The organism is Mycobacterium shunyiense (assembly GCF_058270075.1).
Window position 1 is genome coordinate 450,191 of record NZ_JBZDPU010000015.1, and the last position, 56,020, is coordinate 506,210.

Annotated in this window: 58 protein-coding genes, 1 pseudogene and 2 riboswitches (2 of these 61 cut by a window edge); of the genes and pseudogenes, 28 read left to right on the forward strand and 31 right to left on the reverse strand. The window is 67.3% G+C overall.

Translation table 11 applies throughout. The features are described from left to right. From rpsM to infA, 3 genes are all read right to left on the reverse strand, one after another. Positions 1–31 carry the start of a 30S ribosomal protein S13 gene (rpsM, locus tag AC4ELH_RS16505; RefSeq protein ID WP_044519236.1) on the reverse strand. Its footprint begins 344 nt before the window's first position, so 31 of the gene's 375 nt are visible here — the first part of the coding sequence; its start codon is at positions 29–31; the stop codon falls past the left edge of the window. A 209-nt stretch (positions 32–240) separates the two neighbouring features. After that, entirely contained in the window at positions 241–354 is a 114-nt protein-coding gene (rpmJ, locus tag AC4ELH_RS16510; protein ID WP_003879483.1) for a 50S ribosomal protein L36, read from the reverse strand. 85 nt (positions 355–439) lie between these two features. Continuing rightward, complete coding sequence (gene infA / locus AC4ELH_RS16515; protein ID WP_003418601.1) at positions 440–661, reverse strand: translation initiation factor IF-1; 222 nt, start codon at positions 659–661, stop codon at positions 440–442. A 330-nt stretch (positions 662–991) separates the two neighbouring features. Here infA and AC4ELH_RS16520 point away from each other — a divergent pair, with 330 nt between their 5' ends. The 3 genes from AC4ELH_RS16520 to AC4ELH_RS16530 all read left to right on the forward strand — a co-directional run bounded on the left by AC4ELH_RS16520 (position 992) and on the right by AC4ELH_RS16530 (position 5,369). Then, complete coding sequence (locus AC4ELH_RS16520; RefSeq protein ID WP_448445903.1) at positions 992–1,486, forward strand: NfeD family membrane protein; 495 nt, start codon at positions 992–994, stop codon at positions 1,484–1,486. Between the two features lie 73 nt (positions 1,487–1,559). Beyond that, on the forward strand, positions 1,560–3,080 hold the full coding sequence (locus tag AC4ELH_RS16525; RefSeq protein WP_448445905.1) for a flotillin family protein: 1,521 nt from the start codon (positions 1,560–1,562) through the stop codon (positions 3,078–3,080). A 298-nt stretch (positions 3,081–3,378) separates the two neighbouring features. Continuing rightward, positions 3,379–3,562, forward strand: a riboswitch (cobalamin riboswitch). A gap of 34 nt (positions 3,563–3,596) precedes the next feature. After that, positions 3,597–5,369 (forward strand): PPE family protein, encoded by a 1,773-nt coding sequence (locus AC4ELH_RS16530; protein WP_498885439.1) that lies wholly within the window; start codon positions 3,597–3,599, stop codon positions 5,367–5,369. A 7-nt stretch (positions 5,370–5,376) separates the two neighbouring features. Here the strand turns inward: AC4ELH_RS16530 and AC4ELH_RS16535 are convergent, their stop codons facing one another. The 4 genes from AC4ELH_RS16535 to AC4ELH_RS16550 are packed head-to-tail and all read right to left on the reverse strand — an operon-like array spanning position 5,377 to position 9,936. After that, entirely contained in the window at positions 5,377–5,955 is a 579-nt protein-coding gene (locus AC4ELH_RS16535; RefSeq protein WP_498885441.1) for a DUF7676 family protein, read from the reverse strand. Continuing rightward, the gene (locus AC4ELH_RS16540) at positions 5,952–7,700 is read right to left on the reverse strand and encodes an ATP-binding cassette domain-containing protein (protein ID WP_448445911.1); all 1,749 of its coding nucleotides are present in this window, start codon (positions 7,698–7,700) and stop codon (positions 5,952–5,954) included. Before AC4ELH_RS16540 ends, AC4ELH_RS16535 begins: the two co-directional genes overlap by 4 nt. After that, complete coding sequence (locus AC4ELH_RS16545; protein ID WP_498885443.1) at positions 7,697–8,737, reverse strand: FecCD family ABC transporter permease; 1,041 nt, start codon at positions 8,735–8,737, stop codon at positions 7,697–7,699. Before AC4ELH_RS16545 ends, AC4ELH_RS16540 begins: the two co-directional genes overlap by 4 nt. Beyond that, positions 8,734–9,936, reverse strand: coding sequence for an ABC transporter substrate-binding protein (locus AC4ELH_RS16550; protein WP_498885445.1), 1,203 nt, complete (start codon positions 9,934–9,936; stop codon positions 8,734–8,736). Before AC4ELH_RS16550 ends, AC4ELH_RS16545 begins: the two co-directional genes overlap by 4 nt. 37 nt (positions 9,937–9,973) lie before the next feature. Continuing rightward, positions 9,974–10,160: riboswitch (cobalamin riboswitch) on the reverse strand. Positions 10,161–10,332: 172 nt separating this feature from the next. Here AC4ELH_RS16550 and AC4ELH_RS16555 point away from each other — a divergent pair. The 7 genes from AC4ELH_RS16555 to AC4ELH_RS16585 all read left to right on the forward strand — a co-directional run bounded on the left by AC4ELH_RS16555 (position 10,333) and on the right by AC4ELH_RS16585 (position 17,579). Continuing rightward, positions 10,333–12,024 carry an NAD(P)/FAD-dependent oxidoreductase gene (locus AC4ELH_RS16555; RefSeq protein ID WP_064883185.1) on the forward strand — a complete coding sequence of 564 codons (1,692 nt, stop codon included), beginning with the start codon at positions 10,333–10,335 and terminating at the stop codon, positions 12,022–12,024. Between the two features lie 33 nt (positions 12,025–12,057). Beyond that, positions 12,058–13,545, forward strand: coding sequence for an ATP-binding protein (locus tag AC4ELH_RS16560; protein ID WP_498885447.1), 1,488 nt, complete (start codon positions 12,058–12,060; stop codon positions 13,543–13,545). Positions 13,546–13,745: 200 nt separating this feature from the next. Next, positions 13,746–14,609 carry an LLM class F420-dependent oxidoreductase gene (locus AC4ELH_RS16565; protein ID WP_498885449.1) on the forward strand — a complete coding sequence of 288 codons (864 nt, stop codon included), beginning with the start codon at positions 13,746–13,748 and terminating at the stop codon, positions 14,607–14,609. A gap of 24 nt (positions 14,610–14,633) precedes the next feature. Beyond that, positions 14,634–15,485 (forward strand): LLM class F420-dependent oxidoreductase, encoded by an 852-nt coding sequence (locus AC4ELH_RS16570; protein WP_498885451.1) that lies wholly within the window; start codon positions 14,634–14,636, stop codon positions 15,483–15,485. 60 nt (positions 15,486–15,545) lie between these two features. Continuing rightward, positions 15,546–16,541, forward strand: a complete 996-nt coding sequence (rfbB, locus tag AC4ELH_RS16575; RefSeq protein ID WP_448445922.1) for a dTDP-glucose 4,6-dehydratase — start codon at positions 15,546–15,548, stop codon at positions 16,539–16,541. Further along, on the forward strand, positions 16,538–17,140 hold the full coding sequence (locus AC4ELH_RS16580) for a dTDP-4-dehydrorhamnose 3,5-epimerase family protein (protein ID WP_064883195.1): 603 nt from the start codon (positions 16,538–16,540) through the stop codon (positions 17,138–17,140). Before rfbB ends, AC4ELH_RS16580 begins: the two co-directional genes overlap by 4 nt. Positions 17,141–17,231: 91 nt before the next feature. After that, complete coding sequence (locus AC4ELH_RS16585; protein WP_064959359.1) at positions 17,232–17,579, forward strand: hypothetical protein; 348 nt, start codon at positions 17,232–17,234, stop codon at positions 17,577–17,579. On the opposite strand, the gene AC4ELH_RS16590 is transcribed toward AC4ELH_RS16585, so the two are convergent. After that, entirely contained in the window at positions 17,573–18,571 is a 999-nt protein-coding gene (locus AC4ELH_RS16590) for a P1 family peptidase (RefSeq protein ID WP_498885454.1), read from the reverse strand. The genes AC4ELH_RS16585 and AC4ELH_RS16590 overlap by 7 nt on opposite strands. On the opposite strand from AC4ELH_RS16590, the gene AC4ELH_RS16595 reads away from it, so the two are divergent. Together AC4ELH_RS16595 and AC4ELH_RS16600 are read left to right on the forward strand one after the other, a co-directional pair. Beyond that, complete coding sequence (locus tag AC4ELH_RS16595) at positions 18,511–19,122, forward strand: TetR/AcrR family transcriptional regulator (RefSeq protein WP_064959357.1); 612 nt, start codon at positions 18,511–18,513, stop codon at positions 19,120–19,122. The genes AC4ELH_RS16590 and AC4ELH_RS16595 overlap by 61 nt on opposite strands. Positions 19,123–19,355: 233 nt before the next feature. After that, positions 19,356–19,835 (forward strand): annotated as a pseudogene (locus tag AC4ELH_RS16600) (EamA family transporter); the annotation flags it as partial. Between the two features lie 181 nt (positions 19,836–20,016). Here AC4ELH_RS16600 and AC4ELH_RS16605 read toward each other — a convergent pair. Genes AC4ELH_RS16605 through AC4ELH_RS16615 form a run of 3 tightly spaced genes read right to left on the reverse strand, consistent with a single transcriptional unit; the run spans position 20,017 to position 22,354 of the window. Further along, the gene (locus AC4ELH_RS16605) at positions 20,017–20,775 is read right to left on the reverse strand and encodes an Rv2686c family ABC transporter permease subunit (RefSeq protein WP_064883205.1); all 759 of its coding nucleotides are present in this window, start codon (positions 20,773–20,775) and stop codon (positions 20,017–20,019) included. Further along, positions 20,772–21,485: a fluoroquinolone export ABC transporter permease subunit gene (locus AC4ELH_RS16610; protein ID WP_448445931.1), complete on the reverse strand. Its 714-nt coding sequence runs from the start codon at positions 21,483–21,485 to the stop codon at positions 20,772–20,774. The genes AC4ELH_RS16605 and AC4ELH_RS16610 overlap by 4 nt, the downstream gene beginning before the upstream one ends. Continuing rightward, positions 21,482–22,354: an ABC transporter ATP-binding protein gene (locus AC4ELH_RS16615; protein WP_498885457.1), complete on the reverse strand. Its 873-nt coding sequence runs from the start codon at positions 22,352–22,354 to the stop codon at positions 21,482–21,484. Before AC4ELH_RS16615 ends, AC4ELH_RS16610 begins: the two co-directional genes overlap by 4 nt. A 136-nt stretch (positions 22,355–22,490) precedes the next feature. Between AC4ELH_RS16615 and AC4ELH_RS16620 the strand changes: the two genes are divergently transcribed. Then, a complete protein-coding gene (locus tag AC4ELH_RS16620) occupies positions 22,491–22,949 on the forward strand; it encodes a GbsR/MarR family transcriptional regulator (RefSeq protein WP_064883282.1) in 459 nt (152 codons plus the stop codon). Here the strand turns inward: AC4ELH_RS16620 and AC4ELH_RS16625 are convergent. Continuing rightward, positions 22,928–23,530: a TetR/AcrR family transcriptional regulator gene (locus tag AC4ELH_RS16625; protein WP_448445936.1), complete on the reverse strand. Its 603-nt coding sequence runs from the start codon at positions 23,528–23,530 to the stop codon at positions 22,928–22,930. The genes AC4ELH_RS16620 and AC4ELH_RS16625 overlap by 22 nt on opposite strands. After that, positions 23,527–25,038 (reverse strand): FAD-dependent monooxygenase, encoded by a 1,512-nt coding sequence (locus tag AC4ELH_RS16630; RefSeq protein WP_498885459.1) that lies wholly within the window; start codon positions 25,036–25,038, stop codon positions 23,527–23,529. Before AC4ELH_RS16630 ends, AC4ELH_RS16625 begins: the two co-directional genes overlap by 4 nt. A gap of 77 nt (positions 25,039–25,115) precedes the next feature. Between AC4ELH_RS16630 and AC4ELH_RS16635 the strand changes: the two genes are divergently transcribed. The 4 genes from AC4ELH_RS16635 to mmsB all read left to right on the forward strand — a co-directional run bounded on the left by AC4ELH_RS16635 (position 25,116) and on the right by mmsB (position 29,675). After that, positions 25,116–25,940: an MOSC domain-containing protein gene (locus AC4ELH_RS16635; RefSeq protein ID WP_498885460.1), complete on the forward strand. Its 825-nt coding sequence runs from the start codon at positions 25,116–25,118 to the stop codon at positions 25,938–25,940. A gap of 155 nt (positions 25,941–26,095) precedes the next feature. After that, the gene (locus tag AC4ELH_RS16640; protein ID WP_498885462.1) at positions 26,096–27,616 is read left to right on the forward strand and encodes a CoA-acylating methylmalonate-semialdehyde dehydrogenase; all 1,521 of its coding nucleotides are present in this window, start codon (positions 26,096–26,098) and stop codon (positions 27,614–27,616) included. A 31-nt stretch (positions 27,617–27,647) separates the two neighbouring features. Beyond that, entirely contained in the window at positions 27,648–28,793 is a 1,146-nt protein-coding gene (locus AC4ELH_RS16645) for an isobutyryl-CoA dehydrogenase (RefSeq protein WP_498886190.1), read from the forward strand. Between the two features lie 9 nt (positions 28,794–28,802). Next, positions 28,803–29,675, forward strand: a complete 873-nt coding sequence (gene mmsB / locus AC4ELH_RS16650; protein WP_498885463.1) for a 3-hydroxyisobutyrate dehydrogenase — start codon at positions 28,803–28,805, stop codon at positions 29,673–29,675. Between the two features lie 90 nt (positions 29,676–29,765). Here mmsB and AC4ELH_RS16655 read toward each other — a convergent pair whose 3' ends face one another. Next, complete coding sequence (locus tag AC4ELH_RS16655; RefSeq protein ID WP_064959390.1) at positions 29,766–30,563, reverse strand: HAD family hydrolase; 798 nt, start codon at positions 30,561–30,563, stop codon at positions 29,766–29,768. A gap of 104 nt (positions 30,564–30,667) precedes the next feature. Between AC4ELH_RS16655 and AC4ELH_RS16660 the strand changes: the two genes are divergently transcribed. After that, entirely contained in the window at positions 30,668–31,330 is a 663-nt protein-coding gene (locus AC4ELH_RS16660; RefSeq protein ID WP_064883226.1) for a response regulator, read from the forward strand. 29 nt (positions 31,331–31,359) lie between these two features. Continuing rightward, a complete protein-coding gene (locus AC4ELH_RS16665) occupies positions 31,360–32,559 on the forward strand; it encodes a GAF domain-containing sensor histidine kinase (protein WP_448445948.1) in 1,200 nt (399 codons plus the stop codon). A gap of 6 nt (positions 32,560–32,565) precedes the next feature. On the opposite strand, the gene AC4ELH_RS16670 is transcribed toward AC4ELH_RS16665, so the two are convergent. Then, positions 32,566–33,147, reverse strand: a complete 582-nt coding sequence (locus tag AC4ELH_RS16670; RefSeq protein WP_498885467.1) for a TetR/AcrR family transcriptional regulator — start codon at positions 33,145–33,147, stop codon at positions 32,566–32,568. Between the two features lie 85 nt (positions 33,148–33,232). Between AC4ELH_RS16670 and AC4ELH_RS16675 the strand changes: the two genes are divergently transcribed. After that, complete coding sequence (locus tag AC4ELH_RS16675) at positions 33,233–33,616, forward strand: nitroreductase family deazaflavin-dependent oxidoreductase (RefSeq protein WP_498885469.1); 384 nt, start codon at positions 33,233–33,235, stop codon at positions 33,614–33,616. Here the strand turns inward: AC4ELH_RS16675 and AC4ELH_RS16680 are convergent. From AC4ELH_RS16680 to AC4ELH_RS16705, 6 genes are all read right to left on the reverse strand, one after another. Further along, complete coding sequence (locus AC4ELH_RS16680) at positions 33,613–34,050, reverse strand: hypothetical protein (protein WP_498885471.1); 438 nt, start codon at positions 34,048–34,050, stop codon at positions 33,613–33,615. The two genes, AC4ELH_RS16675 and AC4ELH_RS16680, sit on opposite strands and share 4 nt — an antisense overlap. A 52-nt stretch (positions 34,051–34,102) precedes the next feature. Continuing rightward, positions 34,103–34,606: a MarR family winged helix-turn-helix transcriptional regulator gene (locus AC4ELH_RS16685; RefSeq protein WP_055109908.1), complete on the reverse strand. Its 504-nt coding sequence runs from the start codon at positions 34,604–34,606 to the stop codon at positions 34,103–34,105. A 70-nt stretch (positions 34,607–34,676) separates the two neighbouring features. Beyond that, positions 34,677–35,708, reverse strand: a complete 1,032-nt coding sequence (locus AC4ELH_RS16690) for a pyridoxal phosphate-dependent aminotransferase (protein WP_498885473.1) — start codon at positions 35,706–35,708, stop codon at positions 34,677–34,679. Beyond that, positions 35,708–36,745, reverse strand: coding sequence for a 3-oxoacyl-ACP synthase III family protein (locus tag AC4ELH_RS16695; RefSeq protein WP_498885475.1), 1,038 nt, complete (start codon positions 36,743–36,745; stop codon positions 35,708–35,710). The genes AC4ELH_RS16690 and AC4ELH_RS16695 overlap by 1 nt, the downstream gene beginning before the upstream one ends. Before the next feature lie 9 nt (positions 36,746–36,754). Further along, entirely contained in the window at positions 36,755–37,435 is a 681-nt protein-coding gene (locus AC4ELH_RS16700) for an SRPBCC family protein (protein ID WP_448445960.1), read from the reverse strand. Continuing rightward, positions 37,416–39,176 carry a thiamine pyrophosphate-binding protein gene (locus AC4ELH_RS16705; RefSeq protein WP_498885477.1) on the reverse strand — a complete coding sequence of 587 codons (1,761 nt, stop codon included), beginning with the start codon at positions 39,174–39,176 and terminating at the stop codon, positions 37,416–37,418. Before AC4ELH_RS16705 ends, AC4ELH_RS16700 begins: the two co-directional genes overlap by 20 nt. Before the next feature lie 202 nt (positions 39,177–39,378). Between AC4ELH_RS16705 and AC4ELH_RS16710 the strand changes: the two genes are divergently transcribed. Further along, positions 39,379–40,065, forward strand: a complete 687-nt coding sequence (locus AC4ELH_RS16710; RefSeq protein WP_448445964.1) for a class I SAM-dependent methyltransferase — start codon at positions 39,379–39,381, stop codon at positions 40,063–40,065. 24 nt (positions 40,066–40,089) lie between these two features. On the opposite strand, the gene AC4ELH_RS16715 is transcribed toward AC4ELH_RS16710, so the two are convergent. The 5 genes from AC4ELH_RS16715 to secY all read right to left on the reverse strand — a co-directional run bounded on the left by AC4ELH_RS16715 (position 40,090) and on the right by secY (position 44,158). Continuing rightward, positions 40,090–40,824 carry an anti-sigma factor family protein gene (locus tag AC4ELH_RS16715; RefSeq protein WP_064883244.1) on the reverse strand — a complete coding sequence of 245 codons (735 nt, stop codon included), beginning with the start codon at positions 40,822–40,824 and terminating at the stop codon, positions 40,090–40,092. Further along, positions 40,821–41,381 (reverse strand): sigma-70 family RNA polymerase sigma factor, encoded by a 561-nt coding sequence (locus tag AC4ELH_RS16720; protein WP_064883246.1) that lies wholly within the window; start codon positions 41,379–41,381, stop codon positions 40,821–40,823. The genes AC4ELH_RS16715 and AC4ELH_RS16720 overlap by 4 nt, the downstream gene beginning before the upstream one ends. A gap of 115 nt (positions 41,382–41,496) precedes the next feature. Continuing rightward, on the reverse strand, positions 41,497–42,294 hold the full coding sequence (gene map / locus AC4ELH_RS16725; RefSeq protein ID WP_064883248.1) for a type I methionyl aminopeptidase: 798 nt from the start codon (positions 42,292–42,294) through the stop codon (positions 41,497–41,499). After that, a complete protein-coding gene (locus AC4ELH_RS16730) occupies positions 42,291–42,836 on the reverse strand; it encodes an adenylate kinase (protein ID WP_055109924.1) in 546 nt (181 codons plus the stop codon). Before AC4ELH_RS16730 ends, map begins: the two co-directional genes overlap by 4 nt. Beyond that, positions 42,833–44,158 carry a preprotein translocase subunit SecY gene (secY, locus tag AC4ELH_RS16735; RefSeq protein ID WP_064883250.1) on the reverse strand — a complete coding sequence of 442 codons (1,326 nt, stop codon included), beginning with the start codon at positions 44,156–44,158 and terminating at the stop codon, positions 42,833–42,835. Before secY ends, AC4ELH_RS16730 begins: the two co-directional genes overlap by 4 nt. Before the next feature lie 313 nt (positions 44,159–44,471). Between secY and AC4ELH_RS16740 the strand changes: the two genes are divergently transcribed. From AC4ELH_RS16740 to AC4ELH_RS16755, 4 genes are read left to right on the forward strand one after another with little or no spacing between them, the layout of a single operon-like run. Further along, complete coding sequence (locus tag AC4ELH_RS16740) at positions 44,472–45,386, forward strand: class I SAM-dependent methyltransferase (RefSeq protein WP_064883252.1); 915 nt, start codon at positions 44,472–44,474, stop codon at positions 45,384–45,386. Between the two features lie 12 nt (positions 45,387–45,398). Then, positions 45,399–46,301, forward strand: coding sequence for a class I SAM-dependent methyltransferase (locus AC4ELH_RS16745; RefSeq protein ID WP_498885482.1), 903 nt, complete (start codon positions 45,399–45,401; stop codon positions 46,299–46,301). A gap of 12 nt (positions 46,302–46,313) precedes the next feature. After that, complete coding sequence (locus AC4ELH_RS16750; RefSeq protein ID WP_498885484.1) at positions 46,314–47,219, forward strand: class I SAM-dependent methyltransferase; 906 nt, start codon at positions 46,314–46,316, stop codon at positions 47,217–47,219. Positions 47,220–47,237: 18 nt separating this feature from the next. Next, a complete protein-coding gene (locus AC4ELH_RS16755) occupies positions 47,238–48,158 on the forward strand; it encodes a class I SAM-dependent methyltransferase (RefSeq protein ID WP_064883259.1) in 921 nt (306 codons plus the stop codon). Positions 48,159–48,164: 6 nt separating this feature from the next. On the opposite strand, the gene AC4ELH_RS16760 is transcribed toward AC4ELH_RS16755, so the two are convergent. Genes AC4ELH_RS16760 through AC4ELH_RS16770 form a run of 3 tightly spaced genes read right to left on the reverse strand, consistent with a single transcriptional unit; the run spans position 48,165 to position 51,048 of the window. Further along, a complete protein-coding gene (locus tag AC4ELH_RS16760; protein WP_498885487.1) occupies positions 48,165–48,662 on the reverse strand; it encodes a DUF3830 family protein in 498 nt (165 codons plus the stop codon). Then, complete coding sequence (locus tag AC4ELH_RS16765; RefSeq protein WP_498885489.1) at positions 48,659–50,068, reverse strand: amidase; 1,410 nt, start codon at positions 50,066–50,068, stop codon at positions 48,659–48,661. Before AC4ELH_RS16765 ends, AC4ELH_RS16760 begins: the two co-directional genes overlap by 4 nt. Next, the gene (locus tag AC4ELH_RS16770; protein WP_498885491.1) at positions 50,065–51,048 is read right to left on the reverse strand and encodes a D-2-hydroxyacid dehydrogenase; all 984 of its coding nucleotides are present in this window, start codon (positions 51,046–51,048) and stop codon (positions 50,065–50,067) included. Before AC4ELH_RS16770 ends, AC4ELH_RS16765 begins: the two co-directional genes overlap by 4 nt. Before the next feature lie 77 nt (positions 51,049–51,125). On the opposite strand from AC4ELH_RS16770, the gene AC4ELH_RS16775 reads away from it, so the two are divergent. From AC4ELH_RS16775 to AC4ELH_RS16785, 3 genes are read left to right on the forward strand one after another with little or no spacing between them, the layout of a single operon-like run. After that, positions 51,126–51,863: a maleate cis-trans isomerase family protein gene (locus tag AC4ELH_RS16775; RefSeq protein ID WP_498885493.1), complete on the forward strand. Its 738-nt coding sequence runs from the start codon at positions 51,126–51,128 to the stop codon at positions 51,861–51,863. 40 nt (positions 51,864–51,903) lie between these two features. Beyond that, the gene (locus tag AC4ELH_RS16780; protein ID WP_498885495.1) at positions 51,904–52,623 is read left to right on the forward strand and encodes a maleate cis-trans isomerase family protein; all 720 of its coding nucleotides are present in this window, start codon (positions 51,904–51,906) and stop codon (positions 52,621–52,623) included. Then, entirely contained in the window at positions 52,620–53,276 is a 657-nt protein-coding gene (locus AC4ELH_RS16785; RefSeq protein WP_498885497.1) for a GntR family transcriptional regulator, read from the forward strand. The genes AC4ELH_RS16780 and AC4ELH_RS16785 overlap by 4 nt, the downstream gene beginning before the upstream one ends. Here AC4ELH_RS16785 and AC4ELH_RS16790 read toward each other — a convergent pair. Both AC4ELH_RS16790 and sppA read right to left on the reverse strand, forming a co-directional pair. Further along, complete coding sequence (locus AC4ELH_RS16790) at positions 53,262–54,689, reverse strand: MFS transporter (RefSeq protein WP_498885499.1); 1,428 nt, start codon at positions 54,687–54,689, stop codon at positions 53,262–53,264. The genes AC4ELH_RS16785 and AC4ELH_RS16790 overlap by 15 nt on opposite strands. A gap of 207 nt (positions 54,690–54,896) precedes the next feature. Further along, a protein-coding gene (gene sppA, locus AC4ELH_RS16795) for a signal peptide peptidase SppA (RefSeq protein WP_498885501.1) crosses the window boundary here: on the reverse strand, positions 54,897–56,020 show its 3' portion. Its footprint extends 661 nt past the window's final position; the window shows 1,124 of its 1,785 coding nt (coding positions 662–1,785); the start codon falls outside the window, past its right edge; the stop codon is at positions 54,897–54,899.

Consider the following 56,020-nt stretch of genomic DNA (forward strand, 5'->3'; position numbering starts at 1 on the left):
GCGGAAGATCGACGCCCACGAGGCGTGCCATGTGGCGGTGTTCCTTCTTTTCTGCGGAGGTCTGGTCCCAGCCCGTTCCCTTCAGCCCCTAAGGGCTCTCCGGGGTCCGGCCTCCGTACCGGACGTGGATGAGTGCTCATCTCGTATGAGCGGCGTATCCGCTCAGTGGTGCTGGGAGTTCATCATTCAGTTGTGTTGTGATCCAACGTGGTCGATCAAGGCTCCCGAAGGGAGTCCTGACTAACCCTGCCGCTGCTTGTGGCGGGGATCGCTGCAGATCACCATGACCCGCCCATGCCGGCGGATCACCCTGCACTTATCGCAGATGGGCTTGACGCTCGGGTTCACCTTCACGGCTGTTTCGATCCTTCTGGCTTGTTGGTGTCATGCGCATGCGCACGTCACCGTTCTCGTCGTTACTGGTCGGGCTTCTATCGGGTCACTTGTACCGGTACACGATGCGGCCCCGGGACAGGTCGTAGGGCGAGAGCTCCACCACTACGCGGTCCTCGGGCAGGATGCGGATGTAGTGCTGCCGCATCTTGCCGCTGATGTGGGCCAAGACCTTGTGTCCGTTCTCCAGCTCAATGCGGAACATCGCATTGGGCAGAGGCTCGACCACGCGACCCTCGACCTCGATGGCACCGTCTTTCTTGGCCATACTTTTCGGCGATCCTTGCTTTCGTTTCGTAGCTTCATCAGTCTCAATGCAGCCCGTCGTGGTGCTGCAACCGACCAACTTCAAAACGTGAGCCGGATCGAGGCGAAGTTGCAGAAATTCAGCAGTTCCAAGACGGGGCACGCAAAAAGTCGGCGCGATAGTCGCACCGTTGGTCCACAATACCCGCTCGGCGGCCTGTACCAAAATCACGGCTGAGCAGGACCGGCCACCCACATCTGTGCCGAAGATTGGTGCGCCTCGGAGCCACGAATCAAGCGAGAATGGTACGGACTGATCCGCGCACCCGGCGAATGGAGACACGAGCACGTGATGGCTGTGTACCTGGCCGCGTTCGTCGTCGGCGGCATCGCTGTACTGGCCGCCCTGCTGCTCGCCGATGTCGGGCACGGCGACGGCATGCCCTTCCTGAGCCTGACCGGCCTGTCGGTCGCCCTACTCGGCGCCGGCACCGGCGGCCTGATCGGCACCTGGCTGGGCCTGGGCGCCATCTGGTCCGCAGCCCTGGCCGCGGCCTGCGCGGTCGTGCTGGTGTTCACCCTCAACGGCCTGCTGTTGCCCTACATGCGCCGCCAGCAGTCCAACTCCCACAAGGGCCGGTCCTCCTATGTCGGCCTGCTCGGCACCGTCACCCTCGAAGTCCCGGCGGGCGGCTGGGGCGAGATCTCGTTCGTCGACGCCGACGGCAACCGGGTGTTCTCCCGCGCCAAGAGCGACGAGGCCGATGCGCTGCCCAAGGCGACCCGCGTCTACATCGCCGACATCGATCCGGATTTCGTCCACATCGTCGCAGTTCCAGAAACCTGAGCTTCCAGCAACCTGAGCAGTTCCAGAAACCTGAGCTGCACCCGAGCGCTGCCCCACCGAGAAAGGCACCACAGTGTCCCTGCTGCTCATCGTCGTCCTCGCCGCCATCGCCGCGATCCTCATCCTGGTGGTGCTGCCGTTGATCTACGTCAAGAACTACATCAAGGTGCCGCCCAACGAGGTGGCCGTGTTCACCGGACGCGGCACCCCCAAGGTGGTCCGCGGTGGTGCCCGGTTCCGGATGCCCGGCATCGAGCGGGTGGACATCATGAGCCTGGAACCGTTCAACGTCAGCATCAACCTGCAGAACGCGCTGTCCAACAACGGTGTGCCGGTCAACGTCGAAGCCGTCGGGCTGGTGCGCATCGGCTCGGCCGACGAGGCCGTACAGACCGCGGTGCAACGCTTCCTGACCTCCGACCTCAACGAGTTGCAGCGTCAGATCAACGAGATCCTGGCCGGCAGCCTGCGCGGCATCACCGCGACCATGACCGTCGAGGACCTCAACTCCAACCGCGACAGCCTGGCCCGCAGCGTGGTCGAGGAGGCCGGCGGTGACCTGGCCCGGATCGGCATGGAGGTCGACGTCCTCAAGATCGCCGGCATCTCCGATGCCAACGACTACCTGAAGTCGCTCGGCCAGCGCCGCATCGCCGAGGTCAAGCGGGACGCCACGGTCGGCACCGCCGAGGCCGAGCGCGACGCCCAGATCCAGTCGGCCAAGGCCCGCCAGGAGGGGTCCATCGCGCAGGCCGAGGCCGACACCGCGATCGCCACCGCCAACCAGAAGCGCGACGTCGAGCTGGCCCGGCTGCGCGCGCAGACCGAGGCCGAGAACGCCCAGGCCGACCAGGCCGGACCGCTGGCCAACGCCCGCGCCCAGAAGGACGTCGGCATTGCCACGGAGCAGGCCGAGGCGGCCCGGGTGCAGGCCCGCATCGAGGTGGAGCAACGCCGCGCCGAACAGGCCCAGGCTGCCCTGCAGGCCGACGTGATCGCACCTGCCGAGGCAAAGCGACAGGCCGACATCGCGATCGCCGAAGGCCAGCGCCAGTCCACGATCCTGGCCGCCGAGGCCGCAGCCGAGACCGAGCGGCGCAAGGGTCAGGCCGAGGCCGACGCCCGCAAGGCGGCCGCCGACGCCCTTCGGGTGGAGAAGCAAGCCGAGGCCGACAGCCTGCAGGCCAAGCTCGTCGCCGAGGCCGCCGGTAAGAAGGAACTGGCCGACGCCCTGCGGGTCGAGCAACAGGCCGAGGCCGCCGGTATCGAGGCCAAACTGCTGGCCGAGGCCAACGGTAAGAAGGAGATCGCCGCGGCGCTCAACGGCTACACGGCCGAGGCCGCGCGCCTGCTGATGCTTCCCGACGTGCTCGCCTCGGTGGTCAAGGCGACCGAGGCGGCGGCCGCACCGCTGGCCGAGATCGACCGGCTGTCGATCATCGGCGGGTCTGGCGACACCCAGGGCGCGGTCGGGAGCCTGCTCGGCATCAGCCCGCTCGCGGTGGCCAACATCCTGGAGTCGCTCAAGGCCTCGGGCATCGACGTGGCGGCCATGCTCAACCGGAATGCTGACAAGGCCGACGCGCAGGACTGATCGCGCAGGACTGATTCAGCGTCGAGGAAGCGAACCGACTTCGGCTACCGGGACGCTGAGTCAGGCGGGTTCGGGCCCGATGCCCACCGGCCGGTCGGGCGCGCGCCCGCGTACAGGTGGTCGTGGCGCACCGTGACGTCCCCGCCACCGGGGTGTGCTGGTCGGCACGGTTGCCTCAGGTGTTCACCCAATGACCGACTCAAGTTGGCGGGCATGGCCGAAGGTCAACTCCCGCAACAACGTTCCAAAGGCAGATCGGTTGGGCGATCGGGCGACGCGCGCGTCAGCTATTGCGTCTTCCAGTGACATGCGACAATGCCCCGGTACGGCAACGATGGTGCAGGAAGCCGGTGTAAATCCGGCACGGTCCCGCCACTGTGATCGGGGAGCGACCCTCAACAGCCACGGCTCTCAACGGAGCTGGAAGGCGAGGCGAGCGTTGATCCGAGAGTCAGGACACTCACATCGTCGCATCCTTCGACGCGGGGCGGTGTACCCCGAAGAGAGCTGGTCCCCTTGCCTGCCCCGGTCTGGGCGGCGTCGCCGCCTGAGGTCCATTCGTCCTTGTTGTCCGCCGGCCCCGGCGCCGGCTCATTGCTGGCCTCCGCCGCAGCGTGGTCCACGTTGGCGGCGGACTACAACTCCATCGCCGACGAGCTGACCGCAGTACTGGGCGCAGTCCAGTCCGAGATCTGGATGGGCCCATCCGCGGAGGCGTACGTGGCCGCCAACGGCCCCTATCTGGCGTGGCTACGACGCGCCGGAGCCCAGGCCACGTCGACGGCCGCCGCGCTGCAGACCGCCGCCGGGGCCTATGCCAGCGCCCTGGCGGCCATGCCGACCATGGCTGAGCTGGCCGCCAACCACGCCGCACACGCGGTGCTGGTGGGCACGAATTTCTTTGGTGTCAACACCATTCCGATAGCGCTGAACGAGGCCAACTATGCGCGGATGTGGGCACAGGCCGCCGCGGTGATGACCACCTACGAGGCGACGGCGGACGCCTCGGTGACCTCGGTGCCACAGCTCGAGGCGGCGCCCCCGATGCTCAAGGTAGAGCCCGCGATGCTCAAGACGCTGGACAGTGCGGACTCGGCCCCGGAAACCGCGCCGGAGGCCCCGCAGTGGTTCACCGACTTCGCCAATTGGCTCGAAGGCTTTGTCCCCCAAGCGCCTTATCCCGACAGCAGCCAGTATCCGCTCTACGTCGAGCTGCAGGAGTTCTTCAACAAGATCGGCTACACCGGTATCCCGGATCCGCTGGCCGATTTCTTCGCCGGGCTGCAGAACGGATCGAATCTGCTGCCACCAATCGGGGTGCCGGGGTCGTGGCTGGGTTGGACCGGCAACCCGTTGAGCTATCTCAACCCCGCCACCCTGGCCTATATCTTCTCGGTGCCACTGGACCCGGTGTCCTACATCGTGTTCACCAGCAAGGTGATCATCGACGACCTGATCGCGGTCCTGTACACCGCGCTTTTCAATCCCCAGGCCCTGGGTGTGGTCATCCCACTGGTGATGGTGGAGATCATCGGGTCCACGATCGGCAACACCATCCAGTTGCTCAACTACACGATCACCCAGACGGCGTTGCTCCCCGCGTTGCTGCCGGCGCTGGCCGCCACGACCGCGCTGGCCCCGGTCGGAGTGGTCGGCGGCCTGGGAGTCGGGGCGCTGGCGCACCATGCCACGACGGAGGCCGTGGTGCCGCCGCCTTCGCCCGCGCCGCCGTCAGCCGGCCTGACAATGGCTCAGCCGTCGCCTTCTGCACCGGCCCCTGCCCCGGCCCCCACGCCGGCCCCGCCGCCGACGCCGACGCCTACCCCAGCTCCCGCACCGCCGCCTGCCCCGCCGCCGACGCCGGCTGGCCCACCTTCGGTGTCCATGCCCGCCTACGGGTACCTGGTCGGCGGCTTGGACATGGGTGCCCGTCGCGCGGCGGGGAGCAGAACCCGCAAGAAGGCGGCCTCCAAGCCGGCCGCCGACGAAGCTGATGTGGCCGAGCCTGAGGAAGATGCTGCGGCACCGCGTCATCGCCGACGCCGGGAGAAAGTCGGGATGCACGGGCGCGGGCACAAGTACATGTACCTGGATCAGGACCTGGCGCCCGATCCGGTGGCCATGCCCTCGGACCGCGGCGCCGGAAGCCTCGGCTTCGCCGGTTCCGCCCCGCGCGAGGGCACCGCGCCACCGGCCGGGCTTGCCAAGCTGGCCGGGGACGAGTTCGGCGGTGGCGCTGTCAGTCCAATGCTTCCGAACACCTGGCCGGCCGACGGGGACAACGGCTAAGCGGTGATCAGCCCCCGCAGCGGATCTGTTTTCCGCTGCGGTCCAACGGGTCTGGGCCCAGCCCGAGGTACTTGTCGCGCAGCTTGTCCCACAGTTCCAGCTGGCCCCACTCGGGCTCGTCGCGGATCTGCTGGTCGTTGGTGAGGAACGGGTTGGGCAGCATCAACGTCATCATCTGCTCGTCGCGCCCGTTGTAGAGCCGCACCCCCCACGACATCGGGTTACCCTGCTTGCCGATCGAGCGGTACAACTCGGCGCGGCTGCAGCGGCGGATCCGGCCCAGCTCGGAGCCGCTGGCGCGGTGCTTGCCGATGCACAGGTGAAAGTGCCAGCGACCGAAATCGATGGTGGCATAACCGTCGAGCATCGCGATCTTACGGGGCGCGTTGGGCGCGACTACCTCCCAGGCGGCACCCTGCATGATGATGCCGAACCAGATCTCGTCCCAGTACTCGTCGAAGCACAGGTGCAGCAGATCCAGCAGGCGCTCCTGGTCGGTGGGCAACGGCCACAACTGTTCGCGGCCACGGTCTTCGGTGTCGACGATCGGCGGATCGGCGACGATCTCGGTGCTGGTGTCGGTCATGGGGATCCCTTCTCGTTCAAACGGGTACCGGCCTCGGGCTTGTGGGTCAGCGCGCAGTCACCGCACAACCCGGCGTCGGGCGTGCGATAGAACAGACAGCAACTGGTGCGCCGATAATCGGTCTCTGATTCGTTGAAACATATTGTGCTGCTGAGCCGTTCGTCATCAAACAGGCTGCGTGCGAGACCCCAGCCCGGGTCGGCCGCGAGTTCACCGCCGCGATGCCGGCTCAGCGCACGGGCGGCGCCCAGGAGCGCGGAGGCGGCATTGCCGAGCAGCAGCCGCTGCGAGATCGGGCCGAGCCGTCGGACCGCGTCGACCAGCGGTGCCAGGTGGTCACGCAGGATCATGTCGGCCAGCAGGGGTTCAGAATCGGTTGCCCGCCAGGCGATGGGATGGCGCAGGTGCAAGCGCACCGAGCCGCCGGATTCGCTGAACCAGAGCTGATCACGATGCAGGTCCACCAGCAGGCCGTGTTCGGCGAGCCCGCCCAGACCGATCGACCACAGCCGGGCGGCGAAACCTAGGTAGAAGGTCGACACCGCGACGCGCAGATCCGGTGCCCCGATGCGCTCCCGGACCCGCTCGACCACGCCGGCCAGCAGCTGCTCGTCGGTGTACAGCTGGGCGACCGGGCGCCAGTCGCCGTCCGGGATCTGCCCGGTGGACACCGCGAAATAGGAACTGACCGTGGATAGTTGCGCCAGCGCCGACGCCACCTGGTCGGCCTGCACGCAGCAGTGCGAGCCGGCGGGCACGCTCCGCAGCAGCTGCGGCAGGTCACGCAGTGCCACTATCTCGGCACCGGCCACGGTGCGCACGGCAATGGTGTCGACATCGGTTGCGGTGAGGATGATCTCGGCGCTGTCTCCGTCCCGCCAGCCCTCCCGGGACAGCACGCGCGTCACTGCCGAACGCAAGGGTTCAGCGGCTTCGATGCGAGCGGTGCGATGGTCGCCGTCGTCGACGATGGTGAACATGCCGCTGGCCGGGTCGAAGTGCAGCGTGTCGTTGCCGAACATCGCCGAGATGCGCCCGGACACCATGAGCTCCTCTCCGATGGTGTCGGTGAGGGTGCCCGACCGATCCATCAGCCACACCCGGTCGGCGACCCGCAATGCCAGTTCCAGGTCGTGGGTGCTCAGCACCACCGCCAGCTGCTGGTCACGGGCCAGCTTGCGCAGCAGTCCGAACAGCGCGGCCCGCGCGGACACATCCAGGAATGCGGTCGGCTCGTCGAGGATCAGCAGGCCGGGTTGTTGGGCCAGCGCACGCGCGGTCAGCACCCGCTGGCACTCGCCGTCGGACAGTTCCGCGGCCGACCGCGACGCCAGGTGCCCGGCGCCGGTGGCTGCCAGTGCCCAGTCCACGATCTCCTCGTCGGCGCGACCCAGCCGGGCGGCCAGGCCCAGGTGCGGAATTCGGCCCAGCCCCACCAGTTCCCGCGCCGACAGCAAGCCCGGGTCGATCCGTTCGGTGAGGACCACGCCGACCTGTCGGGCCAGTTCGTCACGAGGCAGCTTGGTCAGGTCGGTCCCGTCGAGCAGCACCTGGCCCCCGAGCGCCGGCTGCAGCCCGGCCAGGGTCCGGATCAGGGTGGATTTGCCGGCGCCGTTGGGGCCGATCAGCACGGTGAGCTCGCCGCGGCGGGCCTGCGCATCAAGTCCGGTGGCCACGGTGCTGACCTGGCGGCGGTGGCGGTATCCGATGCTCAGGCCGGCCAATTCGACTGCAGGATTGGTCATGCCAGCATCCCCGAGCCTCGCCGGGCCCGCAGCAGCACGGTGATCACCACCGGCGCCCCGACCAGCGCCGTGACCGCGTTGACCGGAATCACCAGATCGCTGCCCGGCACCTGGCTGACGATCCCGCAGGCCAGGGCGGCCACGGCACCCAGCAACGTCACCGCGGGTACCACCACGCGGTGGTCGGAGGTCCCGAGGGCGATGCGCGCCAGGTGTGGGACCACCAGGCCGAGGAACGCTATCGGTCCGCAGAATGCCGTCGTCACGCCCGCCAGCACCGATGCCGACCCGACCGTGACCATCCGGGCTCGCCGGACGTTGATACCCATGGTCACCGCGTAGCTCTCACCGAGCAGCAGCGCGTTGAGCGGCCGGATCGTCAGAGCAGCGGTGGCCAGCCCGCCGCCGATCAGAGGGAGTAACAGTCGCAGGTCGCCCCAGCCGGTTCCGGCGAAACTGCCCAGTCCCCACAGCAGAAATTGCTGCACCCGTTGCGGGTCGGAATAGACCATCGCAAGGCTCACCAGTGCGGTGCTGGCTGCGCCCAGCATCACCCCGATCAGCAGCAGGGTGGCCGGCGAGCGCGTCCAGCGCGATAGCGCCAGCACCAGCGTCAGCATCGCGGCGGCACCCACCGCGGCCGCGACCACCGACCCGGCGCGGCCGACCCCGGCCATCCCGGCGCTGAACCCGGCGCCGGCGCTGCCGCCGACCAGCACGACCAGCGCCACGCCGAGGCTGGCACCGGAACTGACCCCCAGGATGTAGGGATCGGCGAGGGTGTTGCGGAACAGTGTCTGCAGTTGTAGCCCGGCGACTCCGAGCGCGGCCCCGGCGGCCAGCGCGGTGAGCACCCGGGGTAGTCGCATGTTCGCCACGATCACCTGCCAGCGCGGGTCGGAAGCCTCGGCGCCGAGCAGTACCCGCACGGTGTCGGCGAGCGGCACGCGGACCGGGCCGAGCGCCAGGCTCAGCAGGACCAGCACAACGACCGCGACGACCAGGCCCGTCAGAACCAGCGGAGTCCGGGCCCTCACCGAGGGACCTGGCGGTAGAACGCGAAGTCGTGGCCGGGTGCCAGCTCGGGATGCAGGATGGCCACCAGGTCGCCGAGCAGAAGATCCGGCCGCGCCGTTCCGCGCTCCCAGTAGGTGTTGCGGCCGTTCTGGTCGACGGCCTTCGTGGCCGACCACACCTGACCATCGCGGACGGCAGCGAGCTCGCCGTAGCGGCTGTCTTGGGATGCCGCGTCGCTCACGGTTTTCCAATTATCGGTGACCAGCCACAGTGGTGCGTTCCCGGCGCGGGCGTAGACCGATTCGAAGTTCAGCTGCCGGTTCTGCGCGCCGGTGTCGCTGAGCCAGGGGTAGGTCCCGCCGGCGTCGGCGACCAGCCGGCACGGGTAGCTGGCGCCGGTGGGCATCGACCAGTTGCCCGAATACATGGCGCCCACCAGGACATCGACCGATCTGGCCGCGGCGGCCCGGGCGCTCAGCGCGTGGTAGCCATCACGGATCTGGCGGTAGGTCTGCTCGGCCTGGCGTTCGGTACTGGTCAGTGCCGCAAACATTTTGATCCATTCGGCGCGGCCCAGCGGGGTGGGCTCGAGCCATTCGGCGTCGGCGACCACCGGGATTCCGGTCTCACGCAACTTCGGATAACCGGGGTCGTCCACGCCCTCGGTGACCAGCACATCGGGGCCGGCCTGCAGCACCGACTCGATGTTGAGCTGCCCGCCCGGGGCGTAGCCGACGATCGCGCCGGCATCGATGCGGCTACGGATCTGCGGATCGGCAACCTCGGGAGGACTGGATACCCCGGTCACCACATCGGCCTGACCGAGTTCGGTGATCATCGCCAGATGGGTGGTGGAACCCGAATACACAGTGCGTACCGGGACGGTGATTTGCTGGGCGTGTGCGAGTTCGCCGGTCAGCTCGGGGGCCGGGGCGCCGCAGCGCACCAGCACATACGACACCGGCTGTCGGCCGAGGTAGGGGCGCTGCACGGTCAGGATCTGGTAGCTGCGGTGGTATTCGAGGCGGAAGTTGGTGGCCTCGGACAGGGTCGATTTGTCCGGGAAGTAGTCGGCGGCCGGATCGAAGCCGGTGATGCAACCGGGACGCGCGCCGTCGGTGACGGTGGCGTGCTCGGCCGAGCAACCGGCCGCCGAGGCGACCGCAATGGTGACCAGCGCCGTCATCAGCGCACGTGCCACCCACAACGCACGGGGCATGGGCGTGCATCAGCTTCCTCGGGGTACACCGCCCCGGATCGCAGGACGCGATGACGTGAGTCTCCTGGCTTTCGGATCACCGTTCGCCTCGCCTTCCAGCCCCTTTGAGAGCCGTGGCCGATGAGGGTCACTCCCCGATGACAGTGGCGGGACCGCGCCGGATTCGCACCGGCTTCCTCACTGTCGTCATCGCCTTACCGGCGACATTCTTACATGCCGTGCCGGCGCAGGCCTTTGACTCGTTGGCCGACGCCCACAGTGTTGCCTCGCGTCGTTGGCTCGCGCCGTTGCCTCGCGTAGTTGGCTCGCGTCGTTGCCTCGCGTCGTTGCGTCGCGTAGCCACAGGCCACCGAGGCGGCCGACGCGCCGCTGCGGCGGGGCGCATAATTAGCAGCGATGACCGGCCCCGCCTCCCAGCCCCGTAAACCCGTAATCCTGACCGTCGACGACGATCCCGCGGTGTCCCGCGCAGTTGCTCGGGACCTACGCCGTCACTACGGCGAGCGGTACCGGATCGTGCGCGCCGAATCCGGCCCGGACGCCCTGGAGACCCTCAACGAACTGAAGCTGCGTGGCGACACCGTCGCGGTGTTCGTCGCCGACTACCGGATGCCGCAGATGAGCGGCATCGAATTCCTCGAATCCGCGATGGACCTCTACCCGATGGCCCGGCGTGTGCTGTTGACGGCATATGCCGACACCACCGCCGCGATCGACGCCATCAACGTCGTCGACCTCGACCACTACCTGCTCAAGCCGTGGGATCCGCCCGAGGAGAAGCTGTACCCGGTGATCGACGGCCTGCTGGAGCAGTGGCACACCGTCGGCGACCGGGCCATCCCGCACACCAAGGTGATCGGCCACCAGTGGAGTTCGCGGTCCTGGGAGGTGCGCCAGTTCCTGGCCCGCAACCAGCACACCTTCCGTGCGTTCACCACCGACGAGCCGATGGGCCGCCAGCTCCTGGAGGCCGCGGGGCTCGACGGCCTGCAACTTCCCGTGGTGATCACCGAGGGCGGCGAGACGCTGGTCGAACCGAGTGACGGTGAGCTCGCCGACATGCTGGGTCTGTCGACCACCCCATCACTGACCATGTACGACCTCGCGGTGATCGGCGGTGGCCCGGCAGGCCTTGCCGCCGCGGTGTACGGCGCCTCCGAGGGCCTGCGGACGGTGCTGATCGAGGGCACCACCACCGGTGGGCAGGCCGGCCGCAGTTCGCGGATCGAGAACTATCTGGGCTTCCCGACCGGGGTGTCGGGAGCCGAACTGGCCACCTCGGCCCGCCGACAGGCCGAGCGCTTCGGCGCCGAGGTGATCACCACCCGCGAAGCCGTCGCGCTCGACATCGCGGGCGCGGCCCGCACCATCACCTTCGCCGACGGGGAGACCATCGGCGCCCGCGCGGTCATCCTGGCCACCGGCGTCGAGTACCGCCAGCTCCCGGTGCCCGGCTGTTGGACCGATCCCGACAACCCGAACAACTACGTCGGCCGCGGGGTCTACTACGGGGCCTCGGTGTCCGACGCCTCCGAGTGCAAGGGAGAGGACGTCTACATCGTCGGCGGCGCCAACTCCGCCGGGCAGGCCGCGATGTTCATGTCGCGCGAGGCCAAGTCGGTCACGCTGCTGGTGCGCGGACCGTCGCTGGAAGCGTCGATGTCGTTCTACCTGATCCAGCAGATCGAGCAGACGCCGAACATCCACGTCCGCACCTGCACCGAGGTGGTCGGCGCCATCGGTGAGGACGATCATCTGGTGGGACTCGAGCTGGTGAACAGGCAGACCGGCGAGCACGAGGAGGTGCCTGCGACGCGCCTGTGCTGCTTCATCGGCGCGACCCCGCGCACCGACTGGCTCGACGGCGTGGTGGCCCGCGACGACCACGGGTTCATCCTGGCCGGCCCCGACCTGCGCGACGTGTGCGGCTGGGGGCTGGAACGTCCGCCACATCACCTGGAAACAAGTGTGCCCGGTGTGTTTGTTGCAGGAGATGTGCGTGCCGAGTCCGCCAAGCGGGTGGCCGCCGCCGTCGGCGAAGGGTCGATGGCGGTCATGTTGGTGCACCGCTACCTGGCAGAAGCGTGATGGCCGGCGAGGCCTGAGGAGTTGAGGACGGATATGGGCGAGACCTGCGTGCGGGACGAACTGAGAATACTGTTCCTGTTCGAGCATTTGTCCGACGGGCAGCTCGACACGTTGTGCCAGGCCGGCAGCATCGAGACGTTCCCGGCAGGCCCGATCGTCACCGAGGGTGATCCGGCGACGTGCTTCTACGTGATGCTCGACGGTGAGCTGGTGATGTCGAAGCGCTCCGGCGGCGTCGACATCCAGACCAACCGCACCTCGATGCGCGGCGTGTACTTCGGCGCTTGGTCGGCCTACATCCCCGGCGAGGAACACGTCTACGAGGCGTCGGTGCGCCTGACGAAGCCGTCGCGGGTGTTCGTCCTGGACGCCAATGCCTTCGCGGGGTTCATGCAATCCCAGTTCCCGATGGCGGTGCACCTGCTGGAGGGACACAAGGTCGGTGGTCGTCGGCAGAGCCAGATCATCGGTCAGCGCGAGAAGCTGCTGGCGCTCGGCAACATCACCGCGGGCCTGACCCATCAGCTGAACAACCCGGCGGCGGCCACCGCCCGTGCCGTGGCCGACCTGCGCGAGGGCGTCGGCAAGATGCGGCACAAGCTGGCGATGCTGGCCGACGGCAAGTTCACCCCGCAGGCGCTGCGGATGCTGGTGACCATCCAGGACGAGGTCGCCGAGCAGGTCGCCAAGCACAAGGGGCTGGAGCTCACGGCGCTGGAGACCTCCGATCGCGAGGACGAGATGGGCGACTGGCTCGAGGACCACGACATCGTGGGTGCCTGGGACTATGCCCCGACCTTCGTCGAAGCCGGTCTCGACATCGACTGGCTGGAACGTATCTCGGCGTCCGTCGACGATGCGCTCAAAGACGGGGAGGCGTCGGCGACGCTGCAGGCGGCCCTGGGTTGGCTGAAGTACACCATCGACACCGAACTGCGGATGAACGAGATCGCCGAGGCGAGCAAGCGGATCTCGGCGCTGTTGGCCGGCGCCAAGCAGTATTCGCAGATGGACCGCGGCGACTATCAGAGCGCCGACGTCCACGAACTGCTGCGCAGCACGCTGATGATGTTCGGCGACAAGATCGGCAAGGACAAGCCCGTCAGCCTGTGCAAGGATCTTGACAAGTCGCTGCCCGAATTGCATTGCTACCCAGGCGATCTCAATCAGGTGTGGACCAACATCATCGACAACGCCATCCAGGCGATGGACGGTCACGGAACGCTGACGCTGCGCACGAGCCGGGAGACCGACGAGATGATCCGGGTGGAGATCTGCGACGACGGGCCGGGCATTCCGGCCGAGGACATCAACCGGATCTTCACGCCGTTCTTCACCACCAAGCCGTTCGGCGAGGGCACCGGCCTGGGCTTGGACCTGGCCTGGCGCATCGTGGTGGAAAAGCACCACGGGGATCTGCGGGTGCAGTCCGAGCCGGGTGACACCCGGTTCATCGTGCTGTTGCCGCTGCAGGCGCCGGCGCCCGAGGGCCAGGCCGCGGAGACTCCAGCGTCGGAGTGATGCCGGGCAGATCTGCCGTGCCGGTTCGCCTGTGATTGTCACGCTGGAGTGGCGCTCAGCGTCGAGCGTCACGCTGGAGTGGCGCTCAGCGTCGAGCGTCACGCTGGAGTGACCAAGGCGGGCGGCGCCGGCCCGACCAGATCCAGAATCAGCGTGATTCGCCCGGAATAGCCCCCACCCACACACCGGTTGAGACGTTCATGACCCAGACCACGGTGGGCGCCAAGCCCGATCTCGGCACGTTCGGTGCGTTCGGCCACTACCTGCAGTTCCAACAACTGTCGCCCGAGCAGTTGCGCGACATCGAGGCGCTGGGTTACGGCGCGATCTGGGCCGGCGGATCACCGCCTGCCGAGCTGGAGTGGATCGACCCGATCCTGGCCGCCACCGACACTTTGCAGCTGGCCACCGGCATCGTGAACATCTGGTCAGCCGACGCCGAGGCGGTGGCAGGATCGTTCCACCGCATCGAGACGGCCTATCCGGGCCGGTTCCTGCTCGGCATCGGCGTCGGGCACCGTGAGGCGATCGGCGAATACCGCAAACCGCTCGATGCGCTCACCGATTATCTGGACAGGCTCGATGAGTACGGCGTGCCGCGGCACCGCCGCGTGGTGGCCGCGCTCGGACCCAAGGTGCTGCAACTGTCGGCGGCCCGCTCCGCCGGCGCGCACCCGTACCTGACCACCCCGGAACACACCGCGACGGCCCGCGAGTTGATCGGGCCCGCAGCGTTTCTGGCCCCCGAGCACAAGGTGGTGCTGACCACCGATCAGGACAAGGCGCGCGCCGTCGGCCGCAAGGCGCTCGACATCTATCTCGGACTGTCCAACTACCTCAACAACTTCAAACGGCTCGGGTTCACCGACGAGGATCTGGCCAAGCCGGGCAGTGACCGGTTCATCGACGCGGTCGTCGCGCATGGCACGGTGGAGGACGTGGCGGCCCGGCTGCGGCAGCACCGTGATGCGGGCGCCGACCACGTACCTGTGCAAGTGTTGACGTCACCGGACAAACTGGTACCGGCACTGGCCGAACTCGCCGGGCCGCTCGGCCTGGCCTAGAGGACCAGAGAAAAGGACGCTCAGATGACCGAATCGCTCTCACTCAAGCCGGATCTGGGCCGCTACGGCGTGTGGACGTTCGGGGCGGTGCAGCCCGAGCAGGCCGCCGAGGTCGAGAAGCTCGGGTACGGCGCGCTGTGGGTCGGCGGTTCGCCGGCCGCCGATCTGTCTTTCGCCGAACCCATCCTGGAACGCACGCAGACGCTGCAGTTGGCCACCGGCATCGTCAACATCTGGACGGCCGACGCCGCGGCGGTCGCCGAATCGTTCCACCGCATCGAGGCCGCGTATCCGGGCCGGTTCCTGCTCGGCGTCGGGGTCGGGCATCCAGAGCACACCGACGAATACCGCAAGCCCTACGACGCGTTGGTGGAGTACCTCGACGCACTGGACGCGGCCAAGGTGCCGACCAGTCGGCTGGTGATCGCCGCGCTGGGTGACAAAGTGCTGAAGCTGTCGGCACGGCGCAGCGCGGGCGCCCACCCGTACCTCACGACGCCCGAGCACACCGCGCACGCCCGCGACGTGCTGGGCGAGTCGGTGTTCCTGGCGCCTGAGCACAAGGTGGTGCAGAGCACCGACAGCGCGGCAGCCCGTGCGATCGGACGCAAGACCGTCGACTTCTATCTGAACCTGAGCAATTACCTCAACAACTGGCGCCGGTTGGGTTTCACCGAGGACGACATCGCCAAGCCGGGTAGCGACAAGCTGATCGACGCGGTCGTCGCGCACGGAACCGCCGGTGACATTGCCGCGCGCCTGCAGCAACACGTCGCCAACGGTGCCGATCATGTCGCGATCCAGGTTCTCGGCGGTCCGGACAAGCTGATCCCGACGTTGACCGAATTGGCCGGGCCGCTCGGCCTGACGGGGTAGCCGCACAGTCAGGGCCGACGATCGTGCGGATATGACGACACCGCCCGATAGGGTTGGCGCATGCGACTACTGGTCACCGGCGGCGCCGGGTTCATCGGCGCGAACTTCGTGCGCCTCGCTGTCGGCGAGGCGCTGACCACGTCGGTCACGGTGCTCGATGCGATGACCTATGCGGGCAGCCGGGAGTCCCTGGCGGGGGTCGCCGACCAGGTCCGGTTGGTGCAGGGCGACATCGCCGACGCGGCCCTGGTGAACCAGTTGGTGGCCGAGGCCGACGCCGTCGTGCACTTCGCCGCGGAAACGCACGTCGACAATGCCTTGGCGAACCCGCAACCGTTCCTGCACAGCAACGTCGTCGGCACGTTCACGGTGTTGGAGGCGGTCCGGGCCCACGGGGTCCGGTTGCACCACATCTCCACCGACGAGGTGTACGGCGATCTTGAGCTCGACGACCCGGCGCGGTTCACCGAAACCACGCCGTACAACCCGTCGAGCCCGTACTCGTCGACCAAGGCCGCCGCCGATCTGCTGGTGCGGGCCTGGGTGCGGTCGTATCGCGTGCCGGCGACGATCTCGAACTGCTCCAACAACTACGGGCCCTACCAGCATGTGGAGAAGTTCATCCCGCGCCAGATCACCAACGTGCTCACCGGCAGGCGCCCCAAGCTCTACGGCACCGGCGCCAACGTGCGCGACTGGATCCACGTGGACGACCACAACCGGGCGGTCTGGCAGATCCTGACCGACGGCCGCGTCGGGCAGACGTACCTGATCGGGGCGGAGTGCGAGCGCAGCAACCTCACGGTGATGCGCACGCTGCTGCGCTTGATGGGCCGTGATCCCGACGACTTCGACCATGTGACCGATCGGGAGGGCCACGACCTGCGCTACGCCATCGACCCGTCGACGCTGCACGACGAACTGGGCTGGGCGCCCAAGCACACCGATTTCGAAGAAGGACTCGCAGACACCATCGACTGGTATCGCAACAACGAATCCTGGTGGGGTCCATTGAAAACGGGCGTGGAGGACGCGTACTCGGGGCGCGGCCAGTGACCACGCGCGAGCTGACCATCCCCGGCGCCTGGGAGATCACACCGAAGCTGCACGGCGATGCACGCGGGCTGTTCTTCGAGTGGTTCACCGAGGCCGGGTTCGCCGAGATGACCGGACACCGTTTCGATCTGCGGCAGGCCAACTGCTCGGTGTCGGCGGCCGGGGTGCTGCGCGGGGTGCATTTCTCCGAGCTGCCGCCCAGTCAGGCCAAGTATGTGACGTGTGTGCGCGGCGCGGTGCTCGACGTCGTGGTCGACATCCGCGTGGGTTCCCCGACTTTCGGGCAATGGGATTCGGTGCTGCTCGACGAGCACAGCCGGCGATCGGTCTACCTGTCGGAGGGCCTCGGCCACGCCTTCCTGTCGATGGAGGATTCCTCGACGGTGATGTATCTGTGTTCGGCGCCGTACAGCCCCGAGCGGGAACACACCATCCTGGCCACCGATCTCGGGATCGACTGGCCGATCGACGAGCCGGTCCTTTCCGAACGCGACGCTGCCGCCCCGACGCTGGAGCAGGTGCGCGCGGCCGGCCTGTTGCCGACGTGGGACGAGGCCCGTTCCTTCGTCGAACAGCTGCGCGCCCGCGTCCGGGGCTGAATTGAGGTAGTCCGCTACTGCATACGGGACAGCCCGGTGGGGCGACGATGGGCGCATCAGCGCAGGCGTGCCCGACGAAACGAGACCCACCATGAACCGAGCTTCCCAGTTGACGGCGACCTTGCTGGTGTCCGGTGGCCTGGCCCTGACCAGCTTGGTGTGCGCGGCGACCGCCCTGGCCGGCGGCCCGTACCAGTGGTGCCCCGGCGATGAACCGGGCGGTTACGGCGGTGGGTTCAACACGCCTGCGGATGCGAGGCCGAGCTGGGACTGGAACGTCTGCCACAGCTACCACTACGTCAACCAAGGTCAGGGCAACGTCTCGTCCACTGTGTGGGAAGGCGACAACCCGCCGCCTCCGTATCCGTGGCAGCCGCCGAACATGTGCTGGTCGCTGTTCCTCCCCCGGCCGTGCGGCCCCGCCGACCTAGGTCAATGACCTTCCAGCACCAGTGCGGAGTGCAGCAGCTTGTGGTCGAGTGCGTGCGCGGTCAACCCACCCCGGCCCGTCATGGTCTCGGCCGCCACCAACGCGTTGACGATGGCCTCCTCCGTGGCTTCGATGGCCAGGTCGAACAACCGGGTCATCAGCTGCGGTGCCACCATGCGCACCCCGATTTCGGGCCGGTTGGCGTCGGGGTTCTCGTCCCATCCGTAGGGCGGGATTCCCCGGTTGCCGGTCGAGAACGCCAGCATCATGTCGCCGCTGTACTGCTCACCTGTTCCGCCCACCCGGCCGATCGCCAAGGCGGAGCGTTGGGCAAGTCTGGTGCATTGATGCGGCAGCATCGGCGCATCGGTGGCGACGACGACGATGATCGAGCCGGAGCCGGCCGGGTAAGGGATCGGCAGATCCGGCGTCGGCACCAGTTCGGGCCCCACCATCTCCCCGACCGGCACACCGTTGACCCGAAGTCGTTCCCGCCGACCATGATTCGCCTGCACCAGTACGCCGACGGTGTACTGCCCGCCCACGGTGTCGGTGACCCGCGATGCGGTGCCGATACCACCTTTGAAGCCGTGGCAGATCATCCCGGTCCCGCCACCGACATTGCCTTCACCGACCGGCCCGTCCGAGGCATCGGCGAGTGCGGCGAACACGTGCTCGGCCTGGACGTGGTGACCGTTGCAGTCGTTCAGCAGCCCGTCGTAGGTCTCTCCGACCACCGGCAGAGACCAGTACAACCCGTCGCCGCGGGCCTGCACCTGCGCCGAGACCAGCGCATCGCGGACGACACCGACGCTGTGGGTGTTGGTCAGCGCGATGGGCGTGGTGAGCTCGCCGGATTCGCGGATCCATTCCAGACCAGTGAGCTCGCCGTTGCCGTTGAGCCGGTGGGCCCCGGCGAAAACCGGTAAGGATGTGACCTGTGGGACGGCCGAATCGACAAGCGCAACGGCGCGAGGAGATCCTCGACGCCACGATCGCACTGATCGAGCGCAACGATCTGAACACCGTGCGGATCGCCGACGTGGCAGCTGAGCTCAACCTGACCCCCAATGCCGTGCGCTACTACTTCCGCGAGATGGACCAGCTGTTGTCGGCGCTCGCGCAGCGCTCGGACCGCAAGTTCTACGACGACCGCCTCGCGGTGGTGGAACGCACCGAGGATGTGCGAGATCAGATCGCGTTCATGATCGCCGCCGGTCTGCCATCGGGACCGGAGGACGCCGAGTGGCGGGCAATCTGGCGGGCGGTGTTGGCCGCCGGGTTCGTGCTCGACCAACGGCGCGACATCCAGCACATCTATCACCGACAGGTCGACCTCTACGCCCAGATACTCGAAACAGGCTCCGCCGCAGGCATCTTCACACTCGCCTCGCCCACCCGTGACATCGCGATGACCCTCATGTCGATGGAGGACTATCTCGGGTACCGGATCGTGGCACGAGATCCCGACCTCGACCGCGCGACCGCGCTGCGGCTGATGCGCGGCTATGCCGAACTGGCGACGGGGGCTCGGCTTCCGGTGACGGCGTGACCGCACGCGCCCCGCTCGGGGCTGCGCTGCTGGTGGTGATCGCCGCGGTCAGCCAGGAGGTGGGGGCGGCGTTCGCGGTCGGACTCTTCGCTGCGGTCGGCACCGTAGGAGCGTTGTTCGCCCGCTTTGCGGTGGCCGGCGTGATCCTGTGCGCGGCCGTACGCCCGACCGTGCGGGGCCTGACTCGTCAGGCCTGGGGTGCGGCGCTCGCGCTGGCCGCGACGCTCGGCGCGATGAATTTCTGCTTCTATCTGGCCATCGCGCGGATCCCACTGGGCGTCGCGGTGACCATCGAAGCCCTCGGTCCGCTGATCCTTTCGGTGGTGACCGGCAAGAGCCGGGCCGCTTGGCTGTGGGCGTTGCTCGCCTTCGCCGGCGTCGCAGCACTGGGTCTGCCGCACGGGGGCGGCGGGCATTTCGAGGCGACCGGATTCGGATTCGCGGCCGCCGCGGGGGTGGCCTGGGCCGGCTACATCCTGGCGTCTGCACGTACCGCCGTGGAGTTCCGTCGCGTCGACGGCCTGGCTCTTGCCACCGCCATGGGTGCAGTCGTCGTCGCCCCGTTCGCAGTCGCCTCGGTCCACCTGAACGCACTGGACTGGCGCGTACTCGGGGTGGGCGCCGCGGTCGGCGTGCTGTCGTCGGTCATCCCGTACTCGCTCGAGTTGATCTCTCTGCGCCGTCTTCCACCTGCCACGTTCGCGGTGCTGACGTGCCTGTCACCGGTCACCGCGGCGCTCGCCGGCCTGGTGGTGCTCGGTCAGCAGATCGGGGGTGCTCGGCTACCTGGGCGTAGCCCTGGTGACAGTCGCCAGTATCGGCGCGGTGCGGTCGGCACACCCGCGTCCCGCCGAACCGCTCGGCTAGCGGCGAGCTTTTCAGTGCGGGAAAGTGTCAGCGGTTCTTCGCGAGGAAACGACGGAACAGCGGCCAGGCAATCGCGAGGTTGTATGCCACGCCGCCCAGCAGATACGGCCACCACGTGCCGTGCGCACTGGCGACCCAGAACGCCTTGGCCGCCCAGTACGGCGGCAGCACACCGAAGGCCAGGTTCCACGACGAGTCGATGAACCAGGGCAGGCACGGCAGCCCCGCGATCAGCATGCCCAGTGCACGCAGCATCGCAATGCCCTGAATCTTGTTGCCGGCCATGGTGACAATGAGAAGTAGCGTCACCACCGCCGACAAGCCGGCGACCAACCCGATCGGAACGAGCGCTCCGGTCAGCCCCGGCTCCAGGAGACCGCTGAACGACAGCGTCGCGATCACGTAGACGGTGGTGACCACCATCACTGTTCCCGCGCGATACCCGAAGAACGTCGTCATCGGAACCGGCGTCACCCGCAGTGCGGTCATCGTGCCGGCATCGACCTCGTCGAGCATCAGGAACGCGCCCAGACCCCCGGCGATGATGATGCTGGTCAACAGCAGAAACGCGGTCAGCACCAACGGGTAGTACGGCACGAGGTCGAAGCCGTAACGCTGCGCCAGCATCTCAGTGACCTCGGGCGTCAGGACCGCCACCAGCGAAGTCCAGATCACCGGCGCAAACACCACCATGACCAGCAGCGGATCTCGGTAGGTGCCCCGGATATCGTTGCGGCCGAATGCGGCCACGGCCCTGCCCGTCGCGGAACTCGATATCGCGGTCACAGCACACCCGACCTTTCGACGACGTAGCGGCCGAACAGCACGTGAGCGGTCCGCCACAGGACCACGAGCGACAACACGGGATACAGCACCGAATAGAGCATCTGCCAGCTCGTCAACGCCACCTGGTCGAACGCCGCGCCCAGGAGCAACACCGGCCCCTGGGTGGGCACGAGGTACAGCACCGGGTTGGGCCAGAGCCCCGAGTAGTAGATCAGCGGGGGTACCAGCATGACCGCCAGCGGGATGGTGGCCGCCAGGAACCAGTCGGTGACCGAGGCGAACGGTAGCGACGTGATGAACCCGACCAGCAGCATCAGCAGGGTGCCGAGGACAACCCCGAGGACCAGCAGCACCGGATGGTAGGTGAAGCCGTCGGCGATGGTCGACACCACGATCGCCACGAACAACGAGATAGCCAGCAGCACAGATAGTTTGGCTGTCAGATACTCCCAGAAGCGCAACGGGGTGGAGATGATCGCGCCGAGCGTGCGTTCCTGCTTCTCGAAGAACACCGAGCCGCCGATGAAGAAGAAGCCGATGATCGCGGTGTCGCCGGCGAGCACGTAGGGCTCCATGACCGGGCGCAGGTCGCGCGGCATCGGCAACAGCACCGCCAACCAGATGAGGCCCGAGAACACACCCGCGTGCAGGAACTTCTGCCGGTTGGCCACCGTCAGTTCCAGCCGGATCGCGGTGAGCAACCGGGTCATGACAACCGCCGCCCGGTGACCTCGACGAAGACGTCGTTGAGACTGGCTTCGCGACTGTGGATCGTCTCGACGTGATGCTCACGCAGGATCGTATGGAATGCCGGATCGTCCGCCAGACCGTCCATCCCGTACTCGGCGGTGGCGAGTCCGCCGGGAGTGCGGTACTGCACCCGGACGCGCCGTTGGCTGCGGGCGATCTTCAGTTCGGCGGGGGTGTCGAGCGCGACGATGGCGCCGTCGACGACGAAGGCCACCCGGTCGCACAGTTCATCGGCCGTGGACATGTCGTGGGTCGTGAGGAAGATCGTGCGGCCGCGCGCTTTGAGGTCCAGGATGATGTCCTTGACCTTGCGGGCGGTGACCGGGTCGAGCCCCGAGGTGGGCTCGTCGAGGAACAGCAGCTCGGGGTTGTTGATCAGGGACCGTGCGAACGTCAGCCGCATCTGCATTCCCTTGGAGTACTTGGCAACCCGGGTGTTGGCGGCATCACCGAGACCGACCGCGTCCAGTAATTCCATCGGATCCGCCGTCGGCCCGTCATAGAGGGAGCCGAAGAACCTGAGGTTCTCCAGGCCGGTGAGCTTGTGATAGTGGTTGGGCAGTTCGAAGGACACACCCACGCGCTGGTAGTAGTCCGGCCCCCAGTCCAGCGGGTCCCGGCCCCACACCGTGGCCTGGCCGCCATGCCCGCGCAGCAGCCCGATGAGCAGCTTCTGGGTGGTGGATTTTCCGGCGCCGCTGGGCCCCAGAAACCCGAAGATCTCCCCCGGCGCGACGCTGAAGTCCATGCCGCGTACGGCCGGCTCAGTTGCTTTGGGATAAGTGAAAGTCAAGCCCCGAACGTCGATGACATCGGTCGCTGTGTGCATCAGTGCCCTTCCGCGCAGACGAAATCACATCTCCGACCAGACTTCCCGGAACACCGGACATGACTGTACTAAACTTTCAGTAATTATTGAAGCCTTTTCTTGACGAGGAGGATTCGCGGTGTCAAAGTCCACAGATCTGCAGCAGTCGGCTGAGCAACTCGCCTTGGTGCTCAGCAGTCACGGCATGCAGAAGATGACCGCCCGCGTGCTCGCCACCCTGCTGTTCAGCGAACAACCCAGTGTCACGATGGCCGAACTGGCCGAGACCCTGCAGGCCAGCGCCGGGGCGATCTCGGGTTCGCTCAAGATGCTCACGTCCGTCGGCCTGGCCGAGCGGGTTCCCGCCCCGGCAAGCCGGCGTGAGCACTTCCGCTTACGCGACGACGCTTGGGCGGTCCTGTTCACCAGCCAGAACGAGACGATCGCGGCAATGCAGGCCGCCGCGGACACCGGCATCGCCGCCGCTGACCGCACCAGCCCGGCCCATCACCGACTGACGCAGATGCGCGATTTCTACACGTTCCTGATGGCCGAACTTCCCGCTGTCCTCGACCGCTGGCAGCACCAGAACGATCAGGGAAGCAAGCCAACCTGACGGTAGACGGCCCGCAGATAGCGGCGCATCTCCTCGGTGTCGGGCGGGTCGGGTTGCAGCACGCGGTAGGTGATCGCACCGACCATCATGTCGATCGACACGTCGAAATCCGTTTCGGCAGGCACAGTTCCACACTCGCGTGCGCGCTCAAGTAGGCGAGCGGCGAGCTTGCGGCGCGGCGCGATGTAGCGGTCCCAGTACACCGCCATGAGCGCCGGATGGCTGACCGCCGATCCGAGAACTCGGGCGACCAGCGCCCGGTAGTGCGGCGTGGTCGTCGTGACGGCGGCGCTTTCTATGGCCGCCTCGACGAGTTCGTAGGGCGACTCGACATCGATCTCCTCCGGTGAGGCCCAGCCCACCTCTTCGGCGATCAACGTCTCCACCGCCGCAGCGATCAACTCTTCCTTGGTCGACCACCGCCGGTAGATGGTCGGCTTGCCGACACCGGCGCGCTTGGCGATCTGCTCGATGCTGGAACCCTCGACACCACGCTCGATGAACAGGTCCAGCGCTGCCTGCAGGATCGCGCGATCGGCGCCCGCATCGCGCGGCCGGCCCCGGCCGGGCGGCGTGGTCATCGTACCGACCCTGAGCTCAAAGCTGTTGCCAGCCAACGGTCGAGGCCGGCCTTGTCGGCGGGACTCCCCCGCCAAGCCAGGTGGGCGTCGGGCCTGATCAGCATGGCCTCGGTGCCGCCGTGGTGCAGCGCCACGACGAATTCGCCTAGGTGAACCCGCAGGAGTTCGAGGTCATGGGGCACGCCGTCGGGCAACAGTAGCGCCCAACGGCCGCCGAGCTCACTGTGCAACCGGGTGGCGGTGCCGTCCGCGCGCGTGCACTGCCGATCGGCAATGCGATCCCCTGGTCGCGGTTTGTGGCCACCACCGCCGAGCGGACCTTTCCGATAACTCACCCACAGCTGCGATGTGGTGTACGTCGTCCACCGCTGGATGAACGACAGGCCGAACAGTCGAATGGCCACCTGGTCGCGCAGGAAGCGGCCCACCCGGTTGCTGGCCACGTTCATCCGGGTCACCGCGCTGGTCCCGCGCAGCACTTCGGTGGCCAGAGGCCTGCGCTCGGCCTCGTACGTGTCGATCAGTTTGTCGGAGGCCAGCTTTCGTATCACGAAGGCCAGTTTGAACGCCAGATTCTCGGCATCGCCTATACCGGTCAACATGCCCTGCCCGCCGAACGGCGCATGGGCGTGCGCGGCGTCCCCGGCGATGAGGATCCGCCCGTTGCGGTATCTGTCGGCGAGTCTGCGGTGAACGGTGAACACCGACAGCCACTCGGCGTCTCCGACGCTGACACTGCGCCCGGTCCGCTGCGGCACAACGTATTCGATGCGTGCGCGGATCTCGTTGTCGCTCGGCGTTTGGTCCGAGATGGGGTCGTAGACGAACAAGCGCCACAGATCGTCACGACCGCTCGGGTCCGGCATCGGCATCGCGCCCACCAACCCGTCGGGGTGGATCCACCCCGTCGTCCCGCTGCGGTCCACGTCCCAATCCAGGTGCACGTCAGCCAGCAGGAAACGTTCGGAGAGCTTGACGCCGGGAAACCCGATGGCCGCCTGTTGCCTGGTCACGCTGGAGGTGCCGTCGCATCCGACGAGCCACTTCGCGCGGACGCGTTCACCATCTGACAGTTCGGCAACGACGGCGTCGCCGTCCTCTCGCGCGGCGATCAAACCCCGGCCCCATTCCGGTTCGACGCCGAGCTCGGCCAGTCGGGCCCGCAGCGCCGCTTCGACCTTGGCCTGCGACACCACCATGGGCGGTGCGGCGGTCCGCATGCCGGGATCGCCGAACTCCAGGGTCATCACGGGACGGTCGCCGAGATAGGTGGTGATGCGCATCGCGCGTAACGACTCGCTGGGCAGCGTTCCCAGCGCGCCGATGCGGCCCAGCACTTCCGAGCCGCGCGCGTGCAGGAAGTTGGCCCGCGATGTGATCGCCGGCCCCTGCGCGCGGTCGACGACGCGGACCGAGATGCCATGTAGGCGCAACGAGCAGGCCAACGTCAGCCCCGTAGGGCCGGCGCCGACCACGATCACATCAGGGTTCTCATCCGAGAAGGACACAAGAATATAGTAACGATACCGTTCCGTAATTTAAACAGGCAGCCCGCCATGCCGCCCGGCCCGGCTATCTTCGGTCCATGAGCGCCGATGCAGCTGTGCACATGCGGGTCGAGAGCCTGTACCGGTATCCGATCAAGTCAATGCTCGGGGAGAGCGTGGAAACGTTGTCCGTCAACGCCGGCGGAGCAGAGGGTGACCGAAAGTTCGCACTCATCGACGAATCCAGCGGCCGGGTGGCGAGCGCGAAGCAGGCCCGGCTATGGCGGACGCTCCTGTCGTGCGGCGCTGTCACCGAACAGCGGCGCGTACGCATCCACCTACCGGACGGCAGCACGACGACGACCGACGAGGACGGTGTCGACGACGTGTTGTCACAGTTCGTGGGGCGGTCGGTCCGACTGATCGACAGCAGGCCCGCCGGCGCTTCCATCGAGCGCGCAGACCCCGATCAAGTGCTCGACAAAGGCATCGACGCAGAGGTCGACGCTCCGATCCTGGAGCTGGGTCTGGCAACCCCGGGAGACTCCTTCACCGATCTGGCTCCTGTGCATGCGATCACCACCGCGACCCTCGAGCGCATCGGCGTCGAGGCCGCGCGCTACCGGCCCAATCTGGTGATCGCCACGCCACCCGGTTTTCCCGCATACGCCGAGAACGAGTGGACCGATCAGATCCTCACCGTGGGCGGAGTGCGGCTACGGGCCATGGGACCAACTCCCCGCTGCGTCATTCCGACCCTCGAGCACGGTGCTCTACCCCGGGCGCCACACGCGCTCCGGACTCCCGCAGCCGAGAATCGGGTCGACGCCTTCGGCCTCGGCCTTCTGCCGTGCGCCGGCACGTACCTTCAGGTGCTCGCCGCAGGCACCCTGCAGATCGGCGACCCGGTCTCGCTCGACTGACCCACCTCCCACGGTGATGCGTGTGGTTCCGTGCCGAGACCGCACAGCAGACCACCAGAACCCTTGCCAAAGGTTCCGACCAATTACTAGGATATCCAAGTATCTCGGGTGAGCCCCGAGTTGCCACCACTGCGCACAATCCTGGACGGAATGTCATGACTACACAGATTCCCCACTTCATCAACGGCCAGCGCACCACCGCCGGGTCGACCCGTACCGCCGATGTGCTCAATCCCAGCACCGGCGAGGTGCAGGCACAGGTGGTCCTGGCGTCGGCCGCCGATGTCGACGCCGCCGTCGCCGGTGCCGCCGAGGCCCAGAAAGAATGGGCCGCCTACAACCCGCAGCGCCGCGCCCGGGTGTTGATGAAGTTCATCGAACTGGTGCACCAGAATGCCGACGAGTTGGCCGAGATGCTGTCCCTGGAGCACGGCAAGACCGTCGCGGACTCACACGGCGACATCCAGCGCGGCCTTGAGGTCATCGAGTTCTCGGTCGGCATCCCCCACCTGCTCAAGGGCGAGTTCACCGAGGGCGCGGGCACAGGCATCGACGTGTACTCGATCCGCCAGCCCCTGGGCGTGGTCGCGGGCATCACCCCGTTCAACTTCCCGGCGATGATCCCGCTGTGGAAGGCCGGCCCGGCGCTGGCATGCGGAAACGCGTTCGTGCTCAAGCCTTCCGAGCGCGACCCCTCGGTGCCGCTGCGGCTGGCCGAGCTGTTCATCGAGGCGGGTCTGCCCGCCGGTGTGTTCCAGGTGGTGCAGGGCGACAAGGAAGCCGTCGACGCCATCCTCGAGCACCCCGAGATCAAGGCCGTCGGCTTCGTCGGCAGCTCTGACATCGCGCAGTACATCTATTCGGGCGCGGCCGCGCACGGCAAGCGGGCCCAGTGCTTCGGCGGTGCGAAGAACCACATGATCGTGATGCCCGACGCCGATCTGGATCAGGCCGTCGATGCGCTGATCGGCGCCGGTTACGGCAGCGCGGGCGAGCGCTGCATGGCGATCAGTGTCGCAGTACCCGTCGGCGAAGAGACCGCGAACCGCCTGCGCGCCAGGCTCGTCGAGCGGGTCAACCAGCTACGGGTCGGGCACAGCCTCGATCCCAAGGCCGACTACGGGCCACTGGTCACCGGCGCCGCGCTGGAGCGGGTGCGCGACTACATCGGCCAGGGCGTCGAGGCCGGCGCCGAACTCGTGGTCGACGGCCGCGAACGGGCCAGCAGCGAGCTGACTTTCGGTGACGCGAGCCTGGAGAAGGGCTACTTCATCGGCCCCACCCTGTTCGACAACGTCACCACCGACATGTCGATCTACACCGACGAGATCTTCGGCCCGGTGTTGTGCATCGTCCGGGCGCATGACTACGAAGAGGCGCTGAAGCTGCCGTCGGAGCACGAGTACGGCAACGGCGTGGCGATCTTCACCCGCGACGGCGATGCCGCCCGCGATTTCGTCTCACGCGTGCAGGTCGGCATGGTGGGCGTCAACGTGCCGATCCCGGTTCCGGTGGCCTACCACACCTTCGGCGGCTGGAAGCGTTCCGGTTTCGGCGATCTCAACCAGCACGGGCCGCATTCGATCCTGTTCTACACCAAGACCAAGACCGTCACCGAGCGGTGGCCGTCGGGCATCAAGGATGGCGCCGAGTTCGTCATCCCGACCATGAAGTAGCCAACCCGTGAATCTGAACGACCCGTACAGCCTGAGCGAGGACGACCGTGTCATCACCGACACGGCGGCCGCGTTCGCCGAAAAGCGCATCGCGCCATACGCGTTGGAATGGGATGAGACCCATCACTTCCCCACCGACGTATTGCGCGAGGCGGCCGAACTCGGCATGGGCGCCATCTACTGCGACGAGGACGCCGGCGGCAGCGGGCTGCGTCGCCTGGATGCGGTACGCATCTTCGAGCAGCTCGCAGTCGCCGACCCCACCCTGGCGGCGTTCCTGTCCATCCACAACATGTGCGCGTGGATGGTCGACAGTTTCGGCACCGAGGAGCAACGCAAGACCTGGGTGCCCAGGCTGGCGTCGATGGAGGCCATCGCCAGTTACTGCCTGACCGAACCGGGTGCCGGCTCGGACGCGGCCGCGCTGCGGACGCGGGCCGTGCGCGACGGTGACGACTATGTGCTGGACGGGGTCAAGCAGTTCATCTCGGGGGCCGGCAGCTCGGATGTATATGTGGTGATGGCCCGGACGGGAGCGGACGGCCCGAAGGGCATCTCCGCGTTCGTCGTCGAAAAGGACGCGCCCGGGCTGAGCTTCGGCGCACAGGAACAGAAGATGGGCTGGAACGCCCAGCCCACCGCACAGGTGATCTTCGAGGGGGTCCGGGTTCCGGCCGATGCATTGCTCGGCGGCACCGAGGGCACCGGGTTCGGCATCGCGATGAACGGGCTCAACGGCGGGCGGATCAACATCGCCGCCTGCTCACTGGGCGGAGCACAGGCCGCCTACGACAAGGCGCTGAGCTACCTGGCCGACCGGCAGGCGTTCGGCGGGGCCCTGCTCGACGAGCCGACCATCCGGTTCACCCTCGCCGACATGGCCATGGGTTTGGAAACATCACGAAACATGTTGTGGCGAGCTGCGTCTGCCCTGGATGCAAACCACCCCGACAAGGTGACGTTGTGCGCCATGGCCAAGCTGTATGTCACCGACACCTGCTACGAGGTGGCGGATCAGGCGCTGCAGTTACACGGCGGCTACGGCTATCTGCGTGAGTACGGTCTGGAGAAAATCGTCCGGGATCTGCGGGTGCACCGCATCCTTGAGGGCACCAACGAAATCATGCGCGTGGTCATCGGTCGCTCGGAATCGAGCCGCGCCCGCAACTCTGCATAGGAGACGTACGTGAGCACGATCGCGTTCTTGGGGCTGGGCAACATGGGCGGGCCGATGGCCGCCAACCTGGTCACCGCCGGGCACACCGTGCGCGGTTTCGACCCGGTGCCTGCCGCGCAGGAGGCGGCAAAGACCAACGGCGTCAACGTGTTCGCCACCGGCGCCGAGGCAGTGAGCGGTTCAGACGTGGTGATCACCATGCTGCCCAACGGGGCGTTGGTGAAGAGCTGCTACGCCGAGGTGCTGCCCGCCGCCGCCGACGGAGCCCTGTTCATCGACAGTTCCACGATCTCCGTCGACGACGCTCGCGAGGTGCACAAGGTTGCCCTCGAGCACGGCTTCGCCCAGCTCGACGCCCCGGTCTCCGGCGGGGTCAAGGGTGCGGTGGCGGGCACGCTCGCGTTCATGGTCGGCGGTGCCGATGAAGCAGTTGATGCCGCGCGGCCTGTGCTCGAACCCATGGCGGGCAAGATCATCCATTGCGGTGCCGCCGGCGCCGGCCAGGCCGCCAAGGTGTGCAACAACATGGTGCTGGCGGTGCAGCAGATCGCCGTCGGAGAGGCATTCGTCCTGGCCGAGAAGCTCGGTCTGGACAAACAGGCACTGTTCGACGTGATCACCGGTGCGACCGGCAACTGCTGGGCCGTTCACACGAATTGCCCGGTGCCCGGGCCGGTTCCGACCTCCCCGGCCAACAATGATTTCAAGCCGGGGTTCGCGACGGCACTGATGAACAAGGATCTCGGACTGGCGATGGCGGCCGTGGAATCCACGGGGTCATCGGCACCGCTGGGCACGCATGCGGCGGAGATCTACGCGAAATTCGCTGAGTCGAATGCCGACAAGGACTTCAGCGCCGTGATCGAGACGCTCCGCAGCTGACGGCACCGCGTCGGCCCGCGTTTGTAACCGGGTGGCGATGAAATCCGCGTTTCGCCGCCACCCGGTTACGAACGCGGACGGCGCGAAAACCTATGCAGCAGTCGGGCTGCGCTGAACCCACCACTGGGTGTGCAGGCGCTGGCAGGCCGGCAGCCGCAGCGCATCGGGGCCGGCGAAGTCCGGCCGCACCGCAACCGCGCCGGGTGAAACCGGACTGGCGTCGGGGTCGATCACGACGCCCGCCATCCCTGCGGCGTTGGCCGACCGCAGGCCCGCGACCGAGCCCACCATGGCCAATGCGTCGTGGCCTGCCACGCCCAGCTCGGCCAGTGCGTGCCGGTAGAGCTCGGCGCCGGGTCCACTCACGTCGTCGGTGGTGACGACGGTTTCCACCAGACCGTCCCCGACGAGCTGGCGCACCAGGGGTTCGGCCCAGCGCCGACGGCCTGCGGCCACCACCCCGACCGGCAGCCCGGCCAGGAACGCGTCGTTCATCAGGTCCTCCAGACCCGGCCGAGGCGTCAGGCCGGCGTCGAGGATCATCTCGTCGAACATCATGTCCTTGGTCATGCAGATCTCGTCGGCGAGCACCTCGGTCAGCACATCGCAGTCCGGGCCCACGCACCGCTTGCGCAACTCGGCGGTGACGCGCTGGCGCTCGTCGTGCAGCGCGAGAAGCTGCTGGTAACGCGCGACACCCCATTGAATGGGCAGACCGTGCGCGGCGAAGGCGGCGTTGAAGACGACGCGATGCCCGTCGACGTCCACATCCGACAACGCATCGAGGTCCAGGATCACCGCACGCAGTGGATGGGCACTCGGATCAGGCTGCGAACAGTCCCACCAGAACCGTCCGGCCCGCCATGACTTCTCTTGTGTTGACGACACCACATGAGAGTGGCCCACGTCACATCTGTCGCGCGTCCCCCCTACGGGGGATTGGGCCGGTCAAGTTGATCTACCGACCGCGGTACCACCCTTAGGGTGATGCCATGGCGCCCTCCAATCCAGTGCGCCTTGTGCTGGTCGACGACCACGAAATGGTCATCGAGGGTCTCAAGGCCATGCTTGCTGTGTTCAACGACCGGGTCGAGGTGGTCGGTCAGGCCGTCGGCGCGGAGCGGGCGCTGAGTGTGATCGAAACGCTGGACCCCGACATCGTGTTGTGCGACGTCCGCATGGAGGGTTCCAGCGGACTGGATCTGTGCCGCGTGCTGCGCGAGCGCGACCCGGACCGCAAGGTGGTCATGCTGTCGGTCTACGACGACGAGCAATACCTGTTCCAGGCGCTGCGGGTGGGTGCGTCGGGATATCTGCTCAAGAGCATCAGCAGTGACGAGCTGGTCCGCCAGCTCGAATTCGCCCACAGCGGGCAGACCGCGATCGATCCGGGGATGGCGGCGCGGGCGGCCGGTACCGCGGCCCGCCTGCAACGCGACGAGTTCTGGCCCGGCGTCCGGCAGGGACTGACCCAGCGCGAGAGCGAGATCCTGTCCTTCGTGGTCGCGGGCCTGTCCAACCGCGGGATCGCCAACAAGCTGGTGATCGGCGAGGAAACCGTGAAGACCCACCTGCGCTCCATCTACCGCAAGCTCGGGGTCAGCGACCGGGCGGGCGCGGTGGCCACTGCACTGCGGGAGGGCATCTACCAGTGAACGCCGAGCCAGAGAAGCCGGGACGCGACGTGAGCTCCGAACCCGGCCCCATCGAGCTGACCGCCGAGGGGGAACTGGCGCTGCTGCGTGAGCTCATCCGGGCCGCATCGAGTGGTCCGGGAGTGGAGCCGCTGGCCGCCGCGGCCGCCAGGATGATCACCGCGTCGACCGCCACCGACGTGTGCTTCGTGCACGTGCTCGACGATTCCGACCGCGCCCTGACGCTGGCTGGGGCCACGCCGCCGTTCGACGCCGAGATCGGCAAGATCCGACTGCCGCTCGGGCAGGGCATCTCGGGGTGGGTGGCCAGCCACCGGCAGCCCGTGGTGATCAGCCACGACAAGGAGTCCGATCCCCGCTACATGCCCTTCGAATCGCTGCGCGGGCGTGACTTCACCTCGATGGTGTCGGTCCCGATGGAGACCGGGCCGGGTGGACTGGTCGGGGTGCTGAACGTGCACACCGTCGACCGCCGGGAGTTCACCCCGCGCGACGTGGAGTTGTTGTTGGTGATCGGCCGGCTCATCGCAGGCGCGTTGCACCAGGCCCGACTGCACCGCCAGCTGGTGGCGCGTGAGCGCGCACACGAGAATTTCGTCGAGCAGGTGATCGAGGCGCAGGAACTCGAGCGGCGCCGGCTGGCCGGCGATATTCACGACGGCATCTCCCAGCGGTTGGTGACGCTGTCGTACCGGCTCGACGCCGCGGCCCGAGCGGTCGACCCGGACACGGTGGCCGAACAGCTGGCGGCTGCGCGCGAGCTGGTGGCGCTGACACTGCAGGAGGCCAGGGCCGCGATCAGCGGGCTGCGCCCGCCGGTGCTCGACGATCTGGGTCTGTCGGGCGGACTGGCCAGCCTGGCCCGTTCGATCCCGCGGATCCCCATCGACGTCGACCTCGCCGAGACCCGGGTGCCCGACCATATCGAGCTGGCGCTGTACCGCATCGCCCAGGAATGCCTGCAGAACGTGATCAAACACGCCGAGGCGGATCGGGCCCGACTCACCTTCTCGGTCGACGACGGGGTGGCCCGGCTCGAAATCGTCGACGACGGAAAAGGATTCGATACCTTCGAGCACCCGCTGGGAAGTGACGAGATGGGCGGCTACGGATTGTTGTCGATGGCCGAGCGGGCTGAGATCGTCGGCGGCCGGCTGCACATCCGGTCGAGGCCGGGCGCGGGCACCACCGTGACCGCCTCCATCCCGCTGCCGTCCCCGATCACGTAAGTGCCGTCAGCTCTCCTGGAGGTGTGCCCGCACCGCGGGCACCGCGCGGGCGATCAACTCCTCGGTCGATTGCGACGCGATCGGCTCGATACGCAGGATGTGGCGCAGATAGGCGATGCCCAGCAGCTGGCCCATGGCCAGATCCACCCGTAGTTCGGCCTCCGGGCCGGGCAACGCGCTGGCGATCTGCGGGTAGAGCCGCTGCTCGATGAACTGACGGACCAGGGCTGCCGATTCCTCGTGGGTGGCCGCGCCGCGCAGGATCGCCAGCAGGGGCGCGCGGGTGTCGGCATGTTCCCAGAGTTCGAAGAACGCCTCGGTCAGCCGTTCGGCGAGGCCGTCGGGGCCCTCGTCGAGGATGCGTCCGCTGAATTGTTCTGGGTCGAACGGCCAGCCGACGGTGGCCCGGAACAGGTCGGCCTTGCTGCCGAAGTAGTGCCGGATCAGGGCCGGGTCCACCTGTGCGGCCGCCGCGATGTCGCGTAGCGAGGTCTTGTCGTAGCCACCCTCGGCGAACATCCGCCGGGCCGTGGACACCAGCTCGTCACGGGTTCCGGGCTGTCCCGGTCGTCGTCCACGTGGCGGCATAGTCCCGAAATTCTACAGTCGTTGACTTCTTACTCGGGCCAGGATTACGCTCGGATCATTAATTCCACAATTGAGGAGTTATCTGATGCCCGCTCCGCGATGGGTCGCCCAAGCCAACAAGATCGGCCTGAACAAGCTCACCCGGTTCATCGCGCCATGGGCGCCGGGGTGGGCGGTGGTCATCCACCGGGGACGCAAGTCCGGCCGCACCTTCCGGACGCCACTGTGGGCGTTCCGACGCGAGCACGGCTACGTCATCGCGCTGACCTACGGCTCGCAGGCCGACTGGGTGCGCAATGTACTGGCCGCCGGCGGGTGCGAACTGGAGTCGCGCCGCCACACCTACCGGCTGACCGCACCCGAGGTGTACACCGACGACAAGGCCACCGACATGCCCGCGTTCATCCGCTTCATGCTGCGCCGGGTGATCAAGGCCCCGGAGTTCCTCAGCCTGAAGGTCGCCGATTAACCGCCCAGTTTCCCGGCGAGTTCGGGGCACTCGTACTTGAGCGCCACGTTCACGATCGTCATGAGCGCGTCGGGCGGGAGCTTGCTGCCCATCTGTGTCAGCACGTTGACGACATCCTGCTTGGTCTTGTTGAAGCTGCCGCCGGCCATGATGCAGGCCATCATCAGCTGATCACCGATGGCGTTGTCGGAACCCTGGATGCCGGCGGCGCGGACCTCGGCGAACGCTTCCGGCGGCAACCCCGCGGAACCGCGCGGCGAGCCGGTGGTCGGCCTGGGGACCTGAGTCAGAGTTCGCTTGGGCGCCGTCGATGTCGCCGTGAACGGCGTGACGTCGTCGGGGGCGGTGGCCGTCCCGGAAGTCGTGGGACTACAGGCCGCCATCAATACGACAGCGGCGGCGCCGAGCGCCGCACCCACCCGTTTGGCGTTCATCGACACTCCCCTCCACTGCGTTCAACGCTAGTGGGGTAGCCACAAAGCCGACTCAGAAATCACCGGAGTGTCGGCGCAGGGTCTCGATCGAGGCGACCAGCGCACGTGACTGCTCGTCCGACATCCCGACATCGGCGAACACCTGCTCGTTCAAGGTCACCGTGGCGTCCTCGACCGTCGATCGCCCGAGTTCGGTGATGCGGACCAGCGTGGTGCGCCCATCGGTCGGGTGCGGGACCCGTTCCACCAGACCATTGGCCTCCAGGCGTCGGATCGCGTGCGTGACGCTGGTGACGTGCACCTGAAGGCGATCGGAGGCCTTCGTGATCGGCAGCGCGCCGGCCCGGCTGAAGGCCAACAGACGCAGCAGTTCGAACCGCGAGAAGCTCAGATCGTATGGCCGTAGCGCGGTCTCCACCCGGGCCAGCAGGATCTGGTGGGCCCGCATCACCGAGGTCACCGCGACCATTCCGCCGGCCACCTCGCCCCAACCGGCCGCCTCCCAGTTGGCGCGGGCCTGCGCGATCGGGTCACGCTTGTCTGGTGGCGAGGTCACGCCTCTTCTTACCGCATCGTCCCGCGGGTACCGCGCATTCTGCGCGCATCGGGTCCGGCCGGCCGGGTCCTCAACTCGCAGCGGTCACCGCGCTCAGCACCGCCCGGGTGGACTGCCGCGATCCGACGGTGATCCGCACCCCGCCGTCGGCGTAGTGACGCAATTGCAGTCCGCTGCCGTCGAACACCTCCGGCCACGGCGTGGGTCGGCCCGGCAGGAACAGGAAGTTGGCCTGCCCGTCGGTGCTGTAGACGCCGAGCGCCCGCAACCGCATCTGCAGATAGCGCCGTTCCGCGGCGATCATCCGGATACGTTGACGCAGTTGACTTTCCGCAGAATAGGACGCCGCGACCGCGACCTGGGCACTGATCCCGATCCCGAACGGCAACTGCATCCGCCACAGTTCGCGGGCGAGGTCCGGTGCGCAGAACCCATAGCCGATCCGAAGCCCGGCCAGACCGTAGGCCTTTGAAAAGGTGCGCACCACTACGACATTGCCGAACCTGGCGACCAGGGTGGGTCCGTCGATGCGGTGCTCGGCGGCCAGGAACTCCACGTATGCCTCGTCCAATAGGACGACGGTGTCCGCGGGTAGCCGGGTCAGGAAGCGCTCGACCTCAGCGGCCGGTTCGATCGTGCCGGTCGGATTGTGCGGCCGGCAGACCGCCACCACCCTGGCCTGCCGGGCCGCCTCGGCCATCGCGTCGAGGTCGTGCCTGCCGTGTTCATCGAGTGGAACGGTGACGGTCCGCAACCGGGCCATCTGGGCGAAGATCGGATAGCCGTCGAAGGTGGGAGTCGCCATCACCATGGTGTCGCCGGGGCTGGTCACCGCATGCAGCACCTGCATGATGACCCCGGTCGCGCCGGCTCCGACGATCACCTGCTCCTCGGCTATCCCGTCATGACGGGCGATCAGCGAGCGCAACCGCTGTGGCAGGAACTCCGGATACCGGTTGGCGGCCTCATCGCATGCCCGCAATGCCGAACGCACTGCGGGCAACGGCGGAAAAGGGCATTCGTTGAGCGACAGTGCCAGCGGGTTGACCGCCTGCGGCAGCGCCCCGACAGCGTCGAGCAGTGCCGAGCGGGGAGCCACCATCACGCGTCCCCAGCGTCGTCGCGGCCGCCCCAGCGCACGGCGGCGGCGCCGGCGAAGTCACCGGCGTGGGCGAAGGCGGCCATCAGCACGGTATCGCCGGCCTTCACCCGACCGCCGGTGACGGCCCGGTCGAAGTTGACGGGAATTCCTGCGGCGAACAGGTTTCCGCACTCATCAAACGTATCGACGTGTCGTTCGGGCGGCAACTCCAATGCGTCGCGCCAGTTCCGCAGGAACACGCGGTTGGGCTGGTTGGTGACAAACAGGTCGATATCCTTGGGCTGCACACCGATTCGATCGCAGACCGTATAGGACACCTCGGGCACCTGCCGGTTGCCCCGTGCCAGCACCTTGGTGATCTTGCTCTCGGTGAACCCGATGCAGGCCTCACCCGGGCCGGCCTGCCACCATTTGCGCGGGGGGTCCATGACGACGGTCATATCGCCCGCGTACTCCCCGTAGGTACGGCATTCGACGTCGAGGATGGGTGACGCATCGGACAGCGTCACCAACCCGACCGCGGCCCCGTCGCCGGGAACCGCCGCCTGCGCCTTACGCCGGATGGTCTCCTGATCGAACACCTGGCCCGCCGAGTTCTGGGCGATCGCGATCACCGCGGTCCGGCCCTCACCCGAACGCAACAGGGTGCGCGCCACTTTCAGCCCCAGAACGAACGCAGCACAGCCACCGTTGTGTAGGTCGATCACCCAGTTGGGCTTCATGCCCAGCCGGTGGGCCATGCCGCCGCCACCACCGTAGAACGGCATGTCGGGCAGTTGGGTGTGAGTGATCAACACGTCGGCCCCGGCGATGACATCTGCGCCGTGCCGCTCGATCAATCCGGCGGCGGCCCGCTCCACCATGTCGATCGCGGTTTCGTCGGGCCCGACGTGATGACGGAACCGCGGCGCCCGGAACATCACGTTCTCGGCCAGCTCGTCCGTTTCGGCGAACCCGGCGTAGTAGTCGGCACTGATCGGGTCTCCCGGCAGGTAGGTCGACACATCGATGAGGCTGACGGGTGTCTGTTCAGTCATGGCCGGACCTCACTTCATCCAGGCCGGAGTGACCGACAGACCGTTGTGGTGCCGGTATTCGGCGATTGCCTTGAGGTTTCGTAACTCCAGCAGGTGGCCGGGACCGAACATGTCCCAGAAGTCCCCCACCCATACCGGTCGCGCCGGGGGTGCGGTCTCCGGGTACGGGTTCTCGTCGTAGAACGGATGATGGCAATTCGTCCACAGCACAACCGAACCCGGCTTGTCGAGGACCACCTGCGCGTCGACGATGCGCATCAGATAGATCATCCACAGGTGCTTACCCTGGTCCCAGGCGCAGTGGTAGTCGACGGTCAGTGCGTCACGGTGGGCCACGGTGCGGGTGTAGATCTCGCTGCCGGGGCCCGACGGACCGGCACCGAGCCGGTCGTGGGCCAGCCACAGCCCGGGCTCCTCGGTCGGGGTGAAGCCGCGCAGGCTGTAGGTCCACTCCTCCAGGCAGCGGGTGTCGGACAGGTAGTCGAACAACTCGTCGGGTGGGCACTCGATGTAGTCGTTGACGGTGCAGTACTGACCGAACACCTGGTCGTGCGGGTAGACCGACCGCATCATGTCCATGATGATCGGCGTGGCCTGCTCCTTGGGCGAGGTCTCGATCCGGATGAGGCCGTCCAGCGGGGTGGGGGTACCCCGATGGACCGTGATGTCTTCAAGCGCGGGCAGTGACATGGGTCCTGTTCTCCTCTGGATTGGAAGGGGCGCTCTCGGCGGCGAGAAACGCTGCGAACGGCGGGATTTCGTCTGCTGAACACTCGATGCTGAGCACCGACGGCCCGTCGGCGTCCAGCGCCATACCCAATGCCCGGGGCAGTTGGTCGACGTCGGCGACGTCGTAGGCGGGTAGGCCGGGGAACATCGCGGCCAGCCCGGCGCCGAGCCAGCTCGGGCCGAACCTGTTGTATGAGTAGCGGTCCTCGTAGAACAGCTGCTCGCGGGTGACGCACATGGCGTGCGCGTGGTTGTCGAACAGTACGAAGGTGATCGGCAGCCGGTACTGCATCGCGGTGTGAATCTCCATGCCGTGCATAAAGAATGAGCCGTCACCGGCGATCACCACGGTGCGCCGGGCGGTGCCGGCGGCGGCCGCGTCAGCGGCGCGGTGAAACGTCATCCCGATCCCGGCGCCGAAGCTGTAGCCCATGCCGCCCATGCCGAGCGCCACCATGAAGCGGCCGTCACGGCGGGCAGGCAGGTAGTGAATGGCCGAGGCTCCCACGTTGCCGGCGTCGACGACGATATCGGTGCCGTCGGCCAGGTCTGCGTCGAGCACGGCCATCGCGTCGCGGTACCGGATACCCGGGCCGTGGTGGTCCGGTGTGCGTAGTTCGGTGCGCGGCAGGTGATCGGGCACCCGGACCTGGGTCGGACGGCCAGTCCCGGACAACGCGCGGGCCAGCTGCGTCAACGATTCCCGCAGGTCGCCCGAGTGGACATGGGTGCACGACGGATAGGGCACCTGGGCGCCGATCGAGTAGGTCGGCACCGAGCCCAGCACGCGGTCCAGACCGGCCCGGGCCGTCACCGTCATGCGGGTCCCCACCAGCAGGCACAAAGCACTCTGACCAGCGGCGACAGCCACCCCGGGGTGCCCCATCACACCGGCAACCCCCAGTGCGGAGGATGAGCCGAGACCCGGGGTGCCGGCCACGTCTTTGGCATCGGGGACGGTGGCCACCCGTGCGCGCAGTGTCGCCCGAAGTAGTTCGAGTTCGGCGCGAGCGTCGTCGCGGGCCACCTGCTCGCCGGCGATGATCGTGATCGGCCCGTCGGCCCGGCGCAACGCCTGTTCGAGCACCTGCGGATCGCCGAAGCGGATGCCTGCTCCGGCCAGGTAGACGCTCCCGTTGGCTCGTCCGTTGACGCCGCCTCCATCCACGCAAGCCACATCGGCCTGCTGAACATCCTTGGGCAGCAACAGGACTGCTGGCCCGCCGGTTCGGGCGGCTGCCAGCGCCTCGGGCAGCGCGGTGAGGATGTCGGCGGGCCTCAGAACCCTGCGGCAGTAGACCGAGACCGCCGAGAACAGGGCGTACGCGTCCAGGCTCCCGTTGTCGCCGCTGGTGTCCTGGAAGGCCCCGCGGCCGTCGAGTGTCGTCGGTGCCTGCCCGATCAGGGCCAGCACCGGAACCCGGCTGGCCAGGGACTCCCCGAGGCCGGGCACGGTGTTGAGGCAGCCGCCACCGGAGGTCGCCGCCACCACGCCGATCCCGGCACCGCTGCGGCTGTAACCGTCTGCCATTGTGGCAGCGGAGAATTCGTGTTTGGCCAGCACTGCGGTGATGTCGTCACGAAAGTAGGCCGCGTCGTAGAGGTCCTCGATGTTGGCACCGTCCACCCCGAAGAGGTGCGAGATCCCATTTGCGGCCAGGTACCCGACGATGTGGTCCACCACCCTGTGCGCCTTGACCATGTGTCACCTACTTCCGTGCTCTGCCAGTGACACGACCAGTGGGCGGCGGCGGTTCACCGTGGGGACGGATTCGTCCGAACTCCCGGCGACACCGCAGGAAATGCTCAGGACATCATCAAGATCAGCCGGAACCGAGGGGGATAGTGGAGGACGGGGGTTGTTGTTACCGGGGACCGCAGGACCCCGTGATCGGAGGCATCGGATGGCACAGCCGGGTATCGATTGGGAAGACGCCTATCGTCAGGAAACGCCGCCGCCGTGGAGCATCGGTGCCCCACAGCCGGAGCTTGCGCGATTGATCGAGCAGGGCAAGGTGCGCGGCGAGGTGCTCGACTCCGGATGCGGCCATGCCGCACTCTCGCTGGCCCTGGCCGAGCGGGGTTTCACCGTGGTCGGACTGGATTCCAGCCCGACGGCGATCGCAGCTGCGGCCGCGGCCGCAGCCGAACGTGGCTTGACCACAGCCAGTTTCGCGCAAGCCGACATGACCACCTTCACCGGTTACGACGGCAGGTTCAACACCGTGATCGACAGCGGCCTTCTGCACGCGCTACCGATCGATGGGCGCCGGCCCTACATCCAGGCCATCCACCGGGCCTCGGCACCGAACGCGGAACTGTACATCCTGGCGTTCGCGGCGAGGCCCTTCGGCGGCGAAGTACCCGGGCCCAACGGCTTCACCGCCGACGAATTGCGCGACACCGTCGCCACCGGTTGGACGGTCGACGAGGTGCGCCCGGCCAAGTTGTACGGCAACGACAACCCGGCTGCCGGCGCCGGCGGGCCGGCGTCAGCGCCCGGGGTGGAGCGTGACGGTGCCGGGCATATCGTGATGTCCGGCTTCCTGCTGAGCGCTCACAAGGATCCCGAGCTGCCCCGAGCGCCGTAACCGAACCGGACGCTCGGCGCTCGCTCAGAGCTGCTTTTCGAGCAGTACCTTGCCTTCGGGCGACGTAACCAGTTGCACCGCAGCGATATCCGACATCGGCATCTGGGTGTTGCCGCTGGGCAGTGCGGTGGCGCCGGACAACCCGATCCACGTCGCGACCTCGTTGCGGCTGCCGTCCCGGCCGACCACCATCATGCCGAGATTCTGCGGGGGCGCGTCCTGCTTGCCCCAGCTGCCATAACTGCAGGCCATGTCGATGCGGGTCCCCCAGGAGTAACTGGTCATCGCGATGCTGGCGTTGATGGGCGTGTCGGAGACCTTGCTCATCGCCAGCATCTGGGCGCTCTGCTGCTCGGAACCGCTGTGCAGACCGAACACCTCGGGGCGGATGCCGACCACCACACCGAGCGCCAGCAGCGCAGCGGCCACACCCACGGCGGCCGTGGTCACCCAGCGCGACCGGCGCCGCCCCCAGCTGACCTTGGCCAGCACGGACTGCAACACCTCGGGCCGCAGCGGCGGATCGGGCTGTTCGGATTCGAGGGCGAGCACGTCGTCCAGATCGAGCATGGCCAGTAGAGCGGGCATGCCAGTCAACTCGGCCACCGCGGAACGGCACTGCGCACAGCCATCCAGGTGAGCCTCGTACTCGCGTCGCTCGCTGCTTTCCAGCGAACCCAGCACGTAGGCCGCATCCCAGGTCCGGTACTTGTCGAGCTCAGCCGGATCAGGGATGTGGGGCACATCGAACCGTGTCATCGTGTCACCCCCATTTCCTGCAAGTTCAGTCTCAGTGCGCGTACCGCATAGTGCAGCCGCGATTTCACGGTGCCCTCGGGTATATGCAGATCGTCCGCGATCTGCCCGGTGGTCCAGCCCTGGTAGTACGCCCGGCGGACCACTGCCCGGTGTTCGTCGGATAGTTGGCTCAATGCCGTGGTCAGGAGGATTCGGTCCAACGCGTTGTCCACTTTGTCTGGGGTGGCGGCAGCCTTTGAATGCTCTGCCACCTGTTCGGGGTCGGGCACCCCGGTTTCGTTCCGAAAGCGGGCGCTTCGGCGTTCATCAATGATCATGTTTCGCGCCACCGTAAACAACCACGCCCGTGCCGAACGTTCGGTATCTGGAGCGGCGTCAGGCGGATGAGCGCTTGCGAGAAGACCGTCAGGCTTATGACGCCACGCACGCAGCAACGTTTCCTGCACCACGTCCTCGGCCCGGGCCCGATCGCCCGTGAGCCGCAGGGCATAGCGCCATAGCGCAGCAGCATGCTCGTCGTAGAGCATCCGCATCATGGCGGCCTCCGGATCATCCACTTCCCTACCTCCGTCTGTGACACGACGTTGGTGGCGATCCGGTTCAATTAGAACCTTTGCGCTCCGGCTGACACCAGCGATGGCGCGCGTTTCGAGTATTGATTGCTGGCGTTAATTACCGGGTGAGGATTCGGGGGCCGTTTTCGGTGACGGCGACCGTGTGCTCCCAGTGCGCCGCACGGGTCCCGTCGGCGGTGACGACGGTCCACTCGTCGTCGAGAATCACGGTCTCGGTGGTGCCCAGGGTCAGCATGGGCTCGATCGCCAGTACCGAGCCGGGCTCCAGGTACGGACCGCGGCCGGGTGAACCCTCGTTGGGCAGGAACGGGTCCATGTGCATCTGGCGGCCGATACCGTGACCACCGTAGCCGTCGACGATGCCGTACTTGCGGTCGTGCCGGGCTTCGGCGGCGTGGGTCTCGACCTCGATCGCGTGCGAGACGTCGGTGAGCCGGTTTCCGGGCAGCATCGCGGCGATCCCGGCCTCCATGGCGGATTTCGTTGCTGCAGAAAGAGCTTCGTCGGCGGCGATGAGTGCGCCGACGCCGAAGGTGACGGCCGAGTCACCGTGCCATCCGTCGACGATCGCGCCGCAGTCGATGGACACCAGATCGCCGGCGGCCAATTTCTCGCCCGCTGACGGAATGCCGTGCACCACACGGTCATTGACCGAGGCGCAGATGCTGGCCGGAAATCCGTGGTAGCCGAGGAACGACGGGGTGCCGCCACCGTCACGGATGACGGACTCGGCGATCTGATCCAGCTCGAGTGTGGATACGCCGGGGGCGGCGGCCGCCTGGACGGCCCGCAGTGCCGAGGCGACGAGCGCCCCGGCCACAGCCATCGCGTCCAACTCTCCGGCGCTGCGCTGCGCAACGACCTTGCGCTTGCGCAACCCCGGCAATCTGATCACTTACCCAGTGCCTGCAATGCGCGGGCGAACACCTCGTCGAGGGCGCCCACCGCATCCACGGTCTTGAGGTCGTCGCGGTAGTACTCCAGCAGCGGCTCGGTCTCGTCGCGGTAGACCTTCATGCGGTTACGGATGACCTCGTCGGTGTCGTCAGCGCGGCCACGGCCCTTGAGCCGGGTCAGCAGCTCGTCCTCGGACACCTGGAACTCCACCACTGCGTCGAGCTTGTGGTTGCGCGCGGCGAGCATGTCCTTGAGCGCGCCCGCCTGCTCGACCGAGCGGGGGTAGCCGTCGAGGATGAACCCGTCGGCGGCGTCGGCCTGGTCGATACGGTCCTCCACGAGGCGGTTCGTCAGCTCGGCCGGCACGAGATCGCCGGCGTCCAGGTAGCGCTTGGCCTCCAGTCCGAGCGGAGTGCCGTCACCGATGTTCTTGCGGAACAGATCCCCGGTGGAGATTTGTGGGATGCCGAGCTTCTCGGACAGCTTCTCTGCCTGCGTGCCTTTGCCCGCACCGGGCGGTCCGAGTAGAACGACTCTCACTTCAGGAACCCTTCGTAGTTACGTTGCATGAGCTGGCTCTCGATCTGTTTCACGGTATCCAGACCCACACCGATCATGATGAGAACCGCGGTACCGCCGAACGGCAGATTCTGCACCGAGCCGGTGTTGCCGATCTGCAGGAACAGGTTCGGCAGAACGGCGATCACACCGAGGTAGATCGAACCGGGCAGGGTGATCCGGCCGAGCACGTACCGCAGGTAGTCCGCGGTGGGCTTGCCGGGACGGATGCCCGGGATGAATCCGCCGAACTTCTTCATCTCATCGGCGCGCTCGTCCGGGTTGAACGTGATCGACACGTAGAAGTACGTGAAGAAGATGATCAGGCCGAAGTAGATCGCGATGTAGACGGGATCGGCGGGATTCGTCAGGTAGTCGGCGACGAACTTGTCCCACCATCCGGTGCCCGGGTTGGAGCTGCCGCTCTGGATCAGCTGGGTGATCAGGTGCGGGATGTAGATCAGCGAGGACGCGAAGATCACCGGGATGACGCCGGCCTGGTTGACCTTGAGCGGCAGGTAGGTGGAGGTACCGCCGTACATCTTGCGGCCCACCATGCGCTTGGCGTACTGGACCGGGATACGGCGCTGGCCCTGCTCGACGAACACCACGCCGATGATGATCAGCAGCGTCGCGGCAACGACGGCGGTGAACACCAGGCCGCCGCGGCTCTCCAGGATGGTCTGGCCCTCGGACGGGATCCGGGCGGCGATACCGGCGAAGATCAGCAGCGACATGCCGTTGCCGATGCCCCGCTCGGTGATGAGCTCGCCCATCCACATCACCAGCGCTGCGCCTGCGGTCATCACCAGCACGATGACGATCAGTCCGAAGACCGAGCTGTCCTGGATGATGTCGAGGCTGCAGCCCTGCAGCAGCCCGCCGTTGGCGGCCAGCGCCACGATGCTGGTGGCCTGCAGGACCGCCAGCGCGATCGAGAGATAACGCGTGTACTGCGTCATCTTGGCCTGACCGGCCTGGCCTTCCTTCTGCAACTGCTCGAAACGCGGAATCACCACGACCAACAGCTGCACGATGATGCTGGCGGTGATGTAGGGCATGACGCCCACCGCGAACACCGTCAGCTGCAGCAGCGCGCCGCCGGAAAACAGGTTGATCAACGAGTAGATCTGGGCGGAGTCGCCGCCGCTGACCTGCTCGATGCACTTTTGGACGTTCGGGTAGTTAACCCCCGGAGACGGGATCGACGCGCCGGCCCGGTAGAGAATCACCAGGCCCAACGTGAACAGGATCTTGCGTCTGAGGTCGGCCGTCCGCAGCGATGAGATGAAAGCCGAAAGCACTCTTCCTCCTGCGCAGCCGACCTCTCAGCGCGGCGTGCCAAACGGGGCTGGTGGAGCCAGCGTCAATGGTCAAGTCGTGTACGACCGCCCGGCAGGCGCGCAGCCTGCGAACTCAGTCGTCAAATCAGTCTACGAGAGTAACAGTTGCCCCCGAGTACCCCCGTCATGCACCCGCGCCCGCCCGCCTCGATCCGGCCGGGATCTGGCCGAGCTGCGGAGCAGAGCTTCTCTTCAGAATCGGAGCGTACAGTCGGCGACAGCTCATTACACCACCTAACTAACACGTTGATTTCGACTGAACAAAGGGGAATTCATGGCCCGGACTGCTGACGACTCGTGGGATCTGGCCTCCAGCGTGGGTGCCACGGCGACGATGGTCGCGGCAGCGCGCGCAATGGCCACCAATGCCGATGATCCGGTGATCGACGACCCCTTCGCCGCTCCCCTGGTCCGCGCTGTCGGGATGGACTTCTTCACCAAACTGGCCGACGAGAACTTCACCACCGAAGGACTCGACGAGGAGGCCACAACAGGGCTGATCCGATTCGCCAACGGCATGGCCGCCCGCACCCGATTCTTCGACGACTTCTTCCTGAGCGCGTGCCGTGCCGGTATCCGGCAGGCGGTCATCCTCGCGACCGGGCTGGACTCGCGGGCCTACCGGCTGCCGTGGCCCGACGGCACCGTCGTCTACGAGGTCGACCAGCCCGAGGTGATCGAGTTCAAGAGCGCCACCCTGGCGGACCTCGGCGCGGTACCGACCACCGACCGCCGCACCGTGGCCATCGACCTGCGCTTCGACTGGCCCTCGGCGTTGACCGAGGCCGGGTTCGACCCGTCGCTACCTACGGCATGGATCGCCGAGGGGTTGCTGGGCTATCTGCCGGGGGACGCCCAGGACCGTTTGCTCGACCAGGTCACCGCGCTGAGTGCGCCTGGCAGCCGATTCGGTGTCGAGGGCGTGCCCGCCACCGAGTCCAACGACGAAGAGACGATCCGGGCCAGAATGCAGGAGTTCACCGACCGCTGGCGGGCACACGGCCTGGACATGGACCTCAACGAGCTGATCTTCCTCGGAGACCGTGCCGATGTGACGACGTATCTGGAAGGACATGCCTGGAAGACCACGAGCATCTCGTCCAACGATCTGCTGGTCCGTACAGGTCTGCCGCCGGTCGAGGATGAGGCCCACGCGGCATCGGTCCTCTACATCAGCGCCGAGAAGTGAGGCGGGCGAGCGATGGCACGGTCTGACGCCGACAGCTGGGATCTGGCCTCCAGCGTGGGCGCGACGGCGACGATGGTCGCCGCGGCCCGCGCGATCGCCAGCGCTGAACCCGATCCGCTGATCAACGACCCCTACGCGGCGGATCTGGTGCGTGCGGTCGGGGTGGAGTTCTTCACCAAACTCGTCGACGGCGAGATCGCCCTCGACGGTGAGTTGGCCGCCGGTGCCGAGCTGATGATCGGGATCATGGCGGTGCGGACGAAGTTCTTCGACGACTTCTTCACTACGTCGGGCGCGGCGGGCATCCGACAGGCCGTGATCCTGGCTTCCGGCTTGGATTCCCGGGCGTACCGACTGCCGTGGCCCGAGGGCACCGTGGTGTACGAGATCGACCAGCCCGAGGTGATCGGGGCGAAGTCAGCGACGATGGCCCAGATCGGGGCCACCCCTACCGCCGAGCGCCGCACCGTCGCCGTCGATCTGCGCGACGACTGGCCGGCGGCTCTACGGGCGGCCGGCTTCGATCCCGAAGCGCCGAGCGCGTGGAGCGCCGAGGGACTGCTGGCCTATCTGCCGCCCGAGGCCCAGGACCGGTTGTTCGACAGCATCACCGCGCTCAGCGCCCCGGGCAGCCGACTGGCGACCGAGTTCCATCCCGATATCGCGGCGAACCTGCGTGAGCGCGGCAATGCGATGAGCGAGCAGTGGCGTCAGCACGGACTGGACCTCGACCTGGCCAACCTGTGGTACGACGGCGAGCGCAATTCGGTCGTCGACTACCTGACCGACCGCGGATGGTCGGTCACCGCCCGGCGCCGGCCTGAGCTTTTCGCCGAATACGGCCGCGAGTTCCCCACCGCAGAAGCCGCTGCGCCACAACGCAACTCGCAGGCTGTCATCGCCATCCGAGACTAGGAGCACCATTTCATGACCCGCACCGAAGGCGACAGCTGGGATCTGGCCACGAGCGTCGGCGCGACCGCGACCGGTGTCGCGGCCTCCCGGGCGCTGGCCACCAAGCAGCCCGACCCACTCATCAACGATCCGTTCGCCGACGCGCTGGTGCGTGCGGTCGGTCTGGAGCACAGCATCCGACTCGCCGACGGCGAGGTGTGCGTCGAGGGCGATCTGATGCTGGACCGGCAGCGGATGTGTGAGCAGATCGCCGTCCGTACCCGCTTTTTCGACGACTTCTTCACCGATGCTTCGGCGGCCGGTATCCGGCAGGCGGTGATCCTGGCCTCCGGCCTGGACACGCGCGCCTACCGGCTGGCCTGGCCGGCCGGCAGCGTCGTGTTCGAGGTGGATCAGCCGGCAGTGCTGGAGTTCAAGACCCGCACCCTGACCGATCTCGAGGCCGAGCCTGCCGCCGAGCTGCACACCGTGCCCGTCGACCTGCGCGACGACTGGCCCGCGGCCTTGCGCGCCAACGGTTTCGATCCACAGCTTCCGACCGCTTGGATCGCCGAGGGCCTGCTGATCTATCTGCCGCCGGAAGCCCAGGACCGGTTGTTCGACAACATCACCGCGCTCAGCGCCCCGGGCAGCCGGCTCGCCACCGAGCACATGGACGCCGCCTCGCTCAACGACAAGTGGACCGAGCGGGTCAGCCAGTGGTCGAAGAAGGTCGGCTCCGATATGGATCTGAAGGACCTGTTCTACTCCGGCGAGCGAACAGCCGCCCGCGACTACCTCGCCGCACACGGGTGGGACGCGACAGTGCAGCCCACCCGGGCCGCCTACGCGTCGCACGGTTTCCCCTACCCCGAGGAGCTTGACGACCTCGCCGGTGATTCTGGTTATCTGTCAGCAACACTCAAGACATCGAAATAGACGACCGGGAGGCGCACGATGGCACGAACCGATGACGACAGTTGGGATCTGGCCTCCAGCGTCGGCGCCACCGCCACTCTGGTGGCCACGGGGCGGGCGATCGCCAGCCAGGATTCCCACGGCCTGATCGACGATCCGTTCGCGGCGCCGTTGGTGCGCGCGGTGGGCATCGACGTGTTCACCAAGATGGTCGACGGTGAGCTGAGTCTGGATACCCTCGCCCAGCTCGCACCGGATGCAGCTGAGCGCGCTCGCTCGAATATCGACGAGATGGCGGTGCGTACCCGGTTCTTCGACGACTTCTTCATCACGTCGGGCGAGGCCGGTATCCGGCAGGCGGTGATCCTGGCCTCCGGCCTGGACTCGCGCGCATACCGGCTGCCCTGGCCGGCGGGCACCGTGGTCTACGAGATCGACCAGCCCGAGGTGATCGAGTTCAAGACGCGCACCCTCGCCGACCTTGGCGCGGAGCCGAAGGCGGAACGACGCACCGTACCGATCGACCTGCGGAACGACTGGCCGGCCGCCCTGCGCGCCGCGGGATTCGACCCGGCAAAACCGACCGCGTGGTGCGCCGAGGGTCTACTGATCTACCTGCCGCCCGAGGCGCAGGACCGGCTGTTCGACAACATCGCCGCGCTCAGCGCACCCGGCAGCGCGGTGGCCACCGAATTCGTGCCCGCGCTCAAGGATTTCGACCCGGAAAAGGCACGCGCCGCCACCGCGACGTTCAGCCAGCTCGGTCTGAACATGGACATGCCGTCGCTGATCTACCACGGCGAGAGGCATTCGGCCGCCGACTATCTGAACGCCAAGGGTTGGGAGATGTCCGGTACGCCCCGGTCGGAGCTGTTCGTCCGCCACGGCCTGCCGGTGCCCGACCGCGACGACAACGACCCGATGGGTGAAATCGTCTACGTCAGCGGGACTCTGGACTGAGCGGCGTCACGATACCCTGGCAAAGCGCAACGTCTCGCCCCTGGCTCCGCCCATCCACAGGTCCTGGCAGGCCGCGGCCATGTCGTCGAGTCCCTCGATGATCTCGCCGAACACGTTGCCGGGCACCCAGCCCTGGTCCCCGTTGATCAGCAGGTTGTTGCGGCCGTAGAACAGCGCCAGGTCGACGATCGCGCCGGTGGTTCCGGTACCGGCGCTGTTCTCGTATCCGTATGCGGGGTTGCCCAGATCGTCCGAGTCGAACGAGAACCAGCACAGATCGCCCGGTATCGGGGTGACCGTGGTGTTCTCCTTGCCGGGGTCGGTGCCGAATGCCGGCAGCAGGGTGTAGATCTCGTTACGGGCGTACTTGCCGTGAAATACCTGCGCCGCCAACGGCAGGGCGTCCCACACCGCGGCGCAGGTGCGCGGCGCCGCGTCGTCGAGGAGTCGGGCCACACAACTGACTCCGCGTTTGTCCAGCGACACCGTGACCAACCGGCTCATGCAACCTCCTCGGTGAGCAGCGCGGGCATCCGGCGATGCCAGTCCGTGGCGCCCTGGTACACGTCCCCCACCCGCAGCACCAGGGCATCCGAATGTCGGGGACCGACGATCTGCAGCCCGACGGGCAGGCCGCCCGTGCTGAACCCGCACGGCACCGAAAGTGCGGGCTGCTGGGTCAGATTGAACGGATACGTGTAGGGCGTCCAGCTCGTCCAGTCCGGTGAGGCCGAACCGTCGGGCACGTCCCGGCCGACGGCGAAGGCGGTCAGCGGCAGCGTCGGGGTGACCAGGACGTCATAGGTCTGGTGGAACCTGCCCATCAGTTCCCCCAGGTGCATCCGGACGGCGGTCGCATCCAGGTAGTCCGACGCGGTGAAGGTTGCCCCGGTCTCGGCCGTGCGCCGTAGACCGGGATCGATACGCCCGGCGTCCGGACCAGTCAGCTTGCCTTCCAACACCTTTGCCTCACCGGCGAACCACAGCACCTGGAAGGCGTGCACCGGGTCGGCGAAGCCCGGATCGACCTCCTCTACGTGCGCGCCTGCCGCCGCAAGTACCTCCACCGCTGCCCGTACCGCGACATCGACCTCAGGGTCGTTGACCCCGAAGCCGAGGGTCGGCGAGTAGGCGACCCGCAGCCCGGCGATGCCACCGGTCAGCACGGCACGGAAAGACGAACGCGGAGAGGGCATTGCCGACCAGTCCCGCCCGTCGAACCCGGTGACGACGTCCAGCAAGGCGGCAACGTCGGCGACCGTGCGCGCCATCGGGCCGGCGTGCGAAAGCGTGCCGAACGGGCTCGGCGGATACAACGGGATGAGACCGTAGGTCGGTTTGAGGGCGACGGTGCCCGTGAACGCGCCAGGAATGCGCACCGAACCACCGCCGTCGGTGCCCACCGACCACGCGCCCATGCCCAGTGCCACGGCCGCGGCACTGCCCCCGCTCGACCCGCCCGCAGTCACCGCGGGATCCCACGGGTTGCCGGTCACTCCGTAGCGCGGCGAGTCGGTCACGCCCTTCCACGAGTACTCCGGAGTGGTGGTCTTGCCGAGCAGCACCGCGCCGGATTCGCGCAGCCGCGCCACGCTGGGCGCGTCCTCGTTCCACGGGCCCGCCTCGTCGATGAGCCAGCTGCCACGCAGGGTCGGCCAGCCTCTGGTCCACAGCGCGTCCTTGATCGATGTCGGGATCCCGTCGCCGGGGCCCAGCGGACACCCGTCATGCCAACGCTTTTCGGACGCCCGCGCGGCGGCCATCGCACCGTCGGAGTCAACGAGCACAAATGCGTTGACCGCGTCGTTGTGGTGGTCGATGGCCGACAGCGCCGCTCGGGTCGCCTCCACCGGCGAGAGCGTCTTGGTCCGGTAGGCCTCGAGCAACTCGACGGCCTGTGGGATGGTCACGTCTGCTCCCCCGGTACGTAACCGAGCGCCTTGTCGACAACGTTGACCCACGGCTGCCCGGCCAGCCAGCGCCGCGCATTGTCGGCGAACTGATCGGCGAGAGTCTCCCGGAACCCCACGACGTCGCCGGACATGTGTGCGGTGATGACGGTACCGGGCGCGTCCCACAGCGGGTGTCCGGCGGGCAACGGCTCAATGCTGAACACGTCCAGGGTTGCTCCGGCGATGCGGTGTTCGGTCAGCGCGGCAAGCAGCGCATCCTCGTCGACGATCGGTCCCCGCGCGATATTCACAAGGTGCGCATCGGGTTTCATCGCCTTCAGGACGGCCGCGTCCACGAGACCACGCGTCGCCGGGGTGAGCGGAGCCGCAAGCACGAGGTGATCGCACCAGCCGACGGCCGAGACCAGATCGTCGGTGGTGACCACCGCACCGAAATCCGGATCCTCGGCGACCGCTTTACGCCCGGCACCGCGCACGGACAGACCGGCCGCGCGCAGCAGACGCGCGATCTCACGGCCGATGCCGCCCGTCCCGACCACGAGTGCCGTCGCACCCGCGATGCTGCGGGTCTCGCGGTAGCGCCACTCATGCCGGCGTTGGAAATCCAGGCTGGCCTGGGTCCCCTTGGCATGGGCCAGCACCGCGCCGAGAACGTATTCAGCTATGGGACGGTCGAATACACCGCGGGCATTGGTGACCACCACGTCCGATTCCCGCAGCTCGTCGAACAGCAGTGTGTCGACACCGGCCGCGGGGACGTGAATCCACTCCAGCGCATCCGCACGCGCCCACACTTCACGCAACGCAGTGGAGAAGTAGTCCCACAGCAGCAGGGCCCGCGCCCCTTCGACCGCCTGCCCCAGCCCGTCGGCGTCGCAGTAGCGGAAGTCGGCATCCACGCAGGACAGGCCCGGCACCCGGTCGGTCTCGTGCTCACACAGCACCGCGATCACGGGGCGGGCGGCTGCAGGCGGCACGGTTCCGAGGCTAGGCGTCTTCGTAGGATTGTCAACAATCTGTTGCCGGTTGGCCGACTCGGCCTCACACTATGGACATGACACTCGAGGAAGTCATTCCTCCCCCACCGTTACAGCAGGTGGGGATAGGTGTTGTGACACCGTACGACTTCGCTCTCGACCGCGAACTGTGGCGTTGGGCGCCCAACGACGTCAGCCTCTACGTCACCCGGTTGCGATATGCGCCGCTGCCGGTGACGGTCGACATGGCGGTGCATGTCTCCGAACCCGAGCAGGTCGAGGCCGGCGCCGCGAACGTGCTCGCGGTGGCTCCGCTGGTGACGGCCTATGCGTGTACCGCGGGAAGCTTCGTCAAGGGAATGGCAGGCGAGGCCGCACTGGTCGCGGCGATGCGCGCGGCCGGAGCCCCGGCCGCGGTGACCACCAGCGGCTCCATGCTCGCCGCGCTCCGGCACCTCGGGGTGAAGACGGTCGCCACGGTCACTCCCTACACCGCCGACCTCACGAGCGGGCTGACCAGTTATCTCATGGAAGCCGGGATCGAGGTGGCCGCCACCGCAGGCCTGGGGATGACATCGCAGATCTGGGCGGTGCCGTATGCGACAACGGCCGAGTTGGTTTGTGCCACAGATTGTTCCGATGCCGAGGCTGTCGTCATCAGTTGCACGAATCTGCCGACCTACGATCTGATCGCACCGCTGGAGCGCGAGCTCGGCAAGCCGGTGGTCACCGCCAACCAGGTGACCATGTGGGCGGCACTGGCCGTCGCGGGCCGCAAGGCCGTGGGAGCCGGTCAGCGACTGCTGGAGACCTGAACGCGCGGTAGCGACCTGGCCACCCTTGAAAGGACGATGCATGACCACGGTGGGGATCCTCTATCCCGGCCACAGCGCCGAAGACGACTTCGGCGCGCTGGAGGCACGTCTGCAGTCGGCGGTCAGACTGCCCGTCGCGATCACGTCGGTCGGCGAGGACGCCCATCGTGTCGATGCCCTCCTCGACCTCGGCCGGACCGAACGCCTCGCCGACGGTGTCATGCGCCTGGGGGCGGCACGTCCGGATTCGATGATGTGGGCGTGTACGTCGGGCAGTTTCGTCTTCGGGCGCGACGGAGCCCGACGCCAAGCCGACGATGTGGCCGCCGCCTCCGGCGTCCCGGCTTCGTCGACATCGATCGCCTTCGTAGATGCATTGCAGCACTTGGGTATCCACCGGGTTGCCGTGGCCGCCTCCTACCCGGGGGACGTGGCGGCACACTTCGTCGCGTTCCTGTCGGCCGGCGGCATCGACGTGGTGTCGATGGGCAGCCACGACATCCTCACCGCAGCCGAGGTGGGCCGGCTGCCGCAGGCACAGGTGCTCGCCATGGTCACAGCCGCCGACCACCCCGACGCCGATGCTGTGCTGGTACCCGACACCGCCATGCACACAATGGGTTTCATCGATCAGCTGGAATGCGCCGTCGGCAAACCGGTGCTCACCGCCAACCAGGTGACGGTCTGGAAGGGCCTGCACCTACTCGGCCCCGTGCCGCCGCTCCCCGGGCTCGGCCGCCTGTTCGGAGCCAGGCCGTGACCGACTTCATCACTCCCGTCGAGCAGGAGTCGACACCCAGCATCGTCGCCGAGAAGCTCCGCCAGGCCATCGCGCACGGCGAGCTCGTCCCCGGCACGCAACTCGGCGAGGCCGAGTTGGCGCGCAGCTTCGGAGTCAGCCGCGGACCCCTGCGGGAGGGCATGCAGCGCCTCACCCAGGAAGGTCTGCTGATCGCGATCCGCAACCGCGGAGTGTTCGTCAACACGATGGACTCCGGCGAGATCCGCGACATGTACCTGGCCCGCGAGGCAATCGAGCGGACCGCGAGCCGCCAGATCCTGCAGGGCGACTATGCGAGCGCCGGAGACGCGCTACTCGCCGTGGTCGACGAGATGGCAGCAGCCCGCGACCTCGATGAAGTCAGCGAAGCCGACATGCGTTTCCACGAGGTGCTCGTCGAACTCGCAGGCAGCCCGCGGCTCTCACGCCTGCACCAGACCTTTCTTGTCGAGACCAGGATGTGTGTGCACGCACTGGCCGACACCTACGACGCCGCCACCGACCGGGTGAACGAGCACCAGGCACTGGCGGGCGCCATCCAGTCCGGAGACGTCGCACTCACGGACAAGTTGATGCTGGCCCACATGGAGGACGCCGTCGACCGGTTGATCGCGCGACTACCGGCCGGCTGACGCAGACGGCGTACCTGTGTCCGTCTCGGGTTCGGGCTCGTACTCCAATTGCGCCGGCGCTTCGGGCGTGCCGGGGATCTCGGTGCCGCTGATCGGACATCGCGCGGTCTCGGGCACCTTGATCAGCGCGATCATCCCGATCACGCAGGCAATCATCATGTAATAGGCCGGCACCAGTTGATCACCGGTCTTTGCCACCACCCAATCGTTGACCGCGGGGGCGGTGCCACCGAACAGCGATGTCGACACGTTGTAGGCGATGGCGAAGCCGGCGTAACGCACCTGGGTGGGGAACATCGCCGGGAACGTCGCGGAGATCGTCGACAGCTGGGGCACATAGAGCAGGCCCAGCACCGCGAACGCGATGATTGCACCGACCATGTTCGTCGACATCAGCAGGAACATCGGGATGCCGGCGACGAAGAGACCGATCAGCGAGACCCACCACATCGGTTTGCGGCCCACCCGGTCGGAGATGTGGCCCGCGAATGGCAGGAACACCATCATCGACAGCATGCCGATGATGGGTACCACCAGGGCGTGGCTGCTCGACAAGCCGATCGTCTGCTCCAGATACGTCGGCATGTAGGTCAGCAGCGTGTAGTTGACCACGTTGAGCGCAACGACCAAACCGCCCAATCGCAGGATGGGGCCCCAGTACTCGACCACCAGATCCTTGAGCTCGGACGCGGGCCCACCTTCCCGCTCCCCCTTGGTTTCGAGTTCGCGGAAGATCGGGGTGTCCTCCAGCTTCGAACGTAGGTAGACACCGACCAGTCCGAGCGGGGCGGCCACGAGAAACGGTAGCCGCCAACCCCATTGCCCCATCTGCTCATCGGAGAGCAGCGCCGAGAAGCCGAGCATCAACAGCGCGCCCATCGAAAAGCCCGCGAGGGTGCCGAATTCGAGGAAACTGCCGAGGAAACCGCGCCGACGCGACGGAGCGTACTCGGCCATGAATGTCGCGGCTCCGCCGTATTCTCCTCCGGTGGAGAAGCCCTGGATCATCCGCAGCGCGACCATGAGCACCGGGGCCCACATCCCGATCGCGGCATAGGACGGAATCAGGCCGGCGCAGAACGTCGCGCCCGCCATCAACACGATGGTGATCGCGAGCACGTGTTTACGGCCCAGCCGGTCGCCGAGTGGCCCCCAGACGAATCCGCCGAGCGGGCGGACCAGGAACGACACAGCGAACGTCGCGAGGGCCAGCAGGGTCGCCTGTTGGGCGTCTCCGGGGAAGATGGCGGCGGAAATGTAGCCCACGCCATAGGCGTAGATGCCGTAGTCGAACCATTCTGTGGCGTTACCGATCGCCGACGCGGCGATGGCCCGCTTCAACACACCGGGGTCGGGCGGATCCTCTGAGGGTTCGCGATAGTCGATCTCCGGTTTGTCTCCGAAGCCCCTCATCGGGCTGTTATGCGCGGGCACGAGTCCTCCATGTGTCTGACGACACCGTTCCCCGCCGCGCACTCTGTTACGGCTGCTCTGACTGGGTTGAACACCGCAGGGCCAGGCCGTCGTTTCGTCGACAATTCAATAGTTGCCAAGATCTGACGTTACAGCCCCACGGCCGACAAAGCGCCGCCCGCTACCGCGTCGTAACTATCGCAAGCGTCAAAACCGGGGTTCTCCCAGCCAGAGCGCGTGGGATCCGGTCACCGCGCGCCCGGCGTTCTCGAGTACTCCGACCACCGATTGCCCCAGCAGGTTGCCGACAGCCTGCGGCACCGACGCGGCTGCGGGTTGAGAGGACGGCTTGGGCCGCAACATGTCCAACCAGGACGAACCGGGATAGCTCAGCACCCGCACCTTGGTGTCCGGATCCAGCCCGGCCAGGACCTTGGCGCGGGTGACCGCGGTACGTAGGCCACCGAGTTCGTCGACGAGGCCGTGCCCCTTGGCGTCGGCGCCCGTCCAGATCCGACCGCGCGCCACCTGGTCCACCTGCTCGACCGAGAGCTTGCGCCCCTCGGCCACGCGGGTGATGAAATCGGTGTAGAGCAGGTCGGTCTCGGCTTCGATTTGGGCGTGCTGTTCGTCGGTGAACGGTGAGTTCGACGACCAGGCATCGGCATTCGGGTTGGTACGCAAGGAATCCGATCCGACGCCCAACTTGTCCTTGAGCTCACGGGAGACCAACTTGCCGGTGATCACACCGATGGACCCGGTGATGGTGCCCGCATTGGCCACGATCTCGTCTGCGGCCATCGACACGTAGTAGCCGCCCGATGCTGCCACCGCCCCCATCGAGGCGACGATGGGCTTACCGCGCTCGCGAATCCGAACCACCTCGCGCCAAATGGTTTCCGACCCGGACACCGAGCCGCCGGGGCTGTCGACGCGCAGCACGATCGCCGACACCTCATCGTCGGCAGCGGCCTCACGCAGAGCCGCGGCGATGGTGTCGCCGCCGGCACTGGAATTACCCAGCGGCAGCACCTGTGGCCCGCCGCGGCCGCTCACGATCGGGCCGTGCAACGTCACCAGCGCGATCGTGGGCTTGGACTTACGGCCCGGTATCTGTGGCGTCGGAACCTTCGGAGTGGTCCGCGCATAGCGCGAAAGATAAAGCCGCGGTAGAGCATCGGGGTGACTGTCGGCATCGGCGCCTGCCTCGGTCGGCCCGCCGGACAGTTCCCCGATGCGTGAATAGGCTTCGTCACGGAACCCGATCCGGTCGATCAGGCCGGCGGTGACGGCGTCATCTCGCAGCACCGGCGCCTTGTCCGCCAGTACGT

Excerpts from the sequence above, each read along its gene's own strand:
- infA (WP_003418601.1), bottom strand. The coding sequence starts at position 661 with ATGGCCAAGAAAGACGGTGCCATCGAGGTCGAGGGTCGCGTGGTCGAG.
- AC4ELH_RS16520 (WP_448445903.1), top strand. The coding sequence starts at position 992 with ATGGCTGTGTACCTGGCCGCGTTCGTCGTCGGCGGCATCGCTGTACTG.
- AC4ELH_RS16535 (WP_498885441.1), bottom strand. The coding sequence starts at position 5,955 with ATGACCGACACCAGCACCGAGATCGTCGCCGATCCGCCGATCGTCGAC.
- AC4ELH_RS16540 (WP_448445911.1), bottom strand. The coding sequence starts at position 7,700 with ATGACCAATCCTGCAGTCGAATTGGCCGGCCTGAGCATCGGATACCGC.
- AC4ELH_RS16550 (WP_498885445.1), bottom strand. The coding sequence starts at position 9,936 with ATGCCCCGTGCGTTGTGGGTGGCACGTGCGCTGATGACGGCGCTGGTC.
- AC4ELH_RS16555 (WP_064883185.1), top strand. The coding sequence starts at position 10,333 with ATGACCGGCCCCGCCTCCCAGCCCCGTAAACCCGTAATCCTGACCGTC.
- AC4ELH_RS16560 (WP_498885447.1), top strand. The coding sequence starts at position 12,058 with ATGGGCGAGACCTGCGTGCGGGACGAACTGAGAATACTGTTCCTGTTC.
- AC4ELH_RS16565 (WP_498885449.1), top strand. The coding sequence starts at position 13,746 with ATGACCCAGACCACGGTGGGCGCCAAGCCCGATCTCGGCACGTTCGGT.
- AC4ELH_RS16570 (WP_498885451.1), top strand. The coding sequence starts at position 14,634 with ATGACCGAATCGCTCTCACTCAAGCCGGATCTGGGCCGCTACGGCGTG.
- rfbB (WP_448445922.1), top strand. The coding sequence starts at position 15,546 with ATGCGACTACTGGTCACCGGCGGCGCCGGGTTCATCGGCGCGAACTTC.
- AC4ELH_RS16585 (WP_064959359.1), top strand. The coding sequence starts at position 17,232 with ATGAACCGAGCTTCCCAGTTGACGGCGACCTTGCTGGTGTCCGGTGGC.
- AC4ELH_RS16610 (WP_448445931.1), bottom strand. The coding sequence starts at position 21,485 with ATGACCCGGTTGCTCACCGCGATCCGGCTGGAACTGACGGTGGCCAAC.
- AC4ELH_RS16615 (WP_498885457.1), bottom strand. The coding sequence starts at position 22,354 with ATGCACACAGCGACCGATGTCATCGACGTTCGGGGCTTGACTTTCACT.
- AC4ELH_RS16625 (WP_448445936.1), bottom strand. The coding sequence starts at position 23,530 with ATGACCACGCCGCCCGGCCGGGGCCGGCCGCGCGATGCGGGCGCCGAT.
- AC4ELH_RS16635 (WP_498885460.1), top strand. The coding sequence starts at position 25,116 with ATGAGCGCCGATGCAGCTGTGCACATGCGGGTCGAGAGCCTGTACCGG.
- AC4ELH_RS16640 (WP_498885462.1), top strand. The coding sequence starts at position 26,096 with ATGACTACACAGATTCCCCACTTCATCAACGGCCAGCGCACCACCGCC.
- AC4ELH_RS16660 (WP_064883226.1), top strand. The coding sequence starts at position 30,668 with ATGGCGCCCTCCAATCCAGTGCGCCTTGTGCTGGTCGACGACCACGAA.
- AC4ELH_RS16670 (WP_498885467.1), bottom strand. The coding sequence starts at position 33,147 with ATGCCGCCACGTGGACGACGACCGGGACAGCCCGGAACCCGTGACGAG.
- AC4ELH_RS16675 (WP_498885469.1), top strand. The coding sequence starts at position 33,233 with ATGCCCGCTCCGCGATGGGTCGCCCAAGCCAACAAGATCGGCCTGAAC.
- AC4ELH_RS16680 (WP_498885471.1), bottom strand. The coding sequence starts at position 34,050 with ATGAACGCCAAACGGGTGGGTGCGGCGCTCGGCGCCGCCGCTGTCGTA.
- AC4ELH_RS16690 (WP_498885473.1), bottom strand. The coding sequence starts at position 35,708 with ATGGTGGCTCCCCGCTCGGCACTGCTCGACGCTGTCGGGGCGCTGCCG.
- AC4ELH_RS16695 (WP_498885475.1), bottom strand. The coding sequence starts at position 36,745 with ATGACTGAACAGACACCCGTCAGCCTCATCGATGTGTCGACCTACCTG.
- AC4ELH_RS16700 (WP_448445960.1), bottom strand. The coding sequence starts at position 37,435 with ATGTCACTGCCCGCGCTTGAAGACATCACGGTCCATCGGGGTACCCCC.
- AC4ELH_RS16705 (WP_498885477.1), bottom strand. The coding sequence starts at position 39,176 with ATGGTCAAGGCGCACAGGGTGGTGGACCACATCGTCGGGTACCTGGCC.
- AC4ELH_RS16710 (WP_448445964.1), top strand. The coding sequence starts at position 39,379 with ATGGCACAGCCGGGTATCGATTGGGAAGACGCCTATCGTCAGGAAACG.
- AC4ELH_RS16715 (WP_064883244.1), bottom strand. The coding sequence starts at position 40,824 with ATGACACGGTTCGATGTGCCCCACATCCCTGATCCGGCTGAGCTCGAC.
- AC4ELH_RS16740 (WP_064883252.1), top strand. The coding sequence starts at position 44,472 with ATGGCCCGGACTGCTGACGACTCGTGGGATCTGGCCTCCAGCGTGGGT.
- AC4ELH_RS16745 (WP_498885482.1), top strand. The coding sequence starts at position 45,399 with ATGGCACGGTCTGACGCCGACAGCTGGGATCTGGCCTCCAGCGTGGGC.
- AC4ELH_RS16750 (WP_498885484.1), top strand. The coding sequence starts at position 46,314 with ATGACCCGCACCGAAGGCGACAGCTGGGATCTGGCCACGAGCGTCGGC.
- AC4ELH_RS16755 (WP_064883259.1), top strand. The coding sequence starts at position 47,238 with ATGGCACGAACCGATGACGACAGTTGGGATCTGGCCTCCAGCGTCGGC.
- AC4ELH_RS16760 (WP_498885487.1), bottom strand. The coding sequence starts at position 48,662 with ATGAGCCGGTTGGTCACGGTGTCGCTGGACAAACGCGGAGTCAGTTGT.
- AC4ELH_RS16775 (WP_498885493.1), top strand. The coding sequence starts at position 51,126 with ATGACACTCGAGGAAGTCATTCCTCCCCCACCGTTACAGCAGGTGGGG.
- AC4ELH_RS16780 (WP_498885495.1), top strand. The coding sequence starts at position 51,904 with ATGACCACGGTGGGGATCCTCTATCCCGGCCACAGCGCCGAAGACGAC.
- AC4ELH_RS16790 (WP_498885499.1), bottom strand. The coding sequence starts at position 54,689 with ATGAGGGGCTTCGGAGACAAACCGGAGATCGACTATCGCGAACCCTCA.